This is a genomic window from Meiothermus sp. (assembly GCF_025056915.1).
In the GTDB taxonomy this organism is placed as follows: Bacteria; Deinococcota; Deinococci; order Deinococcales; family Thermaceae; genus Meiothermus.
The window spans coordinates 1-44,593 of record NZ_JANWVH010000015.1 but is presented as its reverse complement, the minus strand read 5'-3'; the positions used below and the strand labels follow the sequence as shown (position 1 = coordinate 44,593).

The window sequence follows — 44,593 nt, the reverse complement described above, 5'->3', positions numbered from 1 at the left end:
GAGTAGTGCCGTTTCTCGGTCTCGTACTCCACGTGGGCGGTGTTGATGGTGATCCCGCGGGCCTTCTCCTCGGGGGCCTTGTCGATCTGATCGTAGGCCTGCACCTCCACGTTGGGGTTGGCCGCCGCCGCCACAAAGGTGATGGCCGCCGTCAGGGTGGTCTTCCCGTGGTCTACGTGTCCGATGGTCCCCACGTTCACGTGGGGTTTGGTGCGCTCAAATACGCCTTTCGCCATTCGTGTTGCCTCCTTTGGCTTCCGCTAGGGTTTTTCAGGAACACACCGCCCGCAGCGGTGGACGGGCGGTGTGGGGTTGGAGCTCGGGATCGGGCTTGAACCGACGACCTCACCCTTACCAAGGGTGTGCTCTACCAGCTGAGCTACCCGAGCACCTGAGGTGTTCGCGCACAGGGCGCTTCTGGAGCGGGAAACGAGACTCGAACTCGCGACCCTCTGCTTGGGAAGCAGATGCTCTACCAACTGAGCTATTCCCGCGTTGGGTGCGCCTCTGGGGCGCGCTGGTGGGCAGGGACGGATTCGAACCATCGTACTCCGAAGAGAACAGATTTACAGTCTGTCGCCTTTAACCACTCGGCCACCTGCCCTTGTTGGAGCCACCCATCGGAATTGAACCGACAACCTTCCGATTACAAGTCGGGTGCTCTACCAGTTGAGCTAGGGTGGCCCGGCTTGTTGTTCTTCCGATGGCTGCTCTGGACAAAGGGGTTGAACCTCGTCCAAGTCGTAAGGTTACACCACACGCGGGGGGCTGTCAAGCCGAACAAAGGCTGTAAAAAAGGCAAAAGAATCGCCCCTCCGGGAGCCCATCCCGCCTTCGGCAGGTCTGGTACAGTACGTGCATGCAAATAACTCCCTTTGGCGCAGCCCAGACCGTGACCGGTAGCTGCCATCTGGTCGAACATCAGGGTTTCAGATTGCTGCTCGATTGCGGGGCTTACCAGGGAGCGGACGAGGAGCGCAACCAGGAGCCATTTGGCTTTGACCCCAAGGGCATTGATGCGGTGCTGGTCTCGCATGCCCATAACGATCACATCGGGCGCTTGCCTTTGCTGGTGCGGCAGGGCTACAGGGGCCGGGTGTACGTGACCGAGCCCACCCGGCTGATTTTGCCGGTCATCCTGGAAGATTCGCTCAAGTTGATGCAGGAGGAGCGCGAGCGCCTCGAGCGCAAGGGACGCGAAGCGCCGCCCTTGCCCTGGGATGAACAAGACCTGGCGGAGCTTTATGCCCGCCTGGAGGAGGTTGCCTTCTATCAAACCCTGAGCCTGGGGCCTTTTCGATTCCGCCTGCGGGATGCGGGCCACCTGCCGGGCAGCGCGTTTGTGCAGCTCGAGGCGAGCGGCAAGACCCTGATTTTCAGCGGCGACTTAGGGCACCGGCGCAAGGATGTGCTCGCCGACCCCGACTACCCCGCGCAGGCAGACCTGGTGCTTTGCGAGGGCACCTATGGTGATCGCTCCCACCGCCCTTTTGCTGCCACCCTCGAAGAATTCACCGACATTCTGAACGAGGTGCTGCATCAGGAAGGAAAGGTGTTCATCCCCTCGTTTGCCCTCGAGCGCACCCAGGAGATTCTGTTTTACCTCCGCGAGCTCGAACAGCAGGAGGCCATTCCCATCGTGCCGGTGTTTGTGGACTCGCCCATGGCCTCCAAAATCAGCGAAATCTATGCCCAGGTGCGGGACTTCTTCAGCACCGAGGTGCAGCACATTTACGCACAGGGGCGCGACCCCTTCCGACCCCAACGCCTCGACTACACCCAGAGCGTGGAAGAGTCCAAGGCCCTCAACCTGCTGAAGGGGCCCCTGATCATCATCGCCGGCAACGGGATGCTCTCAGGGGGTCGCATCCTGCACCACCTGCGCTTGGGTTTGCCCGATGCGAAAAACGCGGTCATTATCACCGGCTATCAGCCTCGGGGGGGGCTGGGCGAGCTCTTGATTCAGAATGCCGAGACGGTGCGGATGTTTGGCGAGACCGTGCAGGTGCGGGCCAAAACCCATACCCTGGGGGGCTTTTCGGGCCATGCGGGCCGGGATGAACTGCTGGACTGGCTGGACAGCGAGCGGCGGGTGGCGCTGGTGCACGGCGAAGTGGACAAACTGCAAAGCCTGGGCCAGGCCCTGCGCGAACGGGGCAAGGCGGCTTTTTTGGCGGAGTGGGGCAGACCCATTGAAGTTTAGGGGGTCTGGAACCTGGTGCTCGTGCTTTTCAAGGCCATTTTGCCTGACTGAAGGCTCTGAGCCTCACAAACTTGACGGAACCTGGTCGGGTGGGTCATGGTAGGTAAGCAAGGCAATAGCAAGGTCTCTGACCACAGAATCGCAGATATTGAAGTTGCCAGGGATGATTTGGCGACAGGGGGCAAGGGATGAAGAAAAGCATAGCCTGGGTGGGAGCGATGGGGTTGGCCTGGACCCTCGCGCAGGATGGTGTGGGCTCGGTGCCCTGGGCGGTTGGAGGGGTGCAGCAACCCGCCCTGTTGCGGGTGAGCGAGTTGCGGAGCCTCTTGGAGCCCAAGGGGGTGCGTTTCTACGAGACCGGTATCCTGGGGCGGTATTTGCTCGAGGTCAAGTTTCCCCAGACCGCGAACGGCCTGTACCTGCGGATGGTCAGCCAGAACAACATCTCCTATGCGGTTTTTGACGACCTGTTCATCAACCTGGCCCAGGTCGATCTGGGCATCCAGACCCCAGTCAAGGTAGAGGGCTGGGCCACCCCTGTGATCACCCTTGGGCCTACAGTTTTCAAGCTGGGCACCGCCAGCAATCCGGTCAATCCCTATCTGGGCTATATGTACCTGGTCCGCAAGGCGCTGATTGATCGCAGCGACGCGCCCCCTTACCTGGCCAAACTGCTGGATGAAGACCCTGGAGCCCGGCGCTGTCTGCACGAGCTTCGGGTGAGCGACCCCGCCGGAACCGTTTATGCAGCGGCCAGCCGGGTCTGGGCCGAGGCCAACCTCAGGGCGCCTTACGACAAAATCCCCGACTTTGCCAGACCGGCTGCGTTCCACGTGGGAGCCGTAGAGAATGGACGGATTCGCCTGTTGTTACCCGGTGAATCGGCCAACTATGCCAGTAGCCTCAAGAACTGGGAAAAAGTGCGCGATCGTGAAACCCTGATCCTGATCAAACTTTCGGGCCGAATTGTGGATATGCAGGCAGAGTTCCAGGTCGTAGTACCGCCGAAGGGGCGTACCACCGCGTTGCGCTGCACACCTCGAGCCATGTCCAGGTAGCCTAAACGAGTCGCACCTATACCCAAGGCACGTCTTGACTTCGTTAGGTGGGAAGGACAGATGCGCTCATCGCGCTTCCCTCCTCACACCTCACCTGGTGAGGCGTAATATGCCCAGCACAGCAAAGACTGCTGCATGCGTGCCAGCACGAGGGTATTTGGAGCAAGCTCTCGTGGGAACCGCTCTCAAAAGGGCAACTCGGCCCGCACCGTCGTCCCCTGGTTTTCGACCGATTCAACCGTAAAACGCCCACCCCGGGCCTCGACCCGTTCGCGCATCTGGGTCAGACCAAAGCCGCCCATGCCACTTGCGGAGCTTGCGGCCTTGAATCCTTTTCCGTTGTCGCTGATCTCCAGAACCCCGCCCCGCTCACCCAGGGAGGTGAGCTTGACCTGCACCAGCCCCGGCCTGCCGTGTTTGGCGGCGTTGGTCAGGGCTTCCTGCAAGACCCGGAAAAACACCAGCTCGGAAGCCTGCGAAAGCTCGATTTTTTCCGGCAGGCTCAGGCGCACCCGGAAACCGGCCTGCTCGGCAAACGCGCTGGCATAGCGCCGCACCGACTCGAGAAAGCCATAGCGCTCGAGGTCAATGGGCCGCAGGGCAAAGATGCTACGCCGCACCTCGCGTATCTGGCCCCGAAGGGTCTCCTTGACCTGCTGGAGCTCTTCGATGGCCCGAGCCGGGTCGGTTTGCAGCAGCCGCTCGGCCAGGTCGAGCTTGAGGGCCATGAAGGCCAGGGCCTGGGCGATGCCGTCGTGAATTTCGCGGGCGATGCGGTTGCGCTCCTCGGTGAGGGCCAGCTCCTCGGCCCGCAGGTAGGCCTGGGCGTTGCGCACGGCCAGGGTGACCTGGGCGGCCAGGAAGCGCAAAAAGGGCAGCCGCTGGCGCAGGTTTTCGGCCTCCCCCTGCACCAACAAAAGCCCAATGGCGGTTTGCTCGCGCAGCGGCACTGCCAGCAGGTTGTCCCGCACAAACACCGGGGCTTCCAGGGCCTCCTTCCACCGGTGCTCGGGCACGAAGGCATAGGGGGGCAGCTCGAGGTTCCGCAGCACCTGCGGCTGCAAAAAATTCTCCTCGTCCAGCAACAGCACCCCACCCCCGCTGGCCCCGGCCCAGGCCAGGATGCGCTCCATCAGGCGCTCCAGCAGCCGTCCCAGATTGGCCTCGGCCCGCAGGGCCTGGTCTACCTCGTAGAGCGTGAGCAGGTCGCGGCTGCGGGCCCGCGCCGAGTCGAGGGCCCCGGCCACTTCGGCCACCAGCACCTCCAGAAAACCCTGTTCCTCAGCCGAAAGGGGGCGAATCAGGGCGACCTCGAGCTTCCCGTCCATGCCGGGCAAGGCCAGCTCGAAAAGCGGCTCTGGCCCAGCCTTGAAGCCCGGAGAGGTGGCCCGCACCCCCTCGAGGGTTAGCGAGGCCTCCATGCCCAGCGCCTGGGCCACCTCCTGCACCACCAGGGCCAGGGCCTGCTCGAGGTTGTCGGCGGTCGAGGCCCGCTTGAGGATGTTGCCAATGGCCTCGAGCCGTCGGTTGGCTGCCTCCAGGGCGCGCTGGGCCCGCTCCCGGTCTTGGACCTGCTGGGCAATCCACTCCAGGGTCATCCAGGTGACCAGGGGCCCCACCAGGCCATAAAAGCCCATGCGCAGCCAGAAAGCCACCGGCTGGCCCTGGTAGGGCTCCAGGGAAAGCTCGAAAAGCACCACCACCAGCGCAATGGCCAGCGGCAAAACCAGCCGGTATAGCCGGATCAGGCGGTATAAGCTGGGGCTGGGCTCCATAGCCAACCATTACCTCTCGGGGTCGGTTTTACGCCGTCCGTGCTGGGCATACCAGCGGCTCTGGTGCAGAAACCCGCGCAATAACTGTACTTCGCCCGGGGTGAGGCGGGCTTTGTGCAGCAGGCGGCGGAAGCGCCGAACCGCGTAGGGGAGGCGATTCTCATCGGTGAAGCCGATGCGCAGGATGTACTCGCGCAGGTCATCGAAGAGCCGTTGCAGGGCCTCCTGGTCGGCCAGCTCGGCTTCGGCGGGCTTGGGCGGCTCCAGGGCCATGCCAAACACTTCGTAGCATAAAAGCAGCACCGCCTGGGCCAGGTTGAGGCTGGACTGCTTGGGCGAGGTGGGTATCCGCACAATGAGCTGCGACAGGTCGAGTTCGTCGGTGGTCAGGCCCGAGGTCTCGCGGCCAAAGACCAGGGCCACCCGGCCCTGCGGGGCTACCTCGGCCACCCGATGGGCCATGGCTTTGGGGCCGACCACCGGGCCGGTGTAAATTTCCCGCTCCCGCACGGTGGTACCTACCACCAGCCGGGCTTCGCCAACGGCTTCCGCGAGGGTTTGCACAACCTTGAGGCGGTCCAGAATCTCTTCGGCATGAACCGCCAGTCGGTAGGCCAGCGAGCCCCCCGGATGCAGGGCCAAATCCTCGCGCACCCTCGGCTCGGGGGCCACCAGCCACAAGTCGGAGATGCCAAAGTTTTGCATGGCACGGGCGGCGGCCCCCACGTTCATGGGTTCCTGGCTGCCCACCAGCACCACACGGATGTTCTGAAGCCAATCCATCGGCTCTAGCCTAATGGCTGGGGCCGCACGCGTCGAGGCTCGAGAGGCCCCGCATTTGGGCTCCGGGCCGAAGGGTGCAGCCAGGCCCAAAGCGTAAGCCCTGTCTATCCGCAGGCCTCGAGCCTACCCTTCTTCACCCAGTTCATCTTCGAGCTCGAGGCTCGGCTCGAGTATCCTTGAGGCATGTTTGACAGCTTGAGAATTCGGCAAACTTTAGAGCAGATTTCGACTACAGAAATGGAGTTGTCCCCTACCGAAGCTTCGGATGTGGCTTTCCATATGACGGATTGGCTCGATGACCTCGAGGCTCTGGTCAAGTTCTATCAAAATCCCGAGGCCCTAAGCCCAAAGGAAGCCAGCCAACTGCTTTTGGGTTTTTTGATTCATGTACCCAACCATCTAGGAGCCGCCGCAAAAATCTATGCAGGCAATCCGGTCAGGGATGTTTTCAAAGTCGGCGCTGTGGAACAAGAAAGCTCAGATTCAGCCTGAGCTATTGCTTTAGGCATTTGGCTACTCCGGCTTCACCAGCACCGCCCCCTCTCGAGCGCTGCTGACCAGCGCCGCGTAGCGGGCGAACAGGCCGCTTTTGTAGTGCGGCTTGGGGGGCTTCCAGGCTTTGGCCCGTTTGGCGAGTTCCTTTTCCGAGACCTCCAGGTTCAAAATGCCTTTGTCGCAGTCAATCGAGATGATGTCGCCTTCCTTGACCAGCGCGATGGGGCCGCCCACAAAGGCCTCGGGGGCCACGTGGCCAATCATCAGGCCCTTGGTGCCACCGCTAAAGCGCCCGTCGGTCACGAGTGCCACGTGCGGGCCCAGCCCCTCGCCCACCAGGGCCGAGGTGACCGAGAGCATCTCGGGCATGCCGGGGGCGCCCTTGGGGCCTTCGTAGCGGATCACCACCACGTCGCCGGGTTTGATTTGCTTCTTGAGTACGGCCTTCATGGCGCTCTGCTCGCCGTCGAAAACGCGGGCCGGGCCTCGGTGCACTTTGGTTTCGGTGCCAGCCAGCTTGAGCACCGCGCCGTCCGGGGCCAGCGAGCCCTTGAGCACGCGCAGCCCGCCCTCGGGCTTGAAGGGCTTGCTGACCTTGGTCACCACCTTCTGGCCTTTGGTTTCCGGGGCATTTTTGGTCTCCTGCCAGAGGGTCTTGCCGCTCACGGTCATCTGGTCGCCGTCAATCAGGCCGCCCTCAATCAGGCGGCGGATAATCAGGGGAATGCCGCCGGCCTCGTAGAGTTCCCAGGCGGTGTACTGGCCCCAGGGGCGCATATCGGCAATCACCGGGGTTTTGCGGGAGATTTTGTCGAACTCCTCGAGGGTGAGCTTGATGCCGGCCTCCTTGGCAATGGCCAGCAGGTGCAACACCGCGTTGGTGGAGCCGCCGGTGGCGGCTACGGCGGCAATGGCGTTGGTGAAGCTCTTTTTGGTCAGGAAGCTTTTGGGGGTGCGGTTATGCCGGATGGCATCGGCCAGAATCTGCATGGCCCGGCGCCCGGCGGGCTTCTTCTCGGGGTGCACGGCGGGAATGGCGTTGTAGCCAATGGGGGAGAAGCCCATCACCTCGAGCACCATGGCCATGGTATTGGCGGTGTACTGCCCGCCGCAGGCCCCCGCGCCGGGGATGGCGGTGCGCTCGACGGCCTCGAGCTGCTTTGCATCAATCTTGCCCGCCGCATACTGGCCCACCGCCTCGAACACGCTCACCACGGTCTGGGCCTTGCCGTTCAGGTAGCCGGGGGCAATCGAGCCGCCATACAGCACCAGGCTGGGCACGTTGGCCCGAATCACCCCCATCATGCCGCCGGGGTTGGTTTTGTCGCAGGCCACCAGTGCCACCATGCCGTCGTAGAGGTAGCCCTGGGCAATTAGCTCAATGGAGTCGGCGATCACCTCGCGCGAGACCAGCGAGGCCCGCATCCCCACCGTGCCCATGCTAATCCCGTCAGAGATGGCCGGAGCGCCGAACTCGAAGGTGTGGAAACCGGCCTCTTTGGCCCCAATTTTCAGGTCGGCGGCCAGGTCGCGCAGGTGGTAGTTGCAGGGCATTCCTTCGGTCCAGGTATTCACGATGCCCACCCAGGGAATCTTGAACTCCTCGTCGCCGATACCCACCGCGCGGAGCATGGCGCGGGCGGGGGATTGCTGGGGGCCTAGTTTGATGGTATCGCTTCGCATAGGCAAACCTCAGAGTATGTTTTCGCTTCTGGCGCTATCTTACCGTGAAAAAGCAACGCTCAAAAGCCCTGAAACGCCCGGTGTTGGGGCTAGCTTGACCTGGGGCTCAGAGTGTTCAGCCTGGCTTTGCTCAGAATCGGGGTCTGATGGGGCGGTTGTATCAGGCGTCGTTGTGGGCGGCGATTTGGCCGTGGAATTTGCGCGGGTTGCCCTCCAGGATGCGCACCAGGGCCCTGGCCGACTGTTCGGGGGTCAGCACCCGGCCCTGGGCTTTGTAACCCCTGAACAGGGGGCGCAGGGTCTGCCCCCCGCCCCCTTCAGCCTCGCGGAGCTGCCTTTGCATCTCGGTTTCGACAATGCCGGGGCGGTAGGTGAAACAGGTCACCTCGGGGGCTTCGACCGCCAGTTGCCGGCTGAGGTGCTCCTCGGCGGCCTTGGCAATGGCATAGATGCCCATGCCGGGGATGTTGCGCTCGGCCACGCCCGACCCCAAAAACACCGCAACGCTGCCGGGCTGGCGGATTAAATGGGGATAGGCAAAGCGGGCCAGCTGATAACCGCCCTTGACATTGGATTCCATGATTTCGTCGTACTGCGGTTCAATCAGCTCGTAGGCCAGCGGCCCCGCATTCAAAACGCCTGCGTTGTGGATGAAGCCCACAAAGTTTCCGATTTGCAAGGCCTGGGCCACCAGAGCTTCGGCTACGGTACTGTGGGCCGCACTTCCGGCCACCGCTTCGCAGCGCACCCCCAGGTTGCGCACCTCGTCGCGCACGAACTCGAGGGCGGTCTGGTTGCGGGCCCCAATGACCAGGTTGGCCCCGGCCCGGGCCAGCTCAAGCGCCAGGGCCTCGCCGATGCCCCGGCTGGCTCCGGTGATAATGAAGGTCTGGTTTTTGAGTTTCATGCTTCTGTGTATACGTCCAATCGTCGAAAACTGCCAGGGGGCTGCTGGCCCAACGCAGGTTGCGGCTCGCAGGTCTCAACGCCAGCCCTTCAAGCGCACCTCGAGGGGTTGGGATGGATGAACCCATCGCAAGGTCGAAGGGTTGGGCAGGGGCTTCAGGCCAAGACTTTGTGGAGGCTTTCCACCACCTGCTGGGTGAACGCCTGGGTGCTGGCCCTGCCCCCCAGGTCGGGGGTGGGGTTGGCCGAGAGGGCGGCGGCCACGGCGGCCTCTACCTTTTGGGCCACCTCCGGGCGGTTCAGGGCATACGTCAGCAGCATGGCCGCCGACAGGATGGCCGCGGTGGGGTTGGCGATGCCCTTACCGGCAATGTCGGGGGCCGAGCCGTGGACGGGTTCGAAGAGGGGGGTTTTCTCGCCCAGGCTGGCCGAGGGCAGCAGCCCCAGCGAACCCGGCAGCACGCTGGCCAGGTCGGAGAGGATGTCGCCAAAGATGTTGCCGGTTACCACCACATCGAAGCGGCTGGGCCGGGTGACCAGGTGCATGGCCATCGCGTCCACGTACTGATGCTCGAGGGCCACATCGGGGTAACCCCGGTGCACCTCGTCCACGGTCTTGCGCCAGAACTCGCCCACCTCGAGCACGTTGGCTTTATCCACACTGCAAACCTGGCCGCGCCTTTTGCGGGCCGCCTCGAAGGCCACCCGGGCAATCCGCTCCACCTCGGGCTTGCTGTAGCGCTCGGTGTTCCAGCCCTCGGCCTCGCTCATGCCGCGCGGCTCACCGAAGTAGATGCCGCCGGTGAGTTCGCGAATCACCAGCACGTCCACCCCCCGGGCGATTTCGGGCTTGAGGGGGGAGAGGGCCTCGAGGCCCGGCAGCACCCTGGCCGGGCGCAGGTTGGCGTAAAGCCCGTGGGCCTTGCGCAGGGCCAGCAGGCCGGTCTCGGCCCGCAGGTGGCGGGGCACCTGGTCCCACTTGGGGCCGCCAATGGCCCCCAGCAGGATGGCGTCGGCCTCCAGGCAGCCCTTGCGGGTCGCTTCGGGGAAGGGTTCGCCGTGGCTGTCTATGGCGTTGCCGCCAAAGGGGAAGGCTTCAAACTCGAGGCCCAGACCAAACGCCGCATCGGCGGCCTTGAGCACGTCCACTGCGGCATAGGTCACCTCGGGGCCGATGCCGTCACCGGGAAGCAGGGCAATCTTGGGCATGAAAATCCTTTCGTCTAGCTCAAAACAGCTTTGGGCAGCCGGGCCGAGGCCTGCTCGAGCAGGTCGCCCGCTTCCAGGAGGTCGGCAATGGGGTCCCAGCGCCCCTCCACCAGGGCCTTCTGGGCGGTGGCGGGTAAGCTGACCGGGAAGGCTTTATCGGCGTAGCGCACCTCGAGCTTTTCCACATCCACCGTAACCGATAGGCCGGGGTCTTGCGCCACGGCCTGGGCCAGTGCTTCAATCTCGGCCCTGGTTGCCGTCACGCAGGGCATCGAGAGGGCCGTGGAGTTGCCGAAGAAAATCTCGGCAAAGCTCTCGCCAATCAAAGCCCGAAAACCCGCGCGGTAGATGGCCTGGGGGGAGTGCTCGCGGCTGCTGCCACAGCCAAAGTTGGCCCCGACCAGCATAATCGAGGCCCCTTTGAAACGGGGGTCGTTGAGCGGGTGGGGCTTCTCGGAGCCGTCCGGATTGAAGCGCTCATCGTAAAAAAGCGCCTCGCCCAGCCCGTCGAAGGTGACCACCTTCAGATACCGCGCCGGGGTGATGCGGTCGGTGTCAATGTCGTTGCCGGGAACGTGTACCGCGCGTCCCTTGACCTGCTTGATGGGTTCTAAAGCCATTACTTGCCCTCCTTATCTCTGAAAAAACCCAGGATGCCCCAGATGCCGGCAATTGCAGCGATGGCCGAAAGGGTAAACCCCACCGCAAAAACCACCCAGCTGAGCACCGGATTGGTTTGCAGGTTGCCCAGCCACAGCCCCAGGGTGGCGATGGACAGCAGCACCGAGGCCGCCACCAGCGCCACCCCTCGAATCAACGCCAACGATGACAAACAGACCTCTCCTTCTATGACCAGCACTACCGGCCTGAGGTGTCCACAAAGCCCCGTGCCTGGGGTTGCACAAGAGCCTTACGCACCGACCAGCTCGCCCACCCCAAACACTTCCCTGGCATCGCTGACCCTGCCGGTCACGGCAGCGGCCACCACCATGACCGGGCTCATCAGAATGGTGCGCCCGGTGGCACTCCCCTGGCGGCCTTTGAAGTTGCGGTTGGAAGAAGAGGCGCACAGCTCGTCCCCTACGAGCTTGTCGGGGTTCATGGCCAGGCACATGCTGCAACCGGCCCCGCGCCACTCGAACCCGGCCTGGCGGAAGATTTCGGCAATGCCTTCCTCCTCGCACGCCTGGGCCACCTGCTGGGAGCCCGGTACCGCAATGGCCCGCACGCCGGGGGCTACCTTGCGGCCCTTGAGGTATTTGGCGGCCTCGCGGAAGTCCGAAAGGCGACCGTTGGTGCAGCTGCCCAGAAAGGCCACATCTACCTTGACCCCCTTGATGGGCTGGCCAGGCTGGAGCTTCATGTGTTTGAGGGCTTCCTCCAGGCCGGCCCGCTCGGCCTCGGGGTAGAGGGCGGGGTCGGGGACGCGGTCGGTAATGGCGCACCCCTGGCCGGGGTTGATGCCCCAGGTGACGGTAGGGGCGATGTCCTCGGCGCGGATGTTGACCACGTCGTCGTAGTGGGCATCGGGGTCGGAGGCCAGGGCCTTCCAGCGTTCCACGGCCCTGTCCCACTCGGCGCCTTTGGGGGCATAGGGGCGGCCCTTCAGATAGTCGAAGGTGGTCTGGTCGGGGTTGACGTAGCCAATGCGGGCCCCGCCCTCGATGCTCATGTTGCAGACGGTCATGCGCTCTTCCATGCTGAAGCGGTCGAAGACCTCACCGCCGTACTCGTAGGCGTAGCCGATGCCCCCATTCACCCCCAGCACCTTGATGATGTGCAGGATAACGTCCTTGGCATAGACCCCCGGACGCAGCTGGCCGTTTACGTTGATGCGCCGCACCTTGAGCTTGCTCACCGCCATGGTCTGGGTGGCCAGCACATCGCGCACCTGGGTGGTGCCAATCCCGAAGGCAATGGCCCCAAAGGCCCCGTGGGTGGAGGTGTGGGAGTCGCCACAGGCGATGGTCATGCCGGGCTGGGTAATGCCGTTTTCCGGGCCAATCACGTGCACGATGCCCTGAAGCCCAGAGCTTACGTCGAAGAAGGTGATGCCAAACTCCTGCACGTTCTTGCGGAGCTGGCGGATCATCTCGTCGGCTTGGGGGTCGGCGAAGGGCTCGAGCAGCGAATGGGTGGGCACGATGTGATCCACCGTGGCAAAGGTACGCTCGGGGAAGCGCACCTTGAGGCCCAGGTCGCGCAGCATCCCGAAGGCCTGGGGGCTGGTGACTTCGTGAATCAGGTGGGTGTCAATGAAGAGCTGGGTCTGCCCGTTGGGCAGGGTGCGGAGGGCGTGGGTCTCCCAGACTTTCTCGTACAAGCTTTTTCCCATTTGGTGTGCCTCCTGTGCGCTCAACCTCCGATAACAAGACCCCAGAGGCGCGGTGCCCTGGGGTCCTGCCTGCAGCCGACTAGACCCCTCGAGCGGGGCTTAGTAGGTGCTGCTTGACTCGAGCCAACATTGCCATGAGTATAAGTTTGGTATACCAAAACGTCAAGCTGTGGGGCCAGGTGAACCGGACGCTGGGCAAAGGCAATCAACGCCGGTATGAAGCCGGATTCCCACGAAGTATTTAGGCAAAGGGCCTGGGAAGCAGGTATCCTGGGTGCGATGTTGCTGACACGGCTCGGACAAGGGCGCGATGCCGAGGTCTTTGCCTGGGCCGATGGATACGTGCTCAAGCTATTCTGGCCCGAGTTTTCCCAAGCCGACGCCGAACTCGAGGCCCGCCTCACCCAGCAGGTCTGGCTGATGGGGGTGCCCTGTGCCAGGGTGGAGGATGTGCTCCAGTTTGAAGGGCGCTGGGGCCTGGTGTTGCAGTGGATTAAGGGGGTGCCCCTAACCGACTATATCCAGACCGACCCCACCCGGCTGCGCTTTGCAGCCCAGATGCTGGGGGCCTTGCACCGCCAGCTTCACAACAAGTCGGCGGGGCATTTGCCCTCCCAGCGGCTTCACCTCATTCGCCGCATCGAGGCCAGCCGACTGCCGCTCGAGTTGCGGACGGCCCTGCTCCATCATCTAAAGCGCCTGCCCGACGGAACCGCGCTTTGCCACGGCGACTTCCACCCCGAGAACGTGCTGGTTGGAGACGAGGGGGTGCATGTGATTGACTGGCCTGGGGCCATGCGCGGCAACCCCCTGGCCGACATGGCCCGCACCACCTTGCTGGTGCTTTACAGCGAACTCCCGCCCGACCTGCCGGGGCGCGAGGAAATCATGCAGCAGCGCGAGCTTTTTTACCAGACCTACCTCGAGCACTACCAGACCTTTTCGGGCCTCGACCTGGCCGAACTCCAGGCCTGGATGCCCATTGTGGCGGCGGCCCGCCTGCGCGAGAACATTCCCGCCGAGGAGCCCCGCCTGATGCGGCTGATTGAAGAAGGTCTGCCACGGCCCTGGGGTGAACCCCTGGAATAACTCTGCTACACTGAGGTTCTGTGTGGCCCCGGAATCCCTCCGGTCGGCCTCGAGGTTCGCATGAAAACCCATATCATCACCTATGGCTGCCAGATGAACGAGTACGACACCCACCTCGTGAAAAGCGAGCTGGTGTCGTTGGGCGCGGAATTTGTAGACTTCTGGCAGGAAGCCGATTTTGTGCTGGTCAACACCTGCGCGGTGCGCGGCAAGCCCGTCGAGAAGGTGCGCTCGCTTTTGGGTGAGCTGCGCAAGGCCAAGGAACAGCGGCCCCTGCTGGTGGGCATGATGGGCTGCCTGGCCCAGCTCGAGGAGGGCCAGCAGATGGCCCGCAAGTTTGAAGTGGACGTGCTGCTGGGGCCGGGGGCGCTCACCGAGATTGGCAAGGCCCTCGAGTCCAAACACAAATTCTGGGACCTTTCCTTCCGCGAGGAACTCACCCACCACCTACCCCCCGCTCCCCAGGGGGCTCTCTCGGCCTTCGTGAGCATCATCCGGGGCTGCAACCACCACTGCACTTATTGCATCGTGCCCACCACCCGGGGCCCCGAGGTGAGCCGCCACCCCGACCTGATTTTGCGGGAAATCGAGCAGCTCAAGGCCGCCGGCGTGGTGGAGGTCACCCTCCTGGGCCAGAACGTAAACTCCTACGGCAAGGACCAGCCCGGCTTTCCGAGCTTCGCCGAGCTTTTGCGGATGGTGGGCCAGATGGGCCTTCCCCGCATCAAGTTCACCACCTCTCACCCGGTCAACTTCACCGACGACGTAATCGCCGCCATGGCCGAGACCCCGGCGGTCTGCCGCTACATCCACCTGCCGGTGCAGTCGGGCTCCAACCGGGTGCTGCGCCGCATGGGCCGGGAGTATAGGCGCGAGTGGTACTTAGACCGCATCCGGGCCATCCGCGAGGCCCTGCCCGAGGTGGTGCTCTCCACCGACATCATCGTGGGCTTCCCCGGCGAGACCGAAGAAGACTTCCAGGAAACCCTCTCCCTCTACGACCAGGTGGGCTACGACCAGGCCTACATGTTCATCTACTCCCCCCGCCCCGGCACGCCGAGCTACAAGCACTTCCCCGACATGCCCCGCGAGGTGAAGGTGGAGCGGCTCCAGCGCCTCATCGAAAAGCAAAAGGAGTGGAGCTACCGCCAGAACCAGCGCTGGGTGGGCCGGACTGTGGAGGTGCTGGTGCGCGGCGCGGCCAAGGACGAAAGCTACGTGGAAGGCCACACCCGGGGCAACCACCCCACCCTGATTCCAGCGGCCCAGGCGCCCCGTCCGGGGCTGTATCAGGTGGTGGTCAAGCAGGCCACCCCGCACATGCTGTTTGGGGAGGTGGTGGGGGCCGAAGAACCCACCACCATTCCCCTGATGATGGCTTGAAAACTTGGCACAATATTTATCGGTTGCTGTACACTCCGGCGTCAAGCCCACTGCTATTTATGTGCGATTCCCTTTGTTGTGGAACTCTGCCAGAAGGGTCTGTACCAGGGCAGTCAACTGGATTAGTTTATTTGGGTCAAGCCCTTTGGCTTTGCGCTCAGCCTCGAGATCCAAGCTCGACAATATCAGTGTGTCACCCTTGGCCTCGAGAGCCACGTGGCCCGAAGAGAGCAGATGTTGCATGACATTTGCAGACATCAGCGCGCTGGCCGATAGCCCTGGGGGTGCGTAGACGTAAAAGCGTTGGTCGAAGCCAGGGAAGCCAGTTGGTATTTTTTGTAGGCCCGGCACAGAAAAGTGCGCATAAGCGGTCCGTAGCATCTTTCCCAGCAACCCGCCCTGTGTTGGCACCGGTTCAACGGCAAAGCGCGGCAGGTCAAGGTTTGGGTCGAGGGCACCCACGAGCCAGTAGCTCGAACCTGTGGCCCTGCCAGAGGCGCTTCGCGGATGGTAGTTGCAGATGTAGAGGGTGTGGTCGGGAGTGTGTTTCTTGAACAGGGTGGTTACTGTGGCTCGAGTATCTGCAAACCGTTCGGTAACCAGGGAAAATTTTTGGGTGACTAGGGCTTTGTCCAGGTTATCAGACTGGAAACCCAAAGGTTTCAGTGCCTCGGCCAGGCGCCGGTTTTGCCTTGCAGCACCGGCAATCATGAGAAAAAGCCCCAGAACCGCGAACGCAACGAGCCCAACCAGAAGGACGATGGCCTGAATACTCATAACCGTCAACAACCCTCGAACGCCCAACGATACTGGGGCTCCAAACGCCTCAAAGTATAACGCCACGCCCATTTCCCTTGGGCCTGGGGGATCACCCTGGCTGTTTTGCGTAAAACTACCCAAGTTTTGCTGGGATGGGACAGAATCGAAACCGTGGAGAGGACTCACATCGCGGTGTTGGGCGCTGGGATTGCTGGTCTTGTGGCTGCCCGGCTGCTACACGAGGCGGGAAACGAGGTGCTGGTCGTTACCCGCGAGCTGGGCGAGGCCAGCCGGGTGCCGGATGCGCTTTTGAACCCGGTGCGGGGCAAGCGCGGCACGGTAGCCCTCGAGGCCGAAGAAGCGCTGGAAGCCCTGTGGGACTTTTACCCCCGCTTTGGGCCGGTGCGCCGGGGCATTCTCAGGCCCGTGCCCGAGGCGGATCGGGGGGTGTGGAAGGGCAAGCTGGAGGTTCGAAAAATCCCCCACCAGTGGTTGGAAGAGGGCCTCTACCTGGAGAACGCGGGTTGGCTCGAGACCACCCCCCTGCTGCACCGCCTGGCCCAGGGCCTGAACATCTGGTATGCCGAGGTGGAGCGGCTCGAGGGGCGCACCCTTTACCTTCGCACCCCCGAGCCCCGCACCCTGCGGGCGGGTTTGGTGGTGTACGCCGGAGGGGCCAGCGGGGCGCACCTCCTGGGCCTGGGCGGGCGGTTCACGCCGGGCTCGGTGCTCCAAACCCAGGAACACTTCCAGCAGGCCCGCTCGTATGGGGTGTACGTGGCCGGGCACAGCCTGGGGGGCAGTTACCTGCCCCACCGCAACAGCTACGCGCCGCACCAGACCGAGCCCCACGAGGTCGAGTGGCTGATGGCGGAGGCCGAAAAACTGCTGGGGTACCGGCCCAGGTTTCGTTCGTCCTGGGCCGGGGTGCGCTACCGGCTGGATCAGAATTACCTGAAGCCCATACCCGGTGGCTTTGCCCTCACCGGCTTCGGCTCGGCGGCGTATTTTTACGCTCCTCTTTATGCTCACAGATTGCTAAAGCGACTCCAGGGGAAATCCTGATAGACTGTCGGCCATGCGGCAGTACCACGAGCTGATGCAGTACGTGCTCGAGCATGGGGTGGATAAGGCCGACCGCACCGGGGTGGGCACCCGCTCCGTTTTCGGCTACCAGATGCGCTTCGACCTCTCGGAAGGCTTTCCGCTGGTGACCACTAAAAAAATCCACTGGAAAAGCGTGGTCTACGAGCTTTTGTGGTTCTTGCGGGGCGAGACCAACATCCGCTTTTTGCGCGAAAATGGGGTGACCATCTGGGATGAGTGGGCCGATGAAGCGGGCGAGCTGGGGCCGGTTTATGGCAAGCAGTGGCGAAGCTGGGAGGGGGCGAACGGCCAGACCATAGACCAGATGGCCTGGGTGGTGGAGGAAATCAAACGCAACCCCGACTCGCGCCGCCTGGTGGTGAGTGCCTGGAACGTGGCCGACCTGCCCCGCATGGCCCTGGCCCCCTGCCACATCCTGTTTCAGTTTTACGTGGCCCAGGGGCGGCTTTCCTGCCAGCTTTACCAGCGCAGCGCCGACATCTTTCTGGGGGTGCCCTTCAACATTGCCTCCTACTCGCTGCTTACGCTGATGCTGGCCCAGGTCACGGGCCTGAAGCCGGGCGAGTTCATTCACACCCTGGGTGACGCGCACCTCTACCAGAACCACTTTGAGCAAGCCCGCTTGCAGCTCTCGCGCGAGCCGCGCCCACTGCCCACAGTGCGACTCAACCCGGCGGTGAAGAGCCTCTTTGACTTCACCTACGACGACATCGTACTCGAAGGCTACCATCCCCACCCGCGTATTGCGGCCCCGGTGGCGGTCTGAGCTATGGCCCGAACCATCGCTTTAGTTGTGGCCATGGACCAGCACCGGGCCATTGGACGGGACGGCGCCCTGCCCTGGCACCTGCCCGACGACCTCAAGCGCTTCAGGGCGCTCACCCTGGGCAAGACCGTGCTGATGGGGCGCAAGACCTACCAGAGCATTGGCCGCCCCCTGCCCAAGCGCCGCAACGTGGTGCTGACCCGCGACCCCCATTTCCGGGCGGAGGGTGTGGAGGTGGTGCACGTCCCGGAGGAGGCGCTTCAGCTCGACGAGGAACTCATGGTGATTGGCGGGGGCGAGGTCTATGCTCTTTTTTTGCCCCTTGCCACCCACCTGTACCTGACCCTGGTGGACACTGCCGTACCGGGCGCCGACGCCTTCTTCCCGGCCTGGAACCCGCAGGACTGGCGCGAAACCCATCGGGAACACCACCCTGCCGACGAGCGGCACGCTTTGGCGTTTACGTATGTAGACCTGGAGCGCAGAGATAGCCCTTCACTCTCCGCCACCTCCGCTGTCCCCACCGCCACCGTCCGAGGCGTCGAAACTGCTGTCGAACTCGCTGAAGGCCCCTTCGAGACTTTTCCAGTCCTCGTCAAACAAGGACGAGTCCCCGCCGGTGGTTGGAGGGTAACCACCGTCTGTGTAGCGCTGCAGCAGGCTATTAATCTCTCCCCAGTGGGGCCATAGCTCGGGCACCAGGAGCGCCGCAGCCCCTAGGCTGGCCATCAGGGCGACCACCTGGGTAGGGTCATCCTTGAGCAAAAAGGCGATCTGTCGGGCGCGGGCCATGTCTTGCTCGAGCCTCGCTTTCAACTCCTGCCCCTGCGGCGTGTGCTGGTAATGGACGCTTTTGAAAAGACCCAGGATTTGCCTCTGGGTTGGGTTAACCAGGCCTTCCGCCTGAAGGCGCGGCAGCACCACGCGCTGTTTGAAACCTCCATAGGTCGTGCCGTACTCAACCTGCAACCGGCTCAGCACCTGGTTCATCTGTTCGCCGTGTCGCTGGGCCGTTCTGAGATCCTCCAGTAGGCGCCTCAGCACAGGGTTTGGTGGCAGCGGGCGGGCGGCCAGTTGCACCGAGGTGAAGGGGAAGGAAATTCCCAAAGGCAGCTTGCGCGAATTTTTCGAGAGCCGCAAGAACCCCTGCACCAAGAGTTCCTTAAGCCCCGCCTTGAGCACCTCACGGGGTTCTACCACAGGGTTAAGCAGTACCAGGAGCTCGGGTGCGCTCAGTGTTTTGGTTTCCGCCACTTGCTGCGTCAACATAGGGGCCTCCAAGGTTCAATCGGCTGGCCAAGGCAAACCCATAAGCAAGCCTGAGGGAAAGCCAGGAGGGTTAGACTCAGTCCGTAAGCCGAACATAAACGAATCATCATTTACGTTAGCAGCCAAACGTCAGCCGACCTTCAAAAAAAGAACCCCCCCACCATGGGGAGGTCGGAAATGCTGCTATGGCTCAGGCCAAACCCAGGCTCAGTTCTTGCTCTTCGATGGCAATTTCGCCGTTTCTCAGGGTGACAAAAAGGGTGCGGCCCGGGCGCGAGAGCAGCTCGAGGGAGAGCGGGTCTTCGATTTTCTCGCGGATGAGGTTGCGCAGGATGCGGGTGCTGCCCTGTTTGGGGGCCTGTTCAACCAGCCAGGAGGCCACGGTGGGGTCGAAGCGGACGGTTTTTTCGCGGGACTCGAGCTCCTTGGCGATGTCCTCGAGCATAATCTGCGCCACCTGCACCAGCTCCGGCTGGCTCAGGTTGCGGAAACGGATCACCTCGTCGAGGCGGTCGAGGAACTCGGGGGTAAAGAGTGCCTTGAGAGGGCTTTCGGTGTCCACTTCGCGGTTGGTGAACCCAATGGCGGGCCCCACGTTGTAGCCGGTGTTGGAGGTCATGATCAGGATCACCCGGCGGAAGTCCACCGTGCGGCCCAGGCCGTCCGTGAGGCGGCCCTCGTCCAGCACCTGCAAGAAGGTGTTGTAGATGTCGGGGTGGGCCTTTTCGATTTCGTCCAGGAGCACCACGCTAAAAGGCTGGCGCCGAACGGCCTCGGTCAGGCGGCCCCCCTGCTCGTAGCCCACGTAGCCCGGCGGGGCCCCAATCAGCTTGGAGATGGAGTGGGGCTCCTGGAACTCGCTCATGTCAAAGCGAATCAGGGCCCGCTCACTGCCAAAGAGCACCTCGGCCAGGGCCTTGGCCAGATGGGTCTTGCCCACACCCGAAGAGCCCACAAACAGGAAACTGGCCGAGACCCGGGTGCGCCCGCCCAGCCCCACCCGGCTGCGCCGGAGGGCTGCGGCCAGGGCCTCCACGGCCTCTTTCTGGCCGATAACGCGCTTGTTGAGCTCTTCTTCCAGGCCGAAGAGCTTGCTGTCGTCCTTGTCGTCCACGTAAACCCCGCCCCAGGAGTCCACCACGCTCTCGATGTCCTCGCGGGCGACCAGGGGGGTGCCGTCTTCGTCCATGGCCACCGGCATGCCCAGCGAGTCGTTGAGGCGCACCCGGCTGGCCGCTTCGTCAATCAGGTCTATGGCCTTGTCGGGGAAGTTGCGCCCGGGCAGGCTGCGGATGCCAATCTTGACCGAGAGGCCCAGAATTTCGTCGGGAATCACCACCCCGTGGTGGGCCTCGTAGCGGGGGCGCAGGCCCTTCAGGATTTCCAGGGTTTCCTCGGGGGTCGGCTCGAGCACAATCACCGGCTGGAAGCGGCGCTCGAGGGCCGCGTCCTTTTCGATGTAGCGGTGGTACTCGCCGGTGGTGGTGGCCCCAATCACCTGAATCTCGCCCCGGCTCAGGGGCGGTTTCAGAATGTTGGCCGCATCCAGGGTGCCCTCGGCCCCCCCGGCCCCAATCAGGGTGTGCAGTTCGTCAATAAACGCCACCACCTTGGCGTTTTTAAGCTCTTCGATAATCTGCCGCAGCCGCTCCTCGAACTCGCCCCGGTACTTGGTGCCGGCCACCACCCCGGCCAGATCCACCGAGACGATACGGGCCCCCCGCAGCACCGGCGGCACCCGCCCCTCCACGATGGCCTGGGCCAGCCCCTCCACAATGGCGGTCTTGCCCACGCCGGGGTCGCCGACCAGCACGGGGTTGTTTTTGGTGCGGCGGGCCAGAATCTGGATGACCCGGTTAATCTCCTCGGCCCGGCCAATCACCGGGTCGAGCTTGCCTTCGCGGGCCTCGCGGGTCAGGTCGCGCCCGTATTCGTCCAGAAACGGGGTGGCCACTGCTTTTTCTTTGGTCTGCTCACCGGCTTGCGAGAGCACCCGCCAGCGGATGGTGTCCACATCCTTGGCGTAGTGGGTCATGATGCGGTAGGCGATGCCGTCGCCCTCGCGGATGATGCCCAGCAGGATGTGCTCGGTGCCAATTACCTGGCTGGACATGTTGCGGGCCTCGGCCCCGGCCAGCTCCATCACCCGCCGGGCGCGGGGGGTGATGGCGGGCGGCTCACCGGTGCGGCTGCCCTCGCCCCGGCCCACGAGTTCTTCGACCATGCGGCGCATGGCCTCGAGGCTCGCCCCGTACTCCATCAGGATGCGCGCGGCTGTACCCCCTTCGCGCATCAGGCCCAGAAGCAGGTGCTCCGGCCCGATCATGCTGTGGCCGAGGCGGCTCCCTTCCTCCCTGGCATAGTGAAATACCAACCTGGCGCGGTCGTCGTACCTGTTCAAGCGCGAACCTCCTGATGTGTAGTGCAAGTATTCATAGCGCCGCTTTTTCCCTACCTCAATAATACAGTATGCCTCGCTCTTTCTAGGTGTTTGCGCCACACGTTACGAAGCGTTGCCGAACCCTAAAGAAAAGGTTAGCCCAACCCTTCAAAACCCCGTTAGCGACATTTGTCCTCGGCCAGCGAAGCCCGGTTACTGGAAGGTTGGGGTTGGTATGGCTTTAGGGAAATGAGGGTTTACTCAACCCAGTGCAAGCCTTTTGCCCTCTCGCCACCGCAAAAAGCCAGATGCTGCGTTGTAAAGGGCCCACGGGGGTGTCGGCGGGATGGCCGTTGCATATGTGAAGAGGCGTTGCCGCCGGGTAGGCCCGATGGCGAAAATGGCTCGGACGCGGTTTTGCGGGCTTTGCAGCGTGTAGCGCTTTGGCTTATTCCAGGCGGGAATCAATGTCCTCGAGCGGCACCTCGAGGTCTCAACAAGATGGCCGCAGCAGGCCGCGCTCGATTTTTTCGTAAAACCAGCCGCCCCATCCGCCGAAAGACCTCGGCCCGTGGGGTGGTCTGCTCGAGCAACCCGTACATTTGCAGGCTGCTAAGGCTCTGGTAGTGGAGCCATTTTTCTCCCCGGTCGGTTGAAGCCGTGTGCTCAGGCAGGACTTCTACAAAGAGACAGGGTTTTTATACCCTGGCATGGTCCTTTTGCTCCCAGTACGGCATTACATTGGGGTCATACAAGGCATCTACGGCCTGCGCCAGGGTATCGGCAATGGCCACCAGACAGCGGGTATTCTGGCCTGGATTCTCGAGCAGGCTGCCCAGTCGAACGGCCAGGCGGTTGTGGCGAGGGGTTCCGCCAGCCATCGGGACAATTTGACCCTGGATGAACTCGTGCTTTTCCTGCGAACCAGGCTCAAAGTCGAGAAACTCCACCACTGCCAGGTTTTTTCTGACCGGGGGCTCGAGCCGGGGCACGTTTTCAGCATAGCAAAATCCTTGCTTGGCTTGGCGCTATGTGTTAACCTGAAACCTGCGCTGAACCGCAGGAGTAGCCCGGCGTTCCGCTTCAGCGAGCCTGGGAGGGTGCGAGCCAGGCAGCCAAGAACCGGGTGAAGGGCAGCGGGCCATACTTCAGCGCAGCTCAAAGGGCCTTAGGGGCATTTTCCTAAGGAACTGGGGTGGAACCGCGGAGGCTTCAGTCCTGAACTTTCGTCCCCAGGCATTCGTGCCCGGGGTTTTCTCATTCTGCGGCACGGGGTGGTCGGGCCAAACCTTACAGGCCGAAGGGAGATATATGCCAGCCGAAACGATGGAAGAACTGGTGAGCCTGTGCAAGCGCCGGGGGTTCATTTTCCCTGGCTCGGACATCTACGGGGGCCTTCAGGGCACCTACGACTACGGCCCTTTGGGGGTCGAACTCAAAAACAACCTTAAGGCCGCCTGGTGGAAGGCCATGGTCTACGAGCGCGACGATATGGAGGGGCTCGACGCCAGCATCCTGACCCACCGGCTGGTGCTCTTCTACTCAGGCCACGAGGCCACTTTTTCCGACCCCCTGGTGGACAACCGGGTCTCCAAAAAGCGCTACCGGCTCGACCACCTGCTCAAGGAGCAAAAACCCGGAGTGCTGGAGACCCTCTCCCAGGCGATGGGCCTGCACGAGAGCGACAACCTGGCCGCTTTGGTCTCGCGCTTGCTGGCCGAGCCAGAAAAGGCCGCGCTGGCCATGAACACCGCCCGGGTGGTGGACCCTGCCGACGGCACACCGGGCGACTGGACGCCCCCCCGGCCCTTCAACATGATGTTCAAAACCAGCATTGGCCCCGTCGCCGACGAAGACTCCTATGGCTATCTGCGCCCGGAGACCGCGCAGGGCATTTTTGTCAACTTCAAGAACGTGCTGGACGCCACGGCCCGGCGGCTGCCGTTTGGCATCGCCCAGATTGGCAAGGCCTTTCGCAACGAGATTACCCCCCGCAACTTTATCTTCCGGGTGCGTGAGTTCGAGCAGATGGAAATCGAGTACTTCGTCAAACCCGGCACCGACGAGGAGTGGCACCAGCGCTGGCTCGAGACCCGCTTGGCGTGGTGGGCGGCCCAGGGGATTCCCCGCGAGCAAATCCGGGTGCTGGACGTGCCCAAGGAAGACCTCTCGCACTACTCCAAGCGCACCTTCGACCTGATGTACAACTTTCCCACCCTGGGCTTCGAGGAAATCGAGGGCATTGCCAACCGCAGCGACTACGACCTGGGCAGCCACACCAAAGGCCAGGCCGAGCTGGGCATCCAGGCCAGGGTGCTGGAAAACCACGACTCCACCACCAAGCTGGCCGTCCAGGACCCCGAGACCAAGCAGTGGTTCGTGCCCTTCGTGATAGAGCCTTCGGCGGGCGTGGATCGGGGGGTGCTGGCCGTTTTGTCCGAGGCCTACACCCGGGAAAAGCTGGAGAGCGGCGAGGAGCGCATCGTGCTCAAGCTCAAGCCGCACCTGGCCCCCATCAAGGTCGCGGTCATTCCCCTGGCCAAAAACAAGGAGGAAATTACCAGCTATGCCCGCCGCCTCAAGGCCGAACTGCAAGCCCTGGGCCTGGGGCGGGTGCTCTACGAGGACACCGGCAACATCGGCAAGGCTTACCGCCGCCACGACGAGGTGGGCACGCCCTTCTGCATCACGGTTGACTACGACACCATCGGCAGGAGCCAGGACGGCAGCACCGCCTTGCAAGACACCGTGACGGTGCGTGACCGCGATACCATGCAGCAAGAGCGGGTGCCGGTGAAGGAACTGGCGCAGTACCTGCAAGAGCGCCTGCGGGGCTGAATAAGGCCCCAAAGGGCGCACGGCTACAGTTGTTTGCGAGGCCAGCCGGACGTGTTGCGATTGGCCATTTGCACCGGCTGCCATGCCCGGGAGGGCGAAAGGCATTTTCCAGGCTGGCTCGAGCTGCTCGAGTCCCGCCTGGGGGTGGGGTACTTTGGCGGGGTGGGCAAAGGTGTTGAGGTGGAGTTTGTCTCGTGTCTGTCGCACTGCGAACAGGGTTTTGCGGTAGCGGTGGAGGACGCTGATGTCCGATGCCAACCTGAAAGTTATTGGGTTTCCGGCCCATCCAGATACTGCTTCGAAAAGGCATGGGGCAGAAGCGCACCAAGGGTGGCGTGGAGCTCGGGGCCATCCGCGCTCAGGCAGTGCACCGGAGTCTCAGAGGGGGCAAACTCGCTCAGCACCTGCCGACAGCCGCCACAGGGGGTTGCCGGTTGCTTCCCTCGGCTCATCACCCAGACTTCGACAATCTCCTGCTCGCCCGCCGAGACCATTTGCAGGGTTGCCGACTGTTCGGCACAGCGCGAGAGGGGATAGGCTGCGTTCTCCACATTCACGCCGCCATACAGCCGGCCTGACCTGGACTTGACAACAGCGGCGACCGCGAAGCCCGAGTAGGGGGCGTAGGCGCGGGTCAGGAGCAGATGCAACAGTTCTTTGACTTCTGGAGGTGTTTTGGACACCCCACCAGCATACTGCAACCGTTTCTAGGCTTCTTCCGAGGCCACCGACTCGCTCAGGGTCTCGTCGTCGCTGGGCTGGGGGGTTTTCTTCTGGGCCCGTACCCGCTCGATGCCCCTGGGGTCGGCAAGCTCCACGATGAACTCGAAACCGCCGTACAGGAGCTTTTCGCCCGCCTCGGGGATGCGCCCAAACTCGTTCATCAGGAAGCCCGACAGGGTGTCGTACTCGCCTTCGGGCAGCTCGATGCCCAGTTTCTCCGAGGCGTCCTCGAGGGGGATGGAGGCGTCCAGCATATAGACCCCCTCGGCCACCTCCTGCACCGGGGCGGCTTCTTCCTCGTCGGACTCGTCGTAAATCTCTCCGATGATTTCTTCGATGATGTCCTCGAGGGTAATCAGGCCGGCGGTGCCCTTGAACTCATCCACCACGATGGCCATGTGGGTCTTGCGGCGGCGCATCTCGCGCAACAGCTCGCGGGCCCCCATGGTCTCGGGCACAAAGTAGGCAGGGTGACAGATGCTGCTGACCTTGGTGTTCTCCATGACCGGGCCGCTGTACTCCAGCAGGTCTTTGATGTAGGCCACCCCGATGATGTTGTCAATGGTGTCGCGGAAGACCGGCACCCTGGAGTAGCGGTGCTCGCGGGCCATGTTCCAGAACTCACGCAAGGTGGCTTCCGCCGAGATGGCCACCATGTCCACCCGGGGCACCATGATCGAGCGCACCGGGGTCTCTTCGAGGTCGAGAATCTGGCTGATAATCTCGCCTTCGCTCTCGTCGAGCACCCCTTCCTTGGAGGAAGCCTCCACAATCAGCTTGAGTTCCTCGGCGCTCCCGACCATGGAGTGCGAGGGGGCTTCCTTGAGGCCCAGGAGCTTCAGAAAGAAGTTGCCGCTGCGGTTGAACAGCCACACCAGAGGAGCGGTCAGGCGCTGAAAAACGTTGAGGGGCAGGATGGTGTAGCCGGCGACCTGCTCGGTGCGTTGAAGGGCAATCCCCTTGGGAATCAGCTCGCCAAACAGCACCGTGATAAAAGTAATGATGATGACCGAGATGGCAAAACTCAGGGTGGAAAGCAAGCTGCTCTCGGCGGCGACGGAAGCCTGGCTCTGGCCAAACAGGGTGGCAATTCCGGCCACAATCAGGCGGGTCACGTAGGGTTCGCCAAACGCGCCCAGAATCAGGTTGGTGGCGGTGATGCCGAGCTGGGTGGTGGCGATGTAGGTATCGAGTCGGGCCATGGCCTGCTTGAGCAATTTGCCCTGCCAGGCCCCGCTTTCGGCCATCTGTTCGACCCGGCTGCGCCGAATCGCCACCAGGGCGAACTCGGCGGCTACGAAAAAAGCATTGATCAGGATGAGCAGGACGATGATGCCAAAACTGCCAGGGATACTTTCCATAGGGTTCGCGTTCGACCCATCCAAAAACTAACTCGCCCCGGAGCGTTCCAGGGCAATGCCAGGGCTACGTTTGGAAGGGGAGTCCATACGCTACTAGCCGCAAGTTTACCACAGCCCCAACCGGCTCACAAGCGGCGGCAAAAACAACAGAACCCCGATCAGAGCGGCAATTACGCTAACGACCAGCACCCCTGCGGCGGCCACATCCTTGGCGGCTTTGGCCAGGGGATGATAGTTGGGCGAGACCAGGTCGACCAGGGCCTCGAGGGCGGTGTTCAGCAGTTCCAGGCCCAGCACCAGGGCTATCAGCAACAAAACCGGCACCAGGTTGACCTGCAACCACAAAGCCAGGCCCAGGGCCGCCGCGCCCACGTAAACCTCGAGGCGAAAGTTGCGCTGGCTTTTCCAGGCCAGTTGAACCCCCGCCCAGGCATAGGCAAAGGAGGCCCGCAGGCCCCGCAAGGGCAGGGGGTCGGAGCCGGGCTTGGGGGGTGGGGTCAGGGTGGGCATGGGGCCAGGGGGAGGGGTGTTCGACGGGTGGTTTTGCCACCCTCGGCCATAGTAGCTTACCCGAACCTCAGAGCTCGAGGATGCGCGCTTGCACCTGCCGGAAGCCTTCCCACTCCGCCTCGCTCAGGTGGTCGTGTCCGAGAAGATGCCACAGGGCGTGGGCCGCCAGCACCTTGACCTCGCTGAGCAGGCTGTGGCCCTGTTCGGTGGCCTGGCGACGCGCGGTGTCCAGGCTAATCACAATATCCCCCAGGTGGGGGGGCACAAAGGGGTCGCCGGGCTCGTAGGTCGGAAACGAGAGCACGTCGGTGGGGGCGTCCTCGCCCCAGTGCGCCCGCTTGAGGGCCCGAATGGCGGGGTCGTCGGTCAGGATGAGCGTAAGGGATTTGTCCTGGTGCCCGAGTTCGGCCAGCAGGCTTTGCAGGGCTTTGCGCACCTGGGGGCTCAGGCCCCTGGGCAGGGGGGTTTGGGCGACCACATGCACCCGGGCCATCGCCAAGCCTTAGCGCTCGCTCTCGTGCTCGTGGGTCTCGTAGGCCTTGATGATGCGGGCGACCAGTGGGTGCCGCACCACGTCGGACTCCAGGAAGCGCTGCTGGGCGATGCCCTGGATGCCCTTGAGTATGCGCATGGCCTCCACCAGGCCGCTTTTCTGGGCTTTGGGCAGGTCAATCTGCGTGATGTCACCGGTGATGACCACCCGGCTATTAAAGCCCATCCGGGTCAGGAACATCTTCATCTGCTCGGGGGTGGTGTTCTGGGCCTCGTCCAAAATGATAAAAGCATCGTTGAGGGTGCGCCCGCGCATAAAGGCCAGCGGGGCCACCTCAATGACCCCCGACTGGATGTACTGGTCGAAGCGCTCGGCATCAATCATGTCGAAGAGGGCATCGTAGAGAGGGCGCAGGTAGGGGTCAATCTTGGCCTGAAGGTCGCCGGGCAAAAAGCCCAGACGCTCCCCGGCCTCCACAGCGGGGCGGGTCAGGATGATGCGCTTGATTTTCTTGGCTTTCAAAAAGGCCACGGCCATGGCCACGGCCAAATAGGTTTTACCGGTTCCGGCCGGGCCGATGCCAAAGGTGATGTCGTGGCTGCTGATGGCCTCCACGTACTGTCGCTGCCCGGGGGTTTTGGGCTTGAGCCGACCGGGCAGGGTGATTTCGTTGCCCAGGGCCGGTGTGGCCGTCTCGACCGGCAGCGACTGCCCATTTTCGGCGACCAGAATGACCTGCTCGAGGGTGCCTGCGTCAATTTCGGCCCCCTGGCGCACCAGGGTAACCAAATCCCGCACCACCCGCTCGGCCAGCCGCACTTCCTCGGGGTCGCCCGATATCTGCACTTCCTGCCCGCGCACAACCAGCTGGGCCGGGAGGAGCTTGCGCAGGGTTTTGAGATGCTTGTCGCCGTGGCCGAGCAAGGCCAGGGCTTCTTGGGGTGAGCGCAGGGGGATTATCGCTTTGGTTTGCGTACTCTTCTCCAATATTGGCTCCTGGGTTCGGCCAGCACCTGATGCCAGACCACCCCATTCAGAATAGCATGGGGGGTTGTGGAGAACGCCCACGGCTCGGGGGGTTTGCTTTTGGGTTTGGCAGCCGGCGGAGCTGGCCGCGGCGGCTCCTGGGCCGGACGGGCCCCGGTTCGGGCCAGACGTTCGCGCTCGATTTCCTCGAGGGTTTTAGGGCGCGGGGCAGGCGGGGTTTTGGGCCTGGGGGGGGGGCCAGGCTGGCTGGCCGGGGGCCGGGTGGAAGTCGTGCTGGCCGGAGGTCGAGCGGGCGGCGCGGTGGGGGCAGGCGGACGTGCAGGAGCGCTGGACTGGGGGGGCGGTGCCTGCCGGGGTTGGGCCGGTGGACGCCGCTCCTCGCCGGGGAGGGGAATCTCGTCCGGTTCGAAATCGGGCGGCATCTGCTGCCCCCGCCGCAACAGGCCCTGCAAGGCGGGCAGCACGATAAAAAAGAACAGGAAAAGCAGGCCTAAGAGGTCATCTAAACCCATACGAGCCTCCAGGAAGGGGGGGCAGGCGCAGGGAAGAGGGGCAGGCAGCCCCAAACCCCCGGTTCCCCTGCGGCCTGGTGCTGGTTGGCGCTTCCTTCATCCCCACCTTCCCCCTGTGGCCTCTAGCGCGGGGACGCACCCGACCCGCCCTCGGGGGTGCTGCCGCCGCTGGCCTTGCTGATGGATTCGCGCATGTCGGTGTCGGCCTCGATGTTCTTGAGCTGGTAGTAGTCCATCACCCCCATCCGTCCGCTGCGCAGGGCCTCGGCGAGCGCCATGGGCACGGCGGCCTGGGCCTCGACCAGCTTGGCCCGCATGGCCTCGACCAGGGCTGCGTTTTCCTGTTCCACCGCCACCGCCATGGCCCGGCGCTCCTCGGCCTTGGCCTGGGCGATTTTCTTGTCGGCCTCGGCCTGGTCGGTGCGAAGCTGGGCCCCGATGTTTTTGCCCACGTCCACTTCGGCGATATCCACCGAAAGAATCTCAAACGCCGTACCGGCGTCCAGGCCCTTGGCCAGCACGGTTTTGGAGATGCGGTCGGGCTGCTCGAGCACCATTTTGTGGTCTTCCGACTGGCCAATCGAGGCCACGATGCCCTCGCCCACCCGGGCCACGATGGTCTCTTCCCCGGCGCCCCCGACCAGCCGGTCAATGTTGGCCCGTACGGTAATGCGGGCCGTGGCCAGCAATTGGATGCCGTCTTTGGCCATACCGGCCACCATGGGGCTGGTGATGACCTTGGGGTTGACCGAGAGCCGCACCGCGTCCAGCACGTCGCGGCCCGCCAGGTCAATGGCGGCGGCGCGGTCGAAGTTGAGCTTGATGCCCGCTTTGTCGGCGGCAATGAGGGCATCCACCACCCGATCCACGTTGCCACCGGCCAGGTACTGGGCCTCGAGCTTGGCGGTTTCCACCGGAATCCCCGCCTTGAAGGCCTTGATCATCGGATTCACGATTTTGGCCGGGGGAATTCTGCGAAAACGCATCCCCACCAGGGCGGTCAGGGGCACGTTGACCCCCGAAAACAGCGCCGTAATCCAGAGCGGAACGGGAACCAGGTAAAAGAACAGAAAAACCGCCAGCAAAGCGATACCTGCTACGATCAAAGCTCCAAACTCCATGTAGTCCTCCTAACGAAGCGGGTTAACCGTCAAACCTTATCCTAAGGGTACATCATTGCAAAGCCGCCCAATGGAGCCCCGCCGCAGGCCAAGAGCGCACCATACGAACCTAGGCCCCAGCAGCCCGTCAGCCCTCTACCTTGCGAACCACCACCCGGGGCCCTTCGACCTGCACAACCCGGATGGTCTGACCACGGTCAATGAACTCACCTGCGGTCACCACATCTACCCGACGGTCACCGAACTGGGCCGTACCTGCCGGTCGCAGGTCGGTAAGGGCGCTGCCGATTGCACCGAGCAGGGACTCCAGCTCGTTTTTGGGGGGGGCCACCTCCTCTACGGCGCTGCTCAGCACAAAGGGCCGGGCCACCCGCCCCCGCGGTAGGTAGCGGAAGATCAGGAAGAGCCCCACCGCCAGCCCAATGATGGCAAAGGAGCCCACCTGCAGGGCCTCGTCGCCAAAGGTGAAATAGATGGAGGCCCCAATCAACCCGAGCCCCACCAGGCCCGGAATGCCAAAACCGGGGGTCACGAAGAGTTCGAAGGCCACCAACAACAGACCGCCAAAGAGCAGGATGATGGTGAGCGCACTGGAAAGGCCAGCCAGGTAGCCCCCCAGGAAGAACAGGCCCAACGAGGTCAGGCCGATGATGGCGGGAATAAAGGTGCCGGGGGTGAAGAACTCCAGAATGAGCCCCAGCACCCCAACCGCCAGCAGGATGGCCGCAATGGTGGGGTCGGTGAGGAAGCGGGCCACCCGCACCTGGGGGCCGGGCTGCACTTCCTGGGTCTCGGTGTTGAAACCGGCTTTCTCGAGGGCCGCCCGCAGGCTGGCCACCTCGGCATCGGCCACCTTCAGTTCCACCGCCTTCTTGGCTGAAAGGGTCAGGGGCTCGCCCTTGGTGGTGATGCCGCGCACCTCCACCTCGGGGTCTACCATGGCCTCGGCGATGTTGGCCGGGCGGTTGCGGGCCTCGGCCACTGCCCGGAACTTGCCTTTGAGCGCCGAGATCACCTTGCGGTCGGCCGCATTGGCGTTGCCCACCACCGGCGTGACCGTGATGGGCAGGGCCGCCCCGATGTTGGAACCGGGCAGCATCATGATTTGCTGGGCGGCCAAAGAGATCAGAGCGCCCGCTGAAAAGGCGTTCTCGACCACCGCCAGGGTGGGCACGGTGGAGGCCAGGATGCGGTCGGTGATGCGGATGGCGGCATCTACCCGCCCGCCGGGGGTGTTGACCCTGAACACCACCCCGCTGGCCCCCTCGCGCTCGGCCTGCTCGAGGGATTGCTCCACGAAAGTGGCCAGCGGCCCGTCTATGGTTCCCTCTATGGGAATAACAAACGTTCGGGCCTGCGCCCAGGAGATAGCCAACAAGAGGGCGAAAAGTAAGTTTCTCACCAACTTTATCTTAGCAAGCCAGGTCAGGGGGAGTGTAATGTGAGGGGGGGTGGGCACGGGCCAGCAGCGGCCAGGCGCAGAACCCTTTCTGGCCTTTGGCAAATGCTTGCAGGGGGCTTAGAATCCAGTCGTGAAACTCGGGGTAATTGGATTTCCAGTCGAACATTCGCTTTCGCCCGTGATGCAAGAGGCGGCCCTGAGGGCGGCGGGGCTGGAGGGTTCGTACAGAGCCCTGGAGACCCCACCCCCCTTTTTACGGGCCCGTTTGCAGGAAATTCGGCGCGACTACGCAGGGGTCAACGTAACCATTCCACATAAAGAGAGCGTGCTGGCCTACCTGGACGAACTGAGCCCGGAGGCCCGCGCCATCGGTGCGGTCAACACCATTGTGTGCGACCGGCAGCGCTTGATTGGCTACAACACCGACGCGCCGGGGTTTATTTCAAGCCTTGATGAGGCCGGCATCCCTTACCGCAACAAAAAGGCCCTGGTGCTGGGCGCGGGGGGGGCCGCCCGGGCCATTGCCTACGCCCTCAAGGAAGAAGGGGCCCACGTAGCCGTTTACAACCGCACCCTCGAGCGGGCCCAAGCCCTTTGCAAAGCCCTGGGGCTGCACCTGGTTTCGGCGCCTTTGCTGGATGCGGCGGTTCATAGCTGCGATTTGCTGATTAACACCACCAGCGTCGGTTTGCAAGACCCCCTGAGTTCCCCCCTGCCCGAGGGCTGTTTGCCGCGTGCGGGGGCTGTGGTGGACATCATCTACAACCCGCCGGTGACCCGCTTGATGCTCGAGGCCCAAAGAGCGGGCCTGCCCACCCTGGGGGGGTTGCCCATGCTGGTCTGGCAGGGGGCGCTGGCCTTTGAACTCTGGACAGGGGTCAAGGCCGATCTCCGGGTCATGTACCAAGCAGCCCAGGCCCGGCTCGCTGAAGCCTTGCAGCCATGAGCGGCCCGCCATCAAGGCTCACCCTGGAGCGCGCCTGGCGCCACGAACTCGAGGTCAAACACTCGCGCTTTGTGGCCCAGGCTGCGCCGGTGACAAGTCCCGAAGAGGCCCAGGCCTTTTTGCAGTCGGTGCGGGCTCCCGAGGCCACCCACAACTGCTGGGCCTACAAGGTGGGGCCTTTGTATCGCTTTTCCGACGATGGCGAGCCCGCCGGTACCGCGGGACGCCCCATCCTGAACGCCCTCGAAGCGCAGGGGTTGGATGGGGTGATGGTGGTGGTGACCCGCTACTTTGGGGGGGTCAAGTTGGGCGCAGGAGGGCTGGTGCGGGCCTACGGAGGCGCCGCCTCAGAGTGCCTGCGGCAAGCCCCCAAGCGGGTTCTGGTGCCCCGGGTGCGCTGCGCCCTGCAAGCCCCCTTTGAGTTCAGCCAGACCGTGTTTCACCTGCTGGAGGGACTCCAGCGCGAAACCGAGACCTACACCGAAGCAGGTCTGGCCGTGGTTTTCACCCTGGAGGAAAGTCGGCTGCCCCAGTTCTTGGACGCGGTGCGCGACCAGACTCGAGGCCGGGCGCTTCTGCGAGTGTTGGAGCGGCTCGAGGCATGCTAGAGCGCTCTTCTCATATTTTGAGCCATTCGAGTTCGAGAAAGTCTGGTTCTGAACAGAACAGTGGCCGCCTGGAAACTTGAAAACATGCGCCTTGGCCCAGACGCAACGCAGACACTTGTCCCTTCTCGTTTTCGTGGCGGCCACGTCTGAGAAGAGCGCGATAACCGGCTCGCTTCTCGTATAGCCCCTGGTTCTCGCCTGCTAGCCTTCAATCACAATGGGCAGGATGACCGGGTTGCGCCCGGTGTTCTTGGCGATGAATTTCTTGACCGGGTAGTAGATGTCGTCGCGGATCTCCTCGAGCCGCTTCTTTTCCCGTACCCCTTTGTACAGCGAGTCCAGGGCCATCTTGCGCACCTCGCCCAATAGGCGCTCCCCGGCTTTCACAAACCCCTTGGAGATGACCTCGACCAGCGGGTCGCGGCTGACCAGCGCGGTAATAATGACCACCCCCTCGGCGGCCATGTGCTGGCGGTCTTCCAGGATTTCGTCGGTAATATCGCCCACACCCAGCCCATCCACATAGAGCTGGCCGTGCGGCACCTTGCCATCGAACTCGATGTTGTTGGGGGTGAGCTTGATTAGGCGCCCGTTCTCGGGAATCAGGATTTTTTCCGGCGGTTGTGGAAGGCTCTGGGCCAGCCATTTGAGGTTGGTCTGGTGACGAATCTCGCCGTGCCAGGGCAGCAAAAACCGGGGCCGGGCCAGGTTGAGCACGGTCTTGATCTCTTCGTGGCTGGCATGGCCCGAGGCATGCACGCGGTAGCGCGGGGGGTAGAAGACATAGGCCCCCAGGGCATAGAGCTGGTTGATTACGGTGTTGACCGCCTCTTCGTTGCCGGGGATGGGGCTGCTGCTGAGGATGACCGTATCGCCCTCCTGAATGCTCATTTTGGCGTGGTTGCCGGCAGCCAGGCGGGCCAGCACCGCCTCGGGCTGGCCCTGAGAGCCGGTGGTGATGACCAGCACCTGCTCGTCGGGCAAATCCTTGATTTCGTCGAGGGTGTAGAAACGGTCTTTTTGCTTGAAGTAGCCGAGCTCGAGGGCAATCCGGGCATACTTGAGCATGGAGCGTCCCTCGACCGCAATCTTGCGCCCATACTTCTCGCCGGCTGTGACCACCGACTGGATGCGGTGAATGTGGGAGGCAAAGGTGGTCACAAAAATACGACCCCTGGCAGCCCCGATTACTTTATCGAGCTCCTCGGCCACCTCGCTTTCGGTGGGGGTGATGCCGGGGCGCTCGCCGTTGGTGGAGTCAATAATCAGGCAGAGCACCCCCTCATCCCCGGCCTGGGCGATTTTTTCCAGGTGGGAGGTCTTGCCGTCAATTGGGCGCTCATCGAGCTTGAAATCGCCGGTGTGCACGATTCTGCCGATAGGGGTATGAATGACCATGCCGAAGTTGTCCGGAATGGAGTGGGTCATGCGGAACAGGTCGAGCTGGAAATAACGCCCCATGGGAATCCGGTCATCGGGGGAGACCTCTTTGAAGTGGTACTCACCGGGGTTGATGCCGAATTCCTCGAGCTTGCCCTTGACCAGTCCCAGGGTGAGCTTGGCTCCGTACACCGGCACCCGAGGCAACTGGGGAAACAGGTACGGCAGGGCTCCGATGTGGTCTTCGTGCCCGTGGGTGAGCACCCAGCCCTTAATCAGGTTCTTGTTCTGAATCAGGTAGTCAATGCGTGGAATCACGATGTCCACGCCCAGCATGCGTGCATCTGGAAAGGCCAGACCCCCGTCAATGACGAAGATCTCGTCTTCGTAGCGCACGGCGGTGATGTTTTTGCCGATCTCGCCGGTTCCTCCCAGAAACACAATCTCGACAGCGCTATTGGGTTTGCCCAGCAGGACAGGCCCCTTGGGTTTGGGCCTTTCTTGCCGCTTGCGCGGCCCCCTGGGACGGCTAAAAGGGGGGGTGTCGTTCATGGTTGCTCCAACGGAAATGCCGCATGGGTCGGAACAGGCCCGGCCCGGTCACGCCCTGGCGTGGGCAGTCTGTGGCTTTAGCCATAGCTACGCACAATGCAAGAACCCACACGGCTTGAAAAGGCCGGGGTTAGCGCTTGACCGGAGGTCGGCGGGGGGCGACCAGGCCCTCGAGCTCCGGACGAATCAAATCCACCCGACCCTGCTCATCAATCTTGTTGACCTTGACCTTGAGCTTGTCGCCCAATTTGAGCACATCCTCGACCTTCTCGACCCGGCCCTGGGCCAGCTGGCTGATGTGCAAAAGCCCATCTTTGCCGGGCAGAATTTCGATAAAAGCGCCAAAGTTGGTGATGCGCGTGACGGTGCCTTCGTAAATTTCGCCCACCTTGGCCTCGGCGGTCTGACCCAGGATGCGGGCTTTGGCCTCCTCGGCTGCGGCGGCATTGGTGCTGTAGAGGCGGATGGTGCCGTCTTGCTCGATGTCAATCTCCACGCCGAGCTCCTCGAGGGCGCGGATGTTCTTGCCCCCCGGCCCAATAATGCCGCCGATTTTCTCGGGGTTGATCTTGAGGGTCAGGATGCGCGGCACCTGGGGCTTCATCTCGGCGCGGTGGGTGGGCACGGCCTGCTCCATCAGGCTCAGGATGTGCAGCCGGGCCTCGCGGGCCTGGTAGAGCGCGGCCCGCATAATCTCGGGGGTGAGGCCCTTGATCTTGATGTCCATCTGCAAGGCCGTGACCCCATCGCGGGTGCCGGTGACCTTGAAGTCCATGTCGCCCAGGGCATCCTCGAGGCCCAGGATATCGGTCAGCACCACGGCCTGCTCGCCCTCCTTGACCAGGCCCATAGCCACCCCCGCCACGTGCTTTTTGAGGGGCACCCCGGCATCCAGAAGGGCCAGGCAGCCCGCGCAGACCGTGGCCATGCTGGAAGAACCGTTGGACTCGAGCACGTCCCCCACCACCCGGATGGTGTAGGGGAACTCCTCCTTGGAGGGCAGCACCGCCTTCAGGCCGCGCTTGGCCAGGTTGCCGTGTCCCACCTCGCGGCGGCTGACCCCCCGCAGGCGCTTGACCTCACCGGTGGAGTAGGGGGGGAAGTTGTAGTGGACCAGGAAGGGGTCTTCGGTCTCAATGCCGAGGTCGTCCACCAATTGAGCGTCTCGACCGGTGCCCAGGGTGACCACGCCCAGCACCTGGGTCTCGCCCCGGCTGAAAATGGCCGAGCCGTGGGGTTTGGGCAGCACATTGCTCTCAATCCAGATGGGGCGCACCTGTTGAGGCGTGCGCCCGTCGGCCCGCTTGTTTTCCTGCAAAACCAGCCGGCGCAGCTCCTGCTTGACCACCTCTTCGAAGGCCTCGGCCACCAGCTTGCGCCGCTCCAGGTCCACCGTGCCGTCTGGCTGCTGGGGCACAAACTCATCCAACAGCGCCTCGCGGAAGGCCTCCAAAGCCGCCGAGCGTTCGCCTTTGGAAGCGGTCTGCAAAACGCTCGAAAGCCCTTTTTCCATGGCCCGCCGGTAGAGGGCGGCCTGGGTTTCGGCGTCGAGCTGGGCCGGGGGCACGTGGGCAAACTTTTCCTTGCCGAGTTCGGCCCGCATCTGCTCCTGTAGCTCCAGAATGGGCTGCATGGCCCGGTGGGCAAACTCGAGGGCCTGCACCAGCTGGTCTTCCGAAACCTCTTTGGCTCCGGCTTCCACCATGATGATGGCGTCCTTCGAGCCGGCCACCACCAGGTCGAGCTGGCTATCTTCCTGCGCTATGGGGTTCAGCACCAAACGGCCATCCTGCAAGCCCACCCGTACCGAGGCGATGGGGCCCTCCCAGGGGATGTCGGAGAGCATCAGCGCGGCGCTGGCCGCAATGGGGCCCAGAATGTCCGGGGTGTTTTCCTGGTCGGCGGAGAGCACCGTCAGAAGCACCTGCACCTCATGCCGGAAGCCTTTAGGGAAAAGGGGCCGGATGGGGCGGTCGGTCAGACGGGCCGAGAGAATGGCCTTTTCGCCGGGTCGCCCCTCGCGCCGCATGAAGCTGCCTGGAATGCGCCCGACGGCATAATGCCGCTCTTCAAACTCGACCGTTAGGGGCAAAAAGTCGGCCTGGATGGGGGCCTCGGAAGCCTGGGCCGTGGCCATCACCACCGTCTCGCCATAGCTAACCCAGACCGACCCGGAAACATGCTTGGCATATTTTCCGGTTTGAATGGTCAGGGTACGGCCCCCCACGTCCACGCTGTAGCGCTTGCCTTGGGGTATTGGGTTTTCCGCGTTCATATCAACTCCTGAGGGCCCAGTTATAGCGCTGGGTACGCTTTAGGGCTAAGTTAAAAGGTCGGCTGCACCCCACCGGGGGTGATGCATCGGGCACGCACTCTGGATGTGGAATAGGTAGCTTGCGGGTCGGGACATATTCAAGAGGATGCGCCGAGCAATGAGCTGGTGAAAGTCGAGGGGCTTAGCCTTAAGTGATTGGCGGAGCCAACCCCCGGCCCCGCCTACCGAGTCAACTGCATTGTACATGAAAGAGAACGTCCGGGGTTGCCCCCGGAGCTTTTTTTATTTTCGCAGCCCAAGTTTTTCAATGAGCGCCTTGTAGCGAGCTTTGTCTTTGTTTTCCAGGTAGGTCAGCAATCGCTTGCGCTGCCCGACCAGGGTCAGCAGACCGCGCTTGGCGGCCACGTCCTTGTTGTGCGCACTCAGATGAGAAGACAAGCGGTTGATGCGCTCGGTCAGGAGGGCTACCTGCACTTCAGTTGAGCCGGTGTCGCCGGCTTGATGGGCGTGCTTCTCGATGACACGGGCTTTTTCTTCTTTGGTAAAAGGCATGAAAGTCTCCTTGTCGGGTGAGCCGCAGTCCTCTTGACCGGGGCTTCCTCATGGCCTGCTCGAGGCCAGCTAGCTAGTATAGCGGCCCTTGCGGGTAGGGTCAAGCAAGAGCAAAAACATGGCTGAAAGGGCAAAAGCGGCTCCGGTGAAAAAGGCCACGCTGGCACCAAAATGTTGCCATAAAAAACCAAACAGGGCACTGGCCGGCAGCAAGAGCAAGCCGACCAGGGTGTGGTAGAGCCCAATGGCGCTGGCCTTTTCGGTGGCCGGGATGATTTGCGCCAGATAGGCCCGGCTGCTGCCCTCGAAGGCAGCGCTGTACAAAGCGTACAGCAAAAACAAGGCAATTCCGTGCCAGGCAGCGAAACTGAAGCCGAACCCCAGGTAGACCAGGGCATAAGCGGCGAACCCCAGCAGCACCAAACGACGCGCACCCAGGCGGTCTGCCAATGACCCCAGCGGATAGGCGAACAGGGCGTAGGCCAGGTTGTAGCCGGTGTAGACCAGGGTGGCCTGGGCCGCCGATAGACCCAGGTCGTTCAGGCGCAGAATCAGGAAAGCGTTGGAGGACAGGCCCAGCGTAGCCACGCCCGTTGCCAGCAAGAACCAGCGGTATTGCGGCGAAAACGCCGATAACCGAAGGGCCGGCAAGGGTCGGGCGAGGCCGCGCTTCTCCCTTAAGAAGAGCAAAATAATGAGGGTGGCCAGAACCGCAGGAATGGCCGAGACCCAAAACACCCCGCGAAAGTCCAGCAAGGGCAGAAGCAAGAAGGCCAGAAACGGCCCGAGCGTGGCCCCCAGGGTATCCATGGCCCGATGCAGCCCGTAGGCTCGTCCGTAGCTGTCCTGGCTGGCCACCTCGGCAATCAGGGCGTCCCTGGGGGCGGTGCGAAGCCCCTTGCCCACCCGGTCCAGAAACCGATAGGCCAGTACCTGCCAGGGGGCTACGGCCAAAGCCAGCACCGGCCTGAGCAAAGCCGGAAAGCCATAGCCCAACAAAATCAGCGGCTTGCGGGCCGCCATCCGGTCTGAGATGCGCCCTCCGACGACCTTGAACAGGCTGGCTGTGGCCTCCGCAATGCCTTCGATCAGGCCAACCAGCGCTGTAGAGGCCCCCAGCACCCCGGTCAGAAACAAGGGTAGGAGCGGATAAACCATCTCCGAGGCGATATCGGTAAACAGACTGACCGTGCCCAGAACATAAACTTCGCGGGGCAGCTTCTTCATGGCCCTCAATCTACAGCCAGCTTCATGCATCAGGCCGGTGGTCGGGCGGGACTTCGCCAAACGAGAAATGCCCCTGGGCCGGGCCAGAGGCATATCTCGAGGGGAAAGGTCACCAGAGCCGCTGCCCCGGAACCGGGTTCATATTGGTAAACATCTGGAAGAGCACCGGGCCGTAGGCCAGCACCACCAGCACAACGGCGATGCCAAACCAGAACCAGACCCGCTCGGTCAGCAGGGCCAGGCTGCTGCCTTCCGGTTTGGAGATGACCTCACTAAAAGGCACTTCGGCCATCACCTGGCTGGGCTCACGGCGGCTTTGCAGGGCGGTGGCGTAGATGACGTAGAAGAACAGGATGGCCGCAATGAGCAGGATAACCCCCGACACAATGTTCAAGACCATCCAGGCCGCGCTGTCGCGGAAGGCCTCCATGGCCACCGGGCTACCCGAGATGTGGGAGCGACGGGGCACGGCATACAGGAAGCCCATCCAGTGAAGGGCGAAGGTCATGATGAACATGCCCAGGAACCACAGCCACTGCGAGGCCAGGGCCAGGCCGCGGGCTACCAGCGGTTTGCCGGTCAGGTGTGGAATCAGCCAGAAAGCCGTGCCCATCGCAGCCATGGTGACCAGGGTGCCCACTTGCAAATGAAAGTGACCGGGAATCCAGACTGTGTTGTGGACGTTCTGGTTGAGGTTGAAGCTGGCATTGACCATCCCGCCCGCGCCCCCGGGGATGAAGGCCAGGAAGCCCAGCAAGAAGGCCAGCACGGTGGGGTTGTTCCAGGGGAGGGCGGTAATCCAGCCCAGGATGCCTTTGCCGCCGTTGGCCCGACCTGCAACCTCGAGCGATGCGGCAATGGTGAAGGCGGTTATCAGACTGGGCACCGCAACCATCATGGTCAGGATGGTATGGATCATTTTCCAGTAGGGGGCAATGCCGGGGTCGGCGAACTGGTGGTGGAAGCCTACCGGCACCGAGAACAGCAAGAACAACAGGAAGACCAGGCGGGACAGCGGGTCGGAGACAAGCTTGCCGCCGGCCAGCCGGGGCAGGGTGGTGTAGGCCAGGGCATAGGCCGGTAATAGCCAGAAATACACGATGGGGTGGCCGGTGTACCAGAACAGGGTACGCATCAAGAGCGGGTCTACCCCTGCCACCAGGCCCAGCGACCAGGCAATCAGGAACAGTGCCTCCACGACCAGGCCCAAACTGGCCAAAAGCCACATCAGCCAGTAGGTGACCGACATATAGGTGGCCAGAGGGGTAATCTTGCCTGGGTTGGCTTTTTTCCAGCGCGCCCACATGTCAAGTGCCAGATAGATGCTGACGTAGCTGGAAAGCACAAAGATGGCTGCTCCCACATAAAAAGCCCAGTGGGCCTGGAGGGGTGGATAAAAAGTGTACAGCACGCTGGCGGCATTCCCCAGCAAGGGGAGGGCAGCTATGAGAAGCCCAATCAGGGCCATCCAGAACGAGACCCAGGCCAGGGTCATATTGGGCTTCAGACCCAGCTCTCGAGCGGGCAGGTAGACCATAATGGCCTGGCCAAACAGCTGGGTGAAAATGATGGCGTTCAGCACACCGTGGAGGGTCAGACCCTGGTAATAGCTCTGGAACACCGGCTTGAGGAAGGGGTATAAATCCAGCCCGCCATAGTTGAACGACTGCAAGGGGCCAAACAGGGTGCCGACCATCAGGGCGATAAAGCCCAGCATCAGCATAAATAGGGTGTATTTCTTTTCGGGCGCACCCACGTAGGCATCGTTCATGGGAAAGGTTTTGACTGCCATCAAAGACTCCTTTTAGGGTTCCACGATTAGCTTGCTGATCATGTTGGCGTGACCAATTCCGCAGTATTCGTTGCAGATGATGCGGTATTCACCAGGCTTCTCAAATGTATAGCTCAATTTGGCGATCTCACCCGGAATCACTTGAACGTTGATGTTGGTGTTTTCGACCTGAAAGCCGTGCTGGACATCCGGTGAGGTAATGTAGAACGTAACTTTCCGGCCTGCTTTGAACTTCATTTCCGCAGGTAGGTATCCAAATGAAAACCCTTGAACATATGCGACGTACTCGTTGCCCACTTGTTCAACCCTTGGATTGGCAAAATTCCCCTCGGTGCGAACCTTGGTAGCATCGATGCGGCCAGCACCTACCGGGTTCGTATTCCCCATCGTTAGCATCATGTACCCAATCAGGATGATGAAGACCGTAATCATAGCCAGGCCGAAAAAAATCCAGGCCCGCTCATAGCGCTCCAGGATGTGCTCGTTGTGTTCCATGTTTTAACCCCTTGCCAGATGCATGAAGAAGTGGAAAAACCAAAAGGTCAGGATGAACACCGTCACCACCCCAACCACCACGAGTGCACCTATGGGTCGTTGTTCTTTTTCTTCCATAGCGGTTTCCCCCTTGGAGGGAGTCTAAGAAGGTGGTGAGAGTACATATGTCCTAAGGAAAAACGTCCCGAAACAGAAAATAGTCATCGAAAGGCCTTGGTTCGAGCGCCCCGGCACACAGGGTTTCGCTTTCATGCGGGATCGAGCAACGCCCTTCTGGCAGAAGATTTGCGTAGCCTACCCACAGCTTGGATGAATTTGGGGTGTACTGTCCTCTTCAGGCATTATGATTGCGGAGTATGACCCAGACCCCTCCCACTGCCAAAGCCTCGATTGATGCTCTTCGAATCCTGGCCCTGGACGCCGTCGAGCAGGCCAGGTCCGGCCACCCAGGTATGCCCATGGGCATGGCTCCGGCGGCTTACGTGCTCTGGACAGAGTTCCTGAAACACAACCCCAAAGACCCCCAGTGGCCCGCCAGGGACCGCTTTGTGCTTTCGGCAGGCCATGGCTCGATGTTGCTCTACGCGCTGCTTCACTTGACGGGCTACGACCTGCCCATGGAGGAGCTCCGGCGCTTTCGCCAGTGGGACTCCAAAACCCCAGGGCATCCCGAGTACGGCCACACGCCCGGCGTTGAGGTGACGACAGGGCCACTGGGCCAGGGCATCTCAACCGCAGTCGGTATGGCTATTGCCGAGCGCAAGCTGGTGGCCGAGTTTGGCGAAATTGCCGAGCATTTTACCTATGTGATTGCTTCCGATGGCGATTTGATGGAAGGCGTGAGCGGCGAAGCATCGTCTCTGGCGGGGCATCTGGGGCTGGGCCGGCTGATTGTGCTGTACGACGATAACGAGATCTCGATTGACGGTAGCACCGAGCTGGCCTTTACCGAAGACCGCCTGAAACGCTACGAAGCCTACGGCTGGCACGTGGTGCGGGGGGTGCATGGCGAAGACCTCGAGGCCATCCGATCTGCCCTGCGCGAAGCCCAGGCCGACCCCCGCCCGAGCCTGATCTCGGTGCGCTCGATCATCGGGTTTGGCTCGCCCCTGGCAGGCCATCACAAGGCCCACTCCGACGCGATGGGCCCCGAAAAAGTGGCTGCAACCCGGCAGGCCCTGGGCTGGCCCTACGAGCCGTTTGTCATTCCCGAGGAGGTTTACGCCGACTACCGCCGTGTGCTTGAAAAGGGCGCAAAGGCCCAGGCCGAATGGGCCGAAAAACTAACCGCCCTGGCCGAGTCCCAGCCCGAAAAAGCCGCTGAGTTCCGACGCCGGCTGAATCGCCAGCTGCCTCAGGGCTGGGAGGTGCACCTGCCGAGCTTCACAGCCGGCGAGAAGCTCGCCACCCGAGCGGCTTCGGGCAAGGTGCTGGAGAAACTGGTGCCGGTGCTGCCGGAACTGATGGGCGGCTCTGCCGACCTGACCCCCTCCAACAACACCCGCACCCCGGACATGACCGACTTCAGCCAGGCCAACCCTGAGGGCCGGTACATTCGCTACGGGGTGCGCGAGCACGCCATGGGAGCCATTATGAACGGCCTGGCCCTCAGCCGGGCCCTGCGGCCCTACGGCGGAACCTTTTTGGTTTTCTCGGACTACATGCGACCGGCCATTCGCATGGCCGCAATCATGGGGGTTCCTACGGTTTTTGTCTTTACCCACGACTCAATTGGGGTCGGTGAGGATGGCCCCACCCACCAGCCCATCGAACACGTGATGAGCCTGCGGGCCATCCCCAACCTGTGGGTGATCCGGCCTGCCGATGCCAATGAAACCGCCGTGGCCTGGAAGATGGCTTTAGAGCGCACCGACGGCCCCACCGCCCTGATCCTGACCCGCCAGGCCCTGCCGGTGCTGGAGGGGGTGCGGCCCCAGGGGGTTGAGCGTGGGGGCTACATCCTGGCCAATGTGCCCGAGGCTCGAGCGGCCATTGTGGCCACCGGCTCGGAGGTGTCGCTGGCGCTGGAGGCCCAAAGGCTCCTGGCCGAGGAGGGGATTGCGGTGCGGGTGGTCTCGCTCCCCTGCTGGGAAGCCTTCGAGGCCCAGCCCGACACCTACCGCCAGGGGATTCTACCCAGAAGCCTGCCCACCCTGGCCCTCGAGGCCGGCACAACCCTGGGCTGGGAGCGCTACGCCCACCGGGTGGTGGGTTTGAACCGGTTTGGGGCCAGCGCTCCCTTTGCCGATGTGTACAGCAAACTGGGCTTCACCAGGGAACGGGTGGCTGCCGAAGTCAAAGCCTTGCTGGGGGTTTAGATGATTCAGACCATTTTTGCCAACCTGCCCGCGATGCTCTTCACCCTGGCCCTGGGGGCGGCCCTCCTGGGCCTGCTGTTCTGGGCTTTGGCCTTGCAGGGAGCGGCCAGCAAGCGAACCGCCCAGTTCTTGTGGGGTCTGGCCGTGGGCCTGGCGCTGATTGGTTTGATTCGGGCGATGGCCGGGCCGTAGGGGGCGTTCACTCTTGCCTGGCGCAGGGGTCTCATGGCGGCAAAGCGATGGGGCGGGTGTTGGCTCGAGGCTCTGGACGCCACTGGGCGCAGTAGTAGACTGTGAGCCATGCCCAAACACGTGGTGAGCGTTTCCATCGGCTCCTCCAAGCGCAACTCCAAGGCCGAAATCTATGTGGCAAGCCTGGGCGAGACCTTTGTGCTCGAGCGCATTGGCACCGATGGGAGCTGGGAAAAGGCCATTGAACTGGTCAAAGAGCTGGACGGCAAAGTGGATGCCTTCGGGCTTGGGGGGGCCGACCTGTACGTGTACGCCGGACGGCGCCGCTACACCTTCCGCGACTCGCAGCGCCTGGCCGATGCAGCCCGCAAAACCCCCATGCTGGACGGGTCGGGGCTGAAGCATACCCTCGAGCGCAACGCCGTGCGGCAGCTCGAGCACGAGATTGGCTGGAAAGACAAAAAAGTGCTGGTTCCCAGTGCGGTAGATCGCTTTGGGTTGGCCGAAGCCCTCGATCAGGCCGGGGCCAGGGTGCTCTACGGCGACTTTATATTTGGACTGGGGCTGCCCATTCCCCTTTACCGCCTGTCGTTGCTGCAAAAAATCGCCTATTTGCTGCTCCCCCTCATCACCCAACTGCCCTTCGAGTGGCTCTACCCGACCGGCGAAAAACAGGAAAAACAGGTCAAGGACTGGCGCCAGCGCTATTTTGAGTGGGCCGATGTGATCGCGGGCGACTGGCACTTCATGCGCCGCTTCATGCCGGAGAATATGCAGGGCAAGTTGATCCTGACCAACACCACCACCCCCGAGGACCTCGAGTTCATGCGCGATAGGGGCGTGGCCAAGCTCATCACCACCACCCCGCGCCTGGAGGGCCGCAGCTTCGGAACCAACGTGATGGAAGCCTTTATCGTGGCCGCGGCGGGCAAGTACCCCTTGAGCGAGGCCGATTACCTCGAGTACATCGAGAAACTGAACCTGGGGCCCGAGGTCACTGAGTTGCAGCCAAAGGTCCAAAACTAGAGCGCCCTTCACATATTTAGAGCCATTCGACTATAAGAAAGCTTTGTCCTGGACAGAACAGTGGCGGCCTGGAAACTCGAAAA

The 44,593-nt window shown here is 62.7% G+C and carries 40 protein-coding genes, 4 tRNA genes and 2 pseudogenes; 14 read left to right on the top strand and 32 right to left on the bottom strand.

Annotated features, from left to right (window positions below):
• The 5 genes from NZN28_RS04285 to NZN28_RS04265 form a co-directional block, all read right to left on the bottom strand.
• A partial coding sequence (locus tag NZN28_RS04285) for a GTP-binding protein (protein ID WP_295395536.1) occupies positions 1 to 236 on the bottom strand: 236 nt, incomplete at its 3' end.
• Positions 237 to 313: 77 nt separating this feature from the next.
• Positions 314 to 389: transfer RNA gene (locus NZN28_RS04280), tRNA-Thr, on the bottom strand.
• 29 nt (positions 390 to 418) lie between these two features.
• Positions 419 to 494, bottom strand: a tRNA-Gly gene (locus tag NZN28_RS04275).
• 24 nt (positions 495 to 518) lie between these two features.
• A tRNA-Tyr gene (locus tag NZN28_RS04270) sits at positions 519 to 604 on the bottom strand.
• A gap of 4 nt (positions 605 to 608) precedes the next feature.
• Positions 609 to 684: transfer RNA gene (locus NZN28_RS04265), tRNA-Thr, on the bottom strand.
• 175 nt (positions 685 to 859) lie between these two features.
• Between NZN28_RS04265 and NZN28_RS04260 the strand changes: the two genes are divergently transcribed.
• A complete protein-coding gene (locus NZN28_RS04260) occupies positions 860 to 2,203 on the top strand; it encodes an MBL fold metallo-hydrolase (RefSeq protein WP_295395535.1) in 1,344 nt (447 codons plus the stop codon).
• A 188-nt stretch (positions 2,204 to 2,391) separates the two neighbouring features.
• Complete coding sequence (locus tag NZN28_RS04255) at positions 2,392 to 3,261, top strand: hypothetical protein (RefSeq protein WP_295395534.1); 870 nt, start codon at positions 2,392 to 2,394, stop codon at positions 3,259 to 3,261.
• A 185-nt stretch (positions 3,262 to 3,446) separates the two neighbouring features.
• On the opposite strand, the gene NZN28_RS04250 is transcribed toward NZN28_RS04255, so the two are convergent.
• A complete protein-coding gene (locus tag NZN28_RS04250; protein WP_295395533.1) occupies positions 3,447 to 5,036 on the bottom strand; it encodes a sensor histidine kinase in 1,590 nt (529 codons plus the stop codon).
• A 9-nt stretch (positions 5,037 to 5,045) separates the two neighbouring features.
• A complete protein-coding gene (locus NZN28_RS04245) occupies positions 5,046 to 5,819 on the bottom strand; it encodes an RNA methyltransferase (RefSeq protein WP_295395532.1) in 774 nt (257 codons plus the stop codon).
• 183 nt (positions 5,820 to 6,002) lie between these two features.
• Between NZN28_RS04245 and NZN28_RS04240 the strand changes: the two genes are divergently transcribed.
• Positions 6,003 to 6,311 (top strand): hypothetical protein, encoded by a 309-nt coding sequence (locus tag NZN28_RS04240; protein ID WP_295395531.1) that lies wholly within the window; start codon positions 6,003 to 6,005, stop codon positions 6,309 to 6,311.
• A 21-nt stretch (positions 6,312 to 6,332) separates the two neighbouring features.
• On the opposite strand, the gene ilvD is transcribed toward NZN28_RS04240, so the two are convergent.
• From ilvD to leuC, 6 genes are all read right to left on the bottom strand, one after another.
• Positions 6,333 to 7,997 (bottom strand): dihydroxy-acid dehydratase, encoded by a 1,665-nt coding sequence (ilvD, locus tag NZN28_RS04235; RefSeq protein WP_295395530.1) that lies wholly within the window; start codon positions 7,995 to 7,997, stop codon positions 6,333 to 6,335.
• A 160-nt stretch (positions 7,998 to 8,157) separates the two neighbouring features.
• On the bottom strand, positions 8,158 to 8,904 hold the full coding sequence (locus tag NZN28_RS04230; RefSeq protein ID WP_295395529.1) for an SDR family NAD(P)-dependent oxidoreductase: 747 nt from the start codon (positions 8,902 to 8,904) through the stop codon (positions 8,158 to 8,160).
• A gap of 155 nt (positions 8,905 to 9,059) precedes the next feature.
• Entirely contained in the window at positions 9,060 to 10,112 is a 1,053-nt protein-coding gene (leuB, locus tag NZN28_RS04225) for a 3-isopropylmalate dehydrogenase (RefSeq protein WP_295395528.1), read from the bottom strand.
• 14 nt (positions 10,113 to 10,126) lie between these two features.
• Positions 10,127 to 10,732 carry a 3-isopropylmalate dehydratase small subunit gene (gene leuD, locus NZN28_RS04220; protein WP_295395527.1) on the bottom strand — a complete coding sequence of 202 codons (606 nt, stop codon included), beginning with the start codon at positions 10,730 to 10,732 and terminating at the stop codon, positions 10,127 to 10,129.
• Positions 10,732 to 10,944: a hypothetical protein gene (locus tag NZN28_RS04215; RefSeq protein WP_295395526.1), complete on the bottom strand. Its 213-nt coding sequence runs from the start codon at positions 10,942 to 10,944 to the stop codon at positions 10,732 to 10,734. The genes leuD and NZN28_RS04215 overlap by 1 nt, the downstream gene beginning before the upstream one ends.
• A 78-nt stretch (positions 10,945 to 11,022) precedes the next feature.
• Positions 11,023 to 12,447, bottom strand: a complete 1,425-nt coding sequence (gene leuC / locus NZN28_RS04210) for a 3-isopropylmalate dehydratase large subunit (protein ID WP_295395525.1) — start codon at positions 12,445 to 12,447, stop codon at positions 11,023 to 11,025.
• Positions 12,448 to 12,726: 279 nt separating this feature from the next.
• Here leuC and NZN28_RS04205 point away from each other — a divergent pair, with 279 nt between their 5' ends.
• Together NZN28_RS04205 and miaB are read left to right on the top strand one after the other, a co-directional pair.
• Positions 12,727 to 13,536, top strand: coding sequence for a phosphotransferase enzyme family protein (locus NZN28_RS04205; RefSeq protein ID WP_295395524.1), 810 nt, complete (start codon positions 12,727 to 12,729; stop codon positions 13,534 to 13,536).
• Between the two features lie 60 nt (positions 13,537 to 13,596).
• Entirely contained in the window at positions 13,597 to 14,919 is a 1,323-nt protein-coding gene (gene miaB / locus NZN28_RS04200) for a tRNA (N6-isopentenyl adenosine(37)-C2)-methylthiotransferase MiaB (RefSeq protein WP_295395523.1), read from the top strand.
• Between the two features lie 57 nt (positions 14,920 to 14,976).
• Here the strand turns inward: miaB and NZN28_RS04195 are convergent, their stop codons facing one another.
• Positions 14,977 to 15,696: a hypothetical protein gene (locus NZN28_RS04195; RefSeq protein WP_295395522.1), complete on the bottom strand. Its 720-nt coding sequence runs from the start codon at positions 15,694 to 15,696 to the stop codon at positions 14,977 to 14,979.
• A gap of 153 nt (positions 15,697 to 15,849) precedes the next feature.
• On the opposite strand from NZN28_RS04195, the gene NZN28_RS04190 reads away from it, so the two are divergent.
• Genes NZN28_RS04190 through NZN28_RS04180 form a run of 3 tightly spaced genes read left to right on the top strand, consistent with a single transcriptional unit; the run spans position 15,850 to position 18,241 of the window.
• Entirely contained in the window at positions 15,850 to 16,743 is an 894-nt protein-coding gene (locus tag NZN28_RS04190; protein WP_295395521.1) for an FAD-dependent oxidoreductase, read from the top strand.
• A 13-nt stretch (positions 16,744 to 16,756) separates the two neighbouring features.
• On the top strand, positions 16,757 to 17,551 hold the full coding sequence (locus tag NZN28_RS04185; protein WP_295395520.1) for a thymidylate synthase: 795 nt from the start codon (positions 16,757 to 16,759) through the stop codon (positions 17,549 to 17,551).
• A gap of 3 nt (positions 17,552 to 17,554) precedes the next feature.
• Positions 17,555 to 18,241: a dihydrofolate reductase gene (locus tag NZN28_RS04180; RefSeq protein ID WP_295395519.1), complete on the top strand. Its 687-nt coding sequence runs from the start codon at positions 17,555 to 17,557 to the stop codon at positions 18,239 to 18,241.
• Positions 18,242 to 18,295: 54 nt separating this feature from the next.
• Here the strand turns inward: NZN28_RS04180 and NZN28_RS14630 are convergent.
• From NZN28_RS14630 to NZN28_RS04165, 3 genes and pseudogenes are all read right to left on the bottom strand, one after another.
• Positions 18,296 to 18,820 (bottom strand): annotated as a pseudogene (locus NZN28_RS14630) (hypothetical protein); the annotation flags it as partial.
• Between the two features lie 190 nt (positions 18,821 to 19,010).
• Positions 19,011 to 21,221, bottom strand: coding sequence for an ATP-dependent Clp protease ATP-binding subunit (locus tag NZN28_RS04170; protein WP_295395517.1), 2,211 nt, complete (start codon positions 21,219 to 21,221; stop codon positions 19,011 to 19,013).
• 443 nt (positions 21,222 to 21,664) lie between these two features.
• Positions 21,665 to 22,150 (bottom strand): annotated as a pseudogene (locus tag NZN28_RS04165) (Uma2 family endonuclease).
• A gap of 361 nt (positions 22,151 to 22,511) precedes the next feature.
• Between NZN28_RS04165 and NZN28_RS04160 the strand changes: the two are divergent.
• Positions 22,512 to 24,038 (top strand): glycine--tRNA ligase, encoded by a 1,527-nt coding sequence (locus NZN28_RS04160; protein WP_295395516.1) that lies wholly within the window; start codon positions 22,512 to 22,514, stop codon positions 24,036 to 24,038.
• A 266-nt stretch (positions 24,039 to 24,304) separates the two neighbouring features.
• Here the strand turns inward: NZN28_RS04160 and cdd are convergent, their stop codons facing one another.
• The 8 genes from cdd to NZN28_RS04120 form a co-directional block, all read right to left on the bottom strand.
• Complete coding sequence (gene cdd, locus NZN28_RS04155) at positions 24,305 to 24,721, bottom strand: cytidine deaminase (protein WP_295395515.1); 417 nt, start codon at positions 24,719 to 24,721, stop codon at positions 24,305 to 24,307.
• Positions 24,722 to 24,745: 24 nt separating this feature from the next.
• Positions 24,746 to 26,122, bottom strand: coding sequence for a hemolysin family protein (locus NZN28_RS04150; protein ID WP_295395514.1), 1,377 nt, complete (start codon positions 26,120 to 26,122; stop codon positions 24,746 to 24,748).
• A 105-nt stretch (positions 26,123 to 26,227) separates the two neighbouring features.
• Complete coding sequence (locus tag NZN28_RS04145; RefSeq protein WP_295395513.1) at positions 26,228 to 26,632, bottom strand: diacylglycerol kinase; 405 nt, start codon at positions 26,630 to 26,632, stop codon at positions 26,228 to 26,230.
• 67 nt (positions 26,633 to 26,699) lie between these two features.
• Positions 26,700 to 27,125, bottom strand: coding sequence for an rRNA maturation RNase YbeY (gene ybeY, locus NZN28_RS04140; protein WP_295395512.1), 426 nt, complete (start codon positions 27,123 to 27,125; stop codon positions 26,700 to 26,702).
• Between the two features lie 9 nt (positions 27,126 to 27,134).
• Positions 27,135 to 28,112, bottom strand: coding sequence for a PhoH family protein (locus NZN28_RS04135; RefSeq protein WP_295395511.1), 978 nt, complete (start codon positions 28,110 to 28,112; stop codon positions 27,135 to 27,137).
• Complete coding sequence (locus NZN28_RS04130) at positions 28,082 to 28,624, bottom strand: hypothetical protein (protein ID WP_295395510.1); 543 nt, start codon at positions 28,622 to 28,624, stop codon at positions 28,082 to 28,084. The genes NZN28_RS04135 and NZN28_RS04130 overlap by 31 nt, the downstream gene beginning before the upstream one ends.
• 122 nt (positions 28,625 to 28,746) lie before the next feature.
• The gene (floA, locus tag NZN28_RS04125; RefSeq protein WP_295395509.1) at positions 28,747 to 29,745 is read right to left on the bottom strand and encodes a flotillin-like protein FloA; all 999 of its coding nucleotides are present in this window, start codon (positions 29,743 to 29,745) and stop codon (positions 28,747 to 28,749) included.
• Positions 29,746 to 29,872: 127 nt separating this feature from the next.
• The gene (locus NZN28_RS04120; protein WP_295395508.1) at positions 29,873 to 31,147 is read right to left on the bottom strand and encodes an NfeD family protein; all 1,275 of its coding nucleotides are present in this window, start codon (positions 31,145 to 31,147) and stop codon (positions 29,873 to 29,875) included.
• Between the two features lie 130 nt (positions 31,148 to 31,277).
• Between NZN28_RS04120 and NZN28_RS04115 the strand changes: the two genes are divergently transcribed.
• Positions 31,278 to 32,093: a shikimate dehydrogenase gene (locus NZN28_RS04115; RefSeq protein WP_295395507.1), complete on the top strand. Its 816-nt coding sequence runs from the start codon at positions 31,278 to 31,280 to the stop codon at positions 32,091 to 32,093.
• Positions 32,090 to 32,701, top strand: a complete 612-nt coding sequence (locus NZN28_RS04110; RefSeq protein WP_295395506.1) for a YigZ family protein — start codon at positions 32,090 to 32,092, stop codon at positions 32,699 to 32,701. Before NZN28_RS04115 ends, NZN28_RS04110 begins: the two co-directional genes overlap by 4 nt.
• A 201-nt stretch (positions 32,702 to 32,902) precedes the next feature.
• Here the strand turns inward: NZN28_RS04110 and NZN28_RS04105 are convergent, their stop codons facing one another.
• The 7 genes from NZN28_RS04105 to NZN28_RS04075 all read right to left on the bottom strand — a co-directional run bounded on the left by NZN28_RS04105 (position 32,903) and on the right by NZN28_RS04075 (position 41,091).
• A complete protein-coding gene (locus NZN28_RS04105) occupies positions 32,903 to 34,633 on the bottom strand; it encodes a ribonuclease J (protein WP_295395505.1) in 1,731 nt (576 codons plus the stop codon).
• 130 nt (positions 34,634 to 34,763) lie between these two features.
• Positions 34,764 to 36,908, bottom strand: a complete 2,145-nt coding sequence (gene pnp, locus NZN28_RS04100) for a polyribonucleotide nucleotidyltransferase (RefSeq protein WP_295395504.1) — start codon at positions 36,906 to 36,908, stop codon at positions 34,764 to 34,766.
• A 282-nt stretch (positions 36,909 to 37,190) separates the two neighbouring features.
• The gene (gene rpsO / locus NZN28_RS04095; protein WP_295395503.1) at positions 37,191 to 37,460 is read right to left on the bottom strand and encodes a 30S ribosomal protein S15; all 270 of its coding nucleotides are present in this window, start codon (positions 37,458 to 37,460) and stop codon (positions 37,191 to 37,193) included.
• 69 nt (positions 37,461 to 37,529) lie between these two features.
• Complete coding sequence (locus NZN28_RS04090) at positions 37,530 to 38,687, bottom strand: MFS transporter (RefSeq protein ID WP_295395502.1); 1,158 nt, start codon at positions 38,685 to 38,687, stop codon at positions 37,530 to 37,532.
• Positions 38,688 to 38,796: 109 nt separating this feature from the next.
• Positions 38,797 to 40,479 carry a cbb3-type cytochrome c oxidase subunit I gene (locus tag NZN28_RS04085; RefSeq protein WP_295395501.1) on the bottom strand — a complete coding sequence of 561 codons (1,683 nt, stop codon included), beginning with the start codon at positions 40,477 to 40,479 and terminating at the stop codon, positions 38,797 to 38,799.
• Between the two features lie 12 nt (positions 40,480 to 40,491).
• A complete protein-coding gene (locus NZN28_RS04080) occupies positions 40,492 to 40,974 on the bottom strand; it encodes a cytochrome c oxidase subunit II (protein ID WP_295395500.1) in 483 nt (160 codons plus the stop codon).
• Between the two features lie 3 nt (positions 40,975 to 40,977).
• Complete coding sequence (locus tag NZN28_RS04075) at positions 40,978 to 41,091, bottom strand: cytochrome c oxidase subunit 2A (protein ID WP_295395499.1); 114 nt, start codon at positions 41,089 to 41,091, stop codon at positions 40,978 to 40,980.
• 239 nt (positions 41,092 to 41,330) lie between these two features.
• Between NZN28_RS04075 and tkt the strand changes: the two genes are divergently transcribed.
• From tkt to NZN28_RS04060, 3 genes are all read left to right on the top strand, one after another.
• Positions 41,331 to 43,292, top strand: coding sequence for a transketolase (tkt, locus tag NZN28_RS04070; protein WP_295395498.1), 1,962 nt, complete (start codon positions 41,331 to 41,333; stop codon positions 43,290 to 43,292).
• Positions 43,293 to 43,484 (top strand): hypothetical protein, encoded by a 192-nt coding sequence (locus NZN28_RS04065; protein ID WP_295395497.1) that lies wholly within the window; start codon positions 43,293 to 43,295, stop codon positions 43,482 to 43,484. It abuts the gene before it with no gap.
• A 108-nt stretch (positions 43,485 to 43,592) separates the two neighbouring features.
• Positions 43,593 to 44,510, top strand: coding sequence for a quinate 5-dehydrogenase (locus NZN28_RS04060; protein ID WP_295395496.1), 918 nt, complete (start codon positions 43,593 to 43,595; stop codon positions 44,508 to 44,510).
• The last annotated feature ends 83 nt before the right edge of the window (positions 44,511 to 44,593 follow it).

What these genes read in the sequence shown, in the direction of transcription:
- miaB (WP_295395523.1), top strand. Translation starts at nt 13,597, where the DNA reads ATGAAAACCCATATCATCACCTATGGCTGCCAGATGAACGAGTACGAC.
- leuD (WP_295395527.1), bottom strand. Translation starts at nt 10,732, where the DNA reads ATGGCTTTAGAACCCATCAAGCAGGTCAAGGGACGCGCGGTACACGTT.
- pnp (WP_295395504.1), bottom strand. Translation starts at nt 36,908, where the DNA reads ATGAACGCGGAAAACCCAATACCCCAAGGCAAGCGCTACAGCGTGGAC.
- NZN28_RS04065 (WP_295395497.1), top strand. Translation starts at nt 43,293, where the DNA reads ATGATTCAGACCATTTTTGCCAACCTGCCCGCGATGCTCTTCACCCTG.
- NZN28_RS04090 (WP_295395502.1), bottom strand. Translation starts at nt 38,687, where the DNA reads ATGAAGAAGCTGCCCCGCGAAGTTTATGTTCTGGGCACGGTCAGTCTG.
- NZN28_RS04180 (WP_295395519.1), top strand. Translation starts at nt 17,555, where the DNA reads ATGGCCCGAACCATCGCTTTAGTTGTGGCCATGGACCAGCACCGGGCC.
- NZN28_RS04230 (WP_295395529.1), bottom strand. Translation starts at nt 8,904, where the DNA reads ATGAAACTCAAAAACCAGACCTTCATTATCACCGGAGCCAGCCGGGGC.
- NZN28_RS04250 (WP_295395533.1), bottom strand. Translation starts at nt 5,036, where the DNA reads ATGGAGCCCAGCCCCAGCTTATACCGCCTGATCCGGCTATACCGGCTG.
- NZN28_RS04150 (WP_295395514.1), bottom strand. Translation starts at nt 26,122, where the DNA reads ATGGAAAGTATCCCTGGCAGTTTTGGCATCATCGTCCTGCTCATCCTG.
- NZN28_RS04145 (WP_295395513.1), bottom strand. Translation starts at nt 26,632, where the DNA reads ATGCCCACCCTGACCCCACCCCCCAAGCCCGGCTCCGACCCCCTGCCC.
- NZN28_RS04185 (WP_295395520.1), top strand. Translation starts at nt 16,757, where the DNA reads ATGCGGCAGTACCACGAGCTGATGCAGTACGTGCTCGAGCATGGGGTG.
- leuC (WP_295395525.1), bottom strand. Translation starts at nt 12,447, where the DNA reads ATGGGAAAAAGCTTGTACGAGAAAGTCTGGGAGACCCACGCCCTCCGC.
- floA (WP_295395509.1), bottom strand. Translation starts at nt 29,745, where the DNA reads ATGGAGTTTGGAGCTTTGATCGTAGCAGGTATCGCTTTGCTGGCGGTT.
- NZN28_RS04130 (WP_295395510.1), bottom strand. Translation starts at nt 28,624, where the DNA reads ATGGGTTTAGATGACCTCTTAGGCCTGCTTTTCCTGTTCTTTTTTATC.
- NZN28_RS04255 (WP_295395534.1), top strand. Translation starts at nt 2,392, where the DNA reads ATGAAGAAAAGCATAGCCTGGGTGGGAGCGATGGGGTTGGCCTGGACC.
- leuB (WP_295395528.1), bottom strand. Translation starts at nt 10,112, where the DNA reads ATGCCCAAGATTGCCCTGCTTCCCGGTGACGGCATCGGCCCCGAGGTG.
- NZN28_RS04205 (WP_295395524.1), top strand. Translation starts at nt 12,727, where the DNA reads ATGTTGCTGACACGGCTCGGACAAGGGCGCGATGCCGAGGTCTTTGCC.
- tkt (WP_295395498.1), top strand. Translation starts at nt 41,331, where the DNA reads ATGACCCAGACCCCTCCCACTGCCAAAGCCTCGATTGATGCTCTTCGA.
- ybeY (WP_295395512.1), bottom strand. Translation starts at nt 27,125, where the DNA reads ATGGCCCGGGTGCATGTGGTCGCCCAAACCCCCCTGCCCAGGGGCCTG.
- NZN28_RS04260 (WP_295395535.1), top strand. Translation starts at nt 860, where the DNA reads ATGCAAATAACTCCCTTTGGCGCAGCCCAGACCGTGACCGGTAGCTGC.
- NZN28_RS04105 (WP_295395505.1), bottom strand. Translation starts at nt 34,633, where the DNA reads ATGAACGACACCCCCCCTTTTAGCCGTCCCAGGGGGCCGCGCAAGCGG.
- NZN28_RS04080 (WP_295395500.1), bottom strand. Translation starts at nt 40,974, where the DNA reads ATGGAACACAACGAGCACATCCTGGAGCGCTATGAGCGGGCCTGGATT.
- NZN28_RS04160 (WP_295395516.1), top strand. Translation starts at nt 22,512, where the DNA reads ATGCCAGCCGAAACGATGGAAGAACTGGTGAGCCTGTGCAAGCGCCGG.
- NZN28_RS04195 (WP_295395522.1), bottom strand. Translation starts at nt 15,696, where the DNA reads ATGAGTATTCAGGCCATCGTCCTTCTGGTTGGGCTCGTTGCGTTCGCG.
- NZN28_RS04240 (WP_295395531.1), top strand. Translation starts at nt 6,003, where the DNA reads ATGTTTGACAGCTTGAGAATTCGGCAAACTTTAGAGCAGATTTCGACT.
- NZN28_RS04075 (WP_295395499.1), bottom strand. Translation starts at nt 41,091, where the DNA reads ATGGAAGAAAAAGAACAACGACCCATAGGTGCACTCGTGGTGGTTGGG.
- NZN28_RS04060 (WP_295395496.1), top strand. Translation starts at nt 43,593, where the DNA reads ATGCCCAAACACGTGGTGAGCGTTTCCATCGGCTCCTCCAAGCGCAAC.
- NZN28_RS04110 (WP_295395506.1), top strand. Translation starts at nt 32,090, where the DNA reads ATGAGCGGCCCGCCATCAAGGCTCACCCTGGAGCGCGCCTGGCGCCAC.
- NZN28_RS04085 (WP_295395501.1), bottom strand. Translation starts at nt 40,479, where the DNA reads ATGGCAGTCAAAACCTTTCCCATGAACGATGCCTACGTGGGTGCGCCC.
- ilvD (WP_295395530.1), bottom strand. Translation starts at nt 7,997, where the DNA reads ATGCGAAGCGATACCATCAAACTAGGCCCCCAGCAATCCCCCGCCCGC.
- NZN28_RS04245 (WP_295395532.1), bottom strand. Translation starts at nt 5,819, where the DNA reads ATGGATTGGCTTCAGAACATCCGTGTGGTGCTGGTGGGCAGCCAGGAA.
- rpsO (WP_295395503.1), bottom strand. Translation starts at nt 37,460, where the DNA reads ATGCCTTTTACCAAAGAAGAAAAAGCCCGTGTCATCGAGAAGCACGCC.